The organism is Butyricicoccus faecihominis (assembly GCF_014648015.1).
GTDB classification, from domain to species: domain Bacteria; phylum Bacillota; class Clostridia; order Oscillospirales; family Butyricicoccaceae; genus Agathobaculum; species Agathobaculum butyriciproducens.
On sequence record NZ_BMQH01000008.1, the window covers coordinates 80,476 to 136,172 of the forward strand.

61 protein-coding genes, 2 tRNA genes and 2 pseudogenes (1 of these 65 running past the window's edge) are annotated in these 55,697 nt (G+C 51.5%); 32 read left to right on the top strand and 33 right to left on the bottom strand.

Going from position 1 to position 55,697, the window contains the following annotated elements; all coding sequences use genetic code 11:
• Window positions 1-416 precede the first annotated feature (416 nt).
• The 7 genes from IEY11_RS09120 to gpr form a co-directional block, all read right to left on the bottom strand.
• Window positions 417-833, bottom strand: a complete 417-nt coding sequence (locus IEY11_RS09120; protein WP_188886349.1) for a hypothetical protein — start codon at window positions 831-833, stop codon at window positions 417-419.
• Between the two features lie 207 nt (window positions 834-1,040).
• A complete protein-coding gene (locus tag IEY11_RS09125) occupies window positions 1,041-1,376 on the bottom strand; it encodes an arsenate reductase family protein (protein WP_110436962.1) in 336 nt (111 codons plus the stop codon).
• Window positions 1,377-1,543: 167 nt separating this feature from the next.
• Window positions 1,544-2,374: a hypothetical protein gene (locus IEY11_RS09130; RefSeq protein WP_188886350.1), complete on the bottom strand. Its 831-nt coding sequence runs from the start codon at window positions 2,372-2,374 to the stop codon at window positions 1,544-1,546.
• Window positions 2,367-2,993 carry a Ger(x)C family spore germination protein gene (locus tag IEY11_RS09135; protein WP_118358715.1) on the bottom strand — a complete coding sequence of 209 codons (627 nt, stop codon included), beginning with the start codon at window positions 2,991-2,993 and terminating at the stop codon, window positions 2,367-2,369. The genes IEY11_RS09130 and IEY11_RS09135 overlap by 8 nt, the downstream gene beginning before the upstream one ends.
• A complete protein-coding gene (locus IEY11_RS09140; RefSeq protein ID WP_188886351.1) occupies window positions 2,990-4,438 on the bottom strand; it encodes a spore germination protein in 1,449 nt (482 codons plus the stop codon). The genes IEY11_RS09135 and IEY11_RS09140 overlap by 4 nt, the downstream gene beginning before the upstream one ends.
• An 89-nt stretch (window positions 4,439-4,527) precedes the next feature.
• A complete protein-coding gene (spoIIP, locus tag IEY11_RS09145) occupies window positions 4,528-5,595 on the bottom strand; it encodes a stage II sporulation protein P (protein WP_188886352.1) in 1,068 nt (355 codons plus the stop codon).
• A gap of 71 nt (window positions 5,596-5,666) precedes the next feature.
• On the bottom strand, window positions 5,667-6,551 hold the full coding sequence (gene gpr / locus IEY11_RS09150) for a GPR endopeptidase (RefSeq protein WP_188886353.1): 885 nt from the start codon (window positions 6,549-6,551) through the stop codon (window positions 5,667-5,669).
• Between the two features lie 139 nt (window positions 6,552-6,690).
• Between gpr and rpsT the strand changes: the two genes are divergently transcribed.
• The 5 genes from rpsT (at window position 6,691) to IEY11_RS09175 (ending at window position 9,565) form a co-directional block, all read left to right on the top strand.
• Complete coding sequence (gene rpsT / locus IEY11_RS09155) at window positions 6,691-6,954, top strand: 30S ribosomal protein S20 (protein ID WP_110436956.1); 264 nt, start codon at window positions 6,691-6,693, stop codon at window positions 6,952-6,954.
• Window positions 6,955-7,118: 164 nt separating this feature from the next.
• A complete protein-coding gene (locus IEY11_RS09160) occupies window positions 7,119-7,352 on the top strand; it encodes a hypothetical protein (RefSeq protein ID WP_188886354.1) in 234 nt (77 codons plus the stop codon).
• Window positions 7,352-7,636 carry an autorepressor SdpR family transcription factor gene (locus IEY11_RS09165; protein WP_118358725.1) on the top strand — a complete coding sequence of 95 codons (285 nt, stop codon included), beginning with the start codon at window positions 7,352-7,354 and terminating at the stop codon, window positions 7,634-7,636. The genes IEY11_RS09160 and IEY11_RS09165 overlap by 1 nt, the downstream gene beginning before the upstream one ends.
• Window positions 7,620-8,267, top strand: a complete 648-nt coding sequence (locus tag IEY11_RS09170; RefSeq protein ID WP_188886355.1) for an SdpI family protein — start codon at window positions 7,620-7,622, stop codon at window positions 8,265-8,267. Before IEY11_RS09165 ends, IEY11_RS09170 begins: the two co-directional genes overlap by 17 nt.
• Before the next feature lie 206 nt (window positions 8,268-8,473).
• Window positions 8,474-9,565, top strand: a complete 1,092-nt coding sequence (locus tag IEY11_RS09175) for an S-layer homology domain-containing protein (protein WP_188886356.1) — start codon at window positions 8,474-8,476, stop codon at window positions 9,563-9,565.
• Window positions 9,566-9,748: 183 nt separating this feature from the next.
• On the opposite strand, the gene cysK is transcribed toward IEY11_RS09175, so the two are convergent.
• Window positions 9,749-10,681, bottom strand: a complete 933-nt coding sequence (gene cysK / locus IEY11_RS09180) for a cysteine synthase A (protein ID WP_110436951.1) — start codon at window positions 10,679-10,681, stop codon at window positions 9,749-9,751.
• A 249-nt stretch (window positions 10,682-10,930) separates the two neighbouring features.
• Entirely contained in the window at window positions 10,931-11,602 is a 672-nt protein-coding gene (gene ung, locus IEY11_RS09185) for a uracil-DNA glycosylase (RefSeq protein ID WP_110436950.1), read from the bottom strand.
• Window positions 11,603-12,594: 992 nt separating this feature from the next.
• On the opposite strand from ung, the gene htpG reads away from it, so the two are divergent.
• Together htpG and IEY11_RS09195 are read left to right on the top strand one after the other, a co-directional pair.
• On the top strand, window positions 12,595-14,505 hold the full coding sequence (gene htpG / locus IEY11_RS09190) for a molecular chaperone HtpG (RefSeq protein WP_188886357.1): 1,911 nt from the start codon (window positions 12,595-12,597) through the stop codon (window positions 14,503-14,505).
• Between the two features lie 140 nt (window positions 14,506-14,645).
• The gene (locus IEY11_RS09195; protein ID WP_118358733.1) at window positions 14,646-15,554 is read left to right on the top strand and encodes a diacylglycerol/lipid kinase family protein; all 909 of its coding nucleotides are present in this window, start codon (window positions 14,646-14,648) and stop codon (window positions 15,552-15,554) included.
• A 308-nt stretch (window positions 15,555-15,862) separates the two neighbouring features.
• Here the strand turns inward: IEY11_RS09195 and IEY11_RS09200 are convergent, their stop codons facing one another.
• The gene (locus tag IEY11_RS09200; protein ID WP_188886358.1) at window positions 15,863-16,447 is read right to left on the bottom strand and encodes a dipicolinate synthase subunit B; all 585 of its coding nucleotides are present in this window, start codon (window positions 16,445-16,447) and stop codon (window positions 15,863-15,865) included.
• Window positions 16,444-16,950 (bottom strand): NAD(P)-dependent oxidoreductase, encoded by a 507-nt coding sequence (locus IEY11_RS09205; RefSeq protein WP_194461868.1) that lies wholly within the window; start codon window positions 16,948-16,950, stop codon window positions 16,444-16,446. Before IEY11_RS09205 ends, IEY11_RS09200 begins: the two co-directional genes overlap by 4 nt.
• A 46-nt stretch (window positions 16,951-16,996) precedes the next feature.
• Between IEY11_RS09205 and IEY11_RS09210 the strand changes: the two genes are divergently transcribed.
• Window positions 16,997-17,134, top strand: coding sequence for a hypothetical protein (locus tag IEY11_RS09210; protein WP_158574565.1), 138 nt, complete (start codon window positions 16,997-16,999; stop codon window positions 17,132-17,134).
• A gap of 1 nt (window position 17,135) precedes the next feature.
• Window positions 17,136-18,461 carry a recombinase family protein gene (locus IEY11_RS09215; protein WP_118729430.1) on the top strand — a complete coding sequence of 442 codons (1,326 nt, stop codon included), beginning with the start codon at window positions 17,136-17,138 and terminating at the stop codon, window positions 18,459-18,461.
• Between the two features lie 3 nt (window positions 18,462-18,464).
• Here IEY11_RS09215 and IEY11_RS09220 read toward each other — a convergent pair whose 3' ends face one another.
• The 5 genes from IEY11_RS09220 to IEY11_RS09240 form a co-directional block, all read right to left on the bottom strand.
• Window positions 18,465-19,325, bottom strand: a complete 861-nt coding sequence (locus IEY11_RS09220) for a tRNA 2-thiocytidine biosynthesis TtcA family protein (RefSeq protein ID WP_188886360.1) — start codon at window positions 19,323-19,325, stop codon at window positions 18,465-18,467.
• Between the two features lie 16 nt (window positions 19,326-19,341).
• A complete protein-coding gene (locus IEY11_RS09225; RefSeq protein WP_188886361.1) occupies window positions 19,342-20,463 on the bottom strand; it encodes a cysteine desulfurase family protein in 1,122 nt (373 codons plus the stop codon).
• Window positions 20,464-20,576: 113 nt separating this feature from the next.
• Window positions 20,577-21,263 carry a 7-cyano-7-deazaguanine synthase QueC gene (queC, locus tag IEY11_RS09230; protein ID WP_118285180.1) on the bottom strand — a complete coding sequence of 229 codons (687 nt, stop codon included), beginning with the start codon at window positions 21,261-21,263 and terminating at the stop codon, window positions 20,577-20,579.
• Window positions 21,260-21,757 carry a preQ(1) synthase gene (gene queF, locus IEY11_RS09235; protein WP_118285179.1) on the bottom strand — a complete coding sequence of 166 codons (498 nt, stop codon included), beginning with the start codon at window positions 21,755-21,757 and terminating at the stop codon, window positions 21,260-21,262. The genes queC and queF overlap by 4 nt, the downstream gene beginning before the upstream one ends.
• Before the next feature lie 18 nt (window positions 21,758-21,775).
• A complete protein-coding gene (locus IEY11_RS09240; protein ID WP_199667405.1) occupies window positions 21,776-22,276 on the bottom strand; it encodes a QueT transporter family protein in 501 nt (166 codons plus the stop codon).
• Window positions 22,277-22,864: 588 nt separating this feature from the next.
• Between IEY11_RS09240 and IEY11_RS09245 the strand changes: the two genes are divergently transcribed.
• Complete coding sequence (locus IEY11_RS09245) at window positions 22,865-23,608, top strand: sporulation initiation factor Spo0A C-terminal domain-containing protein (RefSeq protein WP_188886362.1); 744 nt, start codon at window positions 22,865-22,867, stop codon at window positions 23,606-23,608.
• Window positions 23,609-23,735: 127 nt separating this feature from the next.
• Here the strand turns inward: IEY11_RS09245 and IEY11_RS15240 are convergent.
• Both IEY11_RS15240 and IEY11_RS09255 read right to left on the bottom strand, forming a co-directional pair.
• Window positions 23,736-24,059 (bottom strand): annotated as a pseudogene (locus tag IEY11_RS15240) (dipicolinate synthase subunit A N-terminal domain-containing protein); the annotation flags it as partial.
• Between the two features lie 78 nt (window positions 24,060-24,137).
• Window positions 24,138-25,337: a M24 family metallopeptidase gene (locus tag IEY11_RS09255; protein ID WP_188886363.1), complete on the bottom strand. Its 1,200-nt coding sequence runs from the start codon at window positions 25,335-25,337 to the stop codon at window positions 24,138-24,140.
• Between the two features lie 161 nt (window positions 25,338-25,498).
• On the opposite strand from IEY11_RS09255, the gene cls reads away from it, so the two are divergent.
• Genes cls through IEY11_RS09270 form a run of 3 tightly spaced genes read left to right on the top strand, consistent with a single transcriptional unit; the run spans window position 25,499 to window position 28,263 of the window.
• Window positions 25,499-27,028: a cardiolipin synthase gene (cls, locus tag IEY11_RS09260; RefSeq protein ID WP_243183982.1), complete on the top strand. Its 1,530-nt coding sequence runs from the start codon at window positions 25,499-25,501 to the stop codon at window positions 27,026-27,028.
• Between the two features lie 18 nt (window positions 27,029-27,046).
• A complete protein-coding gene (locus IEY11_RS09265) occupies window positions 27,047-27,811 on the top strand; it encodes a threonine/serine exporter family protein (protein ID WP_188886365.1) in 765 nt (254 codons plus the stop codon).
• A complete protein-coding gene (locus IEY11_RS09270; RefSeq protein ID WP_117751581.1) occupies window positions 27,808-28,263 on the top strand; it encodes a threonine/serine exporter family protein in 456 nt (151 codons plus the stop codon). Before IEY11_RS09265 ends, IEY11_RS09270 begins: the two co-directional genes overlap by 4 nt.
• 323 nt (window positions 28,264-28,586) lie before the next feature.
• Here IEY11_RS09270 and IEY11_RS09275 read toward each other — a convergent pair whose 3' ends face one another.
• Together IEY11_RS09275 and IEY11_RS09280 are read right to left on the bottom strand one after the other, a co-directional pair.
• Window positions 28,587-28,907: a permease prefix domain 1-containing protein gene (locus tag IEY11_RS09275; RefSeq protein WP_118358757.1), complete on the bottom strand. Its 321-nt coding sequence runs from the start codon at window positions 28,905-28,907 to the stop codon at window positions 28,587-28,589.
• Window positions 28,894-29,229, bottom strand: a complete 336-nt coding sequence (locus IEY11_RS09280) for a PadR family transcriptional regulator (protein ID WP_110436934.1) — start codon at window positions 29,227-29,229, stop codon at window positions 28,894-28,896. The genes IEY11_RS09275 and IEY11_RS09280 overlap by 14 nt, the downstream gene beginning before the upstream one ends.
• A gap of 178 nt (window positions 29,230-29,407) precedes the next feature.
• Between IEY11_RS09280 and IEY11_RS09285 the strand changes: the two genes are divergently transcribed.
• The 7 genes from IEY11_RS09285 to IEY11_RS09315 all read left to right on the top strand — a co-directional run bounded on the left by IEY11_RS09285 (window position 29,408) and on the right by IEY11_RS09315 (window position 34,804).
• On the top strand, window positions 29,408-29,899 hold the full coding sequence (locus IEY11_RS09285) for a COG2426 family protein (protein ID WP_227109541.1): 492 nt from the start codon (window positions 29,408-29,410) through the stop codon (window positions 29,897-29,899).
• 120 nt (window positions 29,900-30,019) lie between these two features.
• Window positions 30,020-30,106, top strand: a tRNA-Leu gene (locus tag IEY11_RS09290).
• A 45-nt stretch (window positions 30,107-30,151) separates the two neighbouring features.
• Window positions 30,152-30,227, top strand: a tRNA-Pro gene (locus IEY11_RS09295).
• 79 nt (window positions 30,228-30,306) lie between these two features.
• Window positions 30,307-30,792, top strand: coding sequence for a cyclic pyranopterin monophosphate synthase MoaC (gene moaC / locus IEY11_RS09300; RefSeq protein WP_118479657.1), 486 nt, complete (start codon window positions 30,307-30,309; stop codon window positions 30,790-30,792).
• Complete coding sequence (locus IEY11_RS09305; RefSeq protein WP_188886366.1) at window positions 30,789-31,724, top strand: XdhC family protein; 936 nt, start codon at window positions 30,789-30,791, stop codon at window positions 31,722-31,724. Before moaC ends, IEY11_RS09305 begins: the two co-directional genes overlap by 4 nt.
• Window positions 31,725-31,830: 106 nt before the next feature.
• Window positions 31,831-32,652 (top strand): substrate-binding periplasmic protein, encoded by an 822-nt coding sequence (locus tag IEY11_RS09310; protein WP_188886367.1) that lies wholly within the window; start codon window positions 31,831-31,833, stop codon window positions 32,650-32,652.
• Window positions 32,639-34,804, top strand: a complete 2,166-nt coding sequence (locus tag IEY11_RS09315) for an ATP-binding response regulator (protein WP_188886368.1) — start codon at window positions 32,639-32,641, stop codon at window positions 34,802-34,804. Before IEY11_RS09310 ends, IEY11_RS09315 begins: the two co-directional genes overlap by 14 nt.
• Window positions 34,805-34,930: 126 nt before the next feature.
• Here IEY11_RS09315 and IEY11_RS09320 read toward each other — a convergent pair whose 3' ends face one another.
• On the bottom strand, window positions 34,931-35,416 hold the full coding sequence (locus IEY11_RS09320; RefSeq protein ID WP_188886369.1) for an RNA polymerase sigma factor: 486 nt from the start codon (window positions 35,414-35,416) through the stop codon (window positions 34,931-34,933).
• A gap of 234 nt (window positions 35,417-35,650) precedes the next feature.
• Between IEY11_RS09320 and IEY11_RS09325 the strand changes: the two genes are divergently transcribed.
• The 3 genes from IEY11_RS09325 to IEY11_RS09335 all read left to right on the top strand — a co-directional run bounded on the left by IEY11_RS09325 (window position 35,651) and on the right by IEY11_RS09335 (window position 38,147).
• Window positions 35,651-36,358 carry a LytR/AlgR family response regulator transcription factor gene (locus tag IEY11_RS09325; protein WP_188886370.1) on the top strand — a complete coding sequence of 236 codons (708 nt, stop codon included), beginning with the start codon at window positions 35,651-35,653 and terminating at the stop codon, window positions 36,356-36,358.
• On the top strand, window positions 36,355-37,659 hold the full coding sequence (locus tag IEY11_RS09330) for a sensor histidine kinase (RefSeq protein ID WP_188886371.1): 1,305 nt from the start codon (window positions 36,355-36,357) through the stop codon (window positions 37,657-37,659). Before IEY11_RS09325 ends, IEY11_RS09330 begins: the two co-directional genes overlap by 4 nt.
• 188 nt (window positions 37,660-37,847) lie before the next feature.
• The gene (locus IEY11_RS09335) at window positions 37,848-38,147 is read left to right on the top strand and encodes a hypothetical protein (RefSeq protein WP_147359183.1); all 300 of its coding nucleotides are present in this window, start codon (window positions 37,848-37,850) and stop codon (window positions 38,145-38,147) included.
• Between the two features lie 639 nt (window positions 38,148-38,786).
• Here the strand turns inward: IEY11_RS09335 and IEY11_RS09340 are convergent.
• The 8 genes and pseudogenes from IEY11_RS09340 to IEY11_RS09375 form a co-directional block, all read right to left on the bottom strand.
• A pseudogene (locus IEY11_RS09340) lies at window positions 38,787-38,987 on the bottom strand (transposase); the annotation flags it as partial.
• A 273-nt stretch (window positions 38,988-39,260) separates the two neighbouring features.
• The gene (locus IEY11_RS09345; RefSeq protein WP_188886372.1) at window positions 39,261-40,952 is read right to left on the bottom strand and encodes an AlwI family type II restriction endonuclease; all 1,692 of its coding nucleotides are present in this window, start codon (window positions 40,950-40,952) and stop codon (window positions 39,261-39,263) included.
• Window positions 40,952-41,812 (bottom strand): DNA adenine methylase, encoded by an 861-nt coding sequence (locus tag IEY11_RS09350; protein ID WP_119214543.1) that lies wholly within the window; start codon window positions 41,810-41,812, stop codon window positions 40,952-40,954. The genes IEY11_RS09345 and IEY11_RS09350 overlap by 1 nt, the downstream gene beginning before the upstream one ends.
• Window position 41,813: 1 nt before the next feature.
• Window positions 41,814-42,029, bottom strand: a complete 216-nt coding sequence (locus IEY11_RS09355) for a helix-turn-helix domain-containing protein (RefSeq protein ID WP_119214544.1) — start codon at window positions 42,027-42,029, stop codon at window positions 41,814-41,816.
• Between the two features lie 425 nt (window positions 42,030-42,454).
• Window positions 42,455-43,228 (bottom strand): radical SAM protein, encoded by a 774-nt coding sequence (locus tag IEY11_RS09360; RefSeq protein ID WP_188886373.1) that lies wholly within the window; start codon window positions 43,226-43,228, stop codon window positions 42,455-42,457.
• Between the two features lie 4 nt (window positions 43,229-43,232).
• Entirely contained in the window at window positions 43,233-44,339 is a 1,107-nt protein-coding gene (gene tcmP / locus IEY11_RS09365) for a three-Cys-motif partner protein TcmP (RefSeq protein ID WP_119214546.1), read from the bottom strand.
• A 714-nt stretch (window positions 44,340-45,053) separates the two neighbouring features.
• Window positions 45,054-45,974 (bottom strand): hypothetical protein, encoded by a 921-nt coding sequence (locus IEY11_RS09370; protein ID WP_188886374.1) that lies wholly within the window; start codon window positions 45,972-45,974, stop codon window positions 45,054-45,056.
• 1,180 nt (window positions 45,975-47,154) lie between these two features.
• Window positions 47,155-47,355, bottom strand: coding sequence for a hypothetical protein (locus tag IEY11_RS09375; protein ID WP_119214549.1), 201 nt, complete (start codon window positions 47,353-47,355; stop codon window positions 47,155-47,157).
• A 381-nt stretch (window positions 47,356-47,736) separates the two neighbouring features.
• Here IEY11_RS09375 and IEY11_RS09380 point away from each other — a divergent pair, with 381 nt between their 5' ends.
• The 4 genes from IEY11_RS09380 to IEY11_RS09395 all read left to right on the top strand — a co-directional run bounded on the left by IEY11_RS09380 (window position 47,737) and on the right by IEY11_RS09395 (window position 51,074).
• Window positions 47,737-48,240: a hypothetical protein gene (locus IEY11_RS09380; protein WP_119214550.1), complete on the top strand. Its 504-nt coding sequence runs from the start codon at window positions 47,737-47,739 to the stop codon at window positions 48,238-48,240.
• A gap of 74 nt (window positions 48,241-48,314) precedes the next feature.
• Window positions 48,315-48,935 (top strand): hypothetical protein, encoded by a 621-nt coding sequence (locus IEY11_RS09385; protein ID WP_188886375.1) that lies wholly within the window; start codon window positions 48,315-48,317, stop codon window positions 48,933-48,935.
• A gap of 20 nt (window positions 48,936-48,955) precedes the next feature.
• Entirely contained in the window at window positions 48,956-49,660 is a 705-nt protein-coding gene (locus tag IEY11_RS09390; RefSeq protein ID WP_119214553.1) for a hypothetical protein, read from the top strand.
• Window positions 49,661-49,919: 259 nt separating this feature from the next.
• Window positions 49,920-51,074: a tyrosine-type recombinase/integrase gene (locus IEY11_RS09395; protein WP_188886376.1), complete on the top strand. Its 1,155-nt coding sequence runs from the start codon at window positions 49,920-49,922 to the stop codon at window positions 51,072-51,074.
• Window positions 51,075-51,474: 400 nt separating this feature from the next.
• Here the strand turns inward: IEY11_RS09395 and IEY11_RS09400 are convergent, their stop codons facing one another.
• The 4 genes from IEY11_RS09400 to IEY11_RS09415 form a co-directional block, all read right to left on the bottom strand.
• On the bottom strand, window positions 51,475-52,593 hold the full coding sequence (locus IEY11_RS09400) for a tyrosine-type recombinase/integrase (RefSeq protein WP_118760596.1): 1,119 nt from the start codon (window positions 52,591-52,593) through the stop codon (window positions 51,475-51,477).
• Between the two features lie 403 nt (window positions 52,594-52,996).
• Window positions 52,997-53,383, bottom strand: coding sequence for a hypothetical protein (locus IEY11_RS09405; protein ID WP_188886377.1), 387 nt, complete (start codon window positions 53,381-53,383; stop codon window positions 52,997-52,999).
• A gap of 26 nt (window positions 53,384-53,409) precedes the next feature.
• Window positions 53,410-53,844 (bottom strand): ImmA/IrrE family metallo-endopeptidase, encoded by a 435-nt coding sequence (locus IEY11_RS09410; protein WP_188886378.1) that lies wholly within the window; start codon window positions 53,842-53,844, stop codon window positions 53,410-53,412.
• Window positions 53,845-53,847: 3 nt separating this feature from the next.
• Entirely contained in the window at window positions 53,848-54,321 is a 474-nt protein-coding gene (locus IEY11_RS09415) for a helix-turn-helix domain-containing protein (RefSeq protein WP_188886379.1), read from the bottom strand.
• A gap of 221 nt (window positions 54,322-54,542) precedes the next feature.
• On the opposite strand from IEY11_RS09415, the gene IEY11_RS09420 reads away from it, so the two are divergent.
• The 5 genes from IEY11_RS09420 to IEY11_RS09440 form a co-directional block, all read left to right on the top strand.
• Window positions 54,543-54,764, top strand: a complete 222-nt coding sequence (locus tag IEY11_RS09420; protein ID WP_188886380.1) for a helix-turn-helix domain-containing protein — start codon at window positions 54,543-54,545, stop codon at window positions 54,762-54,764.
• 5 nt (window positions 54,765-54,769) lie between these two features.
• Window positions 54,770-55,054, top strand: coding sequence for a hypothetical protein (locus IEY11_RS09425; protein WP_188886381.1), 285 nt, complete (start codon window positions 54,770-54,772; stop codon window positions 55,052-55,054).
• Window positions 55,026-55,295, top strand: coding sequence for a hypothetical protein (locus IEY11_RS09430; protein ID WP_188886382.1), 270 nt, complete (start codon window positions 55,026-55,028; stop codon window positions 55,293-55,295). The genes IEY11_RS09425 and IEY11_RS09430 overlap by 29 nt, the downstream gene beginning before the upstream one ends.
• Window positions 55,292-55,456, top strand: a complete 165-nt coding sequence (locus tag IEY11_RS09435; protein ID WP_188886383.1) for a hypothetical protein — start codon at window positions 55,292-55,294, stop codon at window positions 55,454-55,456. The genes IEY11_RS09430 and IEY11_RS09435 overlap by 4 nt, the downstream gene beginning before the upstream one ends.
• 88 nt (window positions 55,457-55,544) lie before the next feature.
• Window positions 55,545-55,697: the 5' portion of a hypothetical protein gene (locus IEY11_RS09440; RefSeq protein WP_188886384.1), read on the top strand. Its footprint extends 192 nt past the window's final position; only the first 153 of its 345 coding nucleotides appear in the window; the start codon lies at window positions 55,545-55,547; the stop codon falls past the right edge of the window.

Consider the following 55,697-nt stretch of genomic DNA (forward strand, 5'->3'; position numbering starts at 1 on the left):
TGCCGGCGGCGACGCTGTTACCGGTGCGGCTACCGTTATCCTCGCCATGGGCGCAGGCAAGCGCGCTGCGGCTGCGATGGACGAGTACATCAAGAATAAGAACAAGTAATTTCTGCTTGCTTATGTGAAAAAGAACCTGTCTTACGACAGGTTCTTTGAGACTGTCGAAAAACTTCGTTTTTCGAGCAAGCCTCTCGCTCGAAACCACGCTTTCGAGCGAATACTGAAGAAAAACCGCGCCCTGCGGGCACATTTTTTCTTCCCTTGTATAAAAAGTCAGGTACACGCCCCGACTTTTTATGAATTTGCTCCGCAAATTCTATTTTATGCGTGCTGCCGCACGAAGCGTAAAAATTAAAATAATACTTTTTTGACAGACTGACGCCCGCTCAAAAATGAGCGGGCGTTTATTGTTTTTACCGGTTCTCGTTGCCTTTTTGGCACATGGCAGTGAAAATCACGCCTGCACCGGAGACAACCCCTACGGTTATCCACAGTTTGGATGAACCGCCGGACAGGTGCTCCTTGAAGCTGTCAGTCGTTGGAATATCGTTCTCTGCAATATCTGTAGCCGAAGCCTCGTTATCCCAGGTTTCACCGGCCGGAATCGGTCCATCAGGAATGTCGATAATGATCGGCTCGTAGGAAACCTCCGGAACATCGGAATCCGGACGGTTTACAGATAAATCGGTCTCATCGTTTGAGATCTCTGAAACGAAAGCAGCGTCCGTCTCCGGAGAATCTTCTGCTGCAAAAGCGCTGATGCCGAGCATATTCAGACTCAGGCTGGCGGTAGTCAGCAGAACAAGAAAACGCTTGCCTTTTCTCTTCATGAGCTCTCCCTCACTTTCGCATGAAATCAGAAGCATAAATCAATGCCGCTTCTTATTATCGAACATAGTTTATCAAACAGCAGATACAGAAAGAGGGTATATTTTGCGAGATGACAGCATTTTCCTAAAAATATTTTATACAAGGCGCTAAAGCGGACAACGGACACGGAAAAAGCCGTTCTGAGGCACAGAACGGCTTTGGAGAAGTTATTCCCACTGCTCCCAAACATCGGGCTGGTAGCCGACAGTTGCCTGACGGCCGTTGCGGACAATTGGCGTTTTCATCAGCGTGCCGTCCTCGAGCAGCTTTTCCTTCTTGTCCTCGTCGTAGGCGAGGTAGGCAAGCGACGCATAACTCTTGCTTTTCTGGTCAAGCAGGTTGTCCAGTCCGCCGACAGCCTTCAGCACGCTGTCCAGTTCACCCTTGGACATGCCCTTTTGCGCAAGGTCGATCATCTGGAATTTAATGCCGCGCTCCTTGAACCATCGCTGCGCTTTTTTGGTATCAAAACACTTGTTTTTGCCGAAAATCTGAATATTCATGCCGTAATCTCCTTTGCTCTGCTGTTTGCATTATAGCAGAACTGGGAGAGGAAAACAAGGGCAATACCGCATAATTGAACAAGAGCGATTTGCGCAAAGTGCCGCGGCAGCGCGACCGGAGCCTACGCAAGGAACCGCAGCTTTAATTGTGCGGTGTTGCCCAAATGCTATTGCGGTCGGCGCAGGTGCAAAACGCCGCAGGTGCGTGTGAACGGATACAGCAGCACGCAGACAAGTGCGGCGCATCGGCCAATCTCACACAGGAGGAGAGGCACTGCGAAGAATACCTCGCCGTGTCGGGCAAAATTGCCGATGGCAGCCAGTCCGGCGGCGGTAAACGCCGGATAGGGGAGCAGGGCAGCGGTGTTAGCTCCAAGCAGCAGCACTGTGCGCAGCAGCAGGAGTGCGAGCAATGCACCGCCTGCGCTGAGTCCGCGCGACACGCTTGCGGACAGCCTGGTCTCCGGCAGAGAAAACGCCAGTACGACCGATGCCGGCAGCAGGGAGTACAGAATATGCCGGAATTGCGGCAGCAATGCCGCTGTTGGTGCGGAAAAGTTGGCAGGCATAAGCTGTGTGAATGTCAGCACGCCGGAGAGCAGGAGTACCGTACCGGCAAGCCACGCAATTGGCAGTGCCCACATGGCACAGCGGTTGAGCCCCATTGAGGCCGTGAGCAGGATGCAGACTGTCAGCAGCACAACTGTGCTGCCGCATGAGCGTCCGGTGAATACGGTCTTCTGCAGGAAAATGCTCATGCGTGCGATGGATGCCAGCAGCGGAAACAGCGAGATCAGGGCGAGCACCCATTGTGCAGGAGCCGAATGCCGAACACGGTCGGACAGCCTTGCTGCTCCGATACCGATCAGTGCACAAACCGTACACGCGAGTGCAGCGGCGTACACGCTCTGCCCGTCGGCGGGAAGATACAGTAATTCGCTCATCGGCAGCAGGGCAAACAGCGCCGTACACCACCGCGGAAACAGCCGCTCACGCATAGGCGCCACCGCCGATCTCACCGTCTAAAAAGCAGTTCAGCCGTTCGTTTTTGAACACTGCCGTGCCTGCCGGTGCCGTCTGTCCGAACGCATCCACGCGCAAGGCCGGAAGAATGGCCGTGCCGTCTGCGTGCAGCACATCGGTGACGCGGTACAGCGGCATATCCGGCAGAATACCGTCCTGCGCGGAGCGGTCAAGCAGCTCGCTGAGCGCGTACACCTCGTTGTCGTTCTCCAGCAGCTCGGCGGCAGAGCCGTCCCGCACGACGGCTGCCCGCAGGCTGAGCCGCACATCGTTTTCACGGCAAAGATAGTCCGCCAGCGGAAGAATGCTCTCGGAAACCGCATCCTCGCTTAAAAGCAGCACCTGTGCATGGCTCAAATACAGGTCGCCCGGCAGGATACTGCGCAGGTTGCGCAGTGCGTCCGTCACATCGGTTCCGGTGGCAGACAGGTAAGCCGGTGCGGCGGTGTCGTCCGGCGAGTCCTGCCGCACAACCTCGGCGGTCAGGCAGTACACACCGTTTTTGCAGTCGAGCGCAAGTGCGGATACCGGTGAAACCTCTCTCGCACAGCCGCACAGCAACAGCAGCAGCGGCAGGAATCTGAGCAGCTTCACGGGCGTTCCTCCTTCGACGGGCGTTTGACGGCAAAGCGGTCGCAGCGCATGAAAAACCATGGATAGCGAAGCCAGGTGTCCTCGTGCTCGGCAGAGATGCGCGGTACCAGATTGAGCAGATACGGTACCGAGCACGAGTGCATGCGGCACAGTGCTGCGAGTGTTAATCCGAGTGCAAGACCAACGCCGTACAGTCCCCAGGAGGCTGCAGCAGCGAGCAGCACGAAGCGAAGCCACAGGGCAGCAGTCTGCAGCTTGGGCACCATCAGACCGGTGACACCCGCGATAGCGACTACGATAACGGTCGGTGCGGCGGCAAATCGCGCGGAAACTGCCGCGTCACCGAGCACCAGACCGCCGACAATGCTCATCGTCTGTCCCATGGCACCGGGCGTTCGCGCTCCGGCTTCCTTGAGTGCCTCGAGCACGAACAGCATGAGCAAAATCTCCCAGCCGATGGGTAAGGGAACGCCGCGCTGTGCGGCGGAGACGGCAAACAGCAGCCGCGCGGGCACGAGTTCACGGTGATAAAGCATGAGCGCGGCATAGACCGCCGGAAACGTGATCGTGAATACAAATCCGATGACACGCAGAATGCGCGAAAGATTCGCCTGCAGAAAGCTGATATAGTAGTCGTCGTTGGACTGAAAGCACTCCTGAAACAGAAACGGCGCTGTGAGCGCTACCGGACTGCCGTCCACGACAAGGACACACCGACCCTCCAGCATACGGGAAGCGGCAACGTCCGGCCGTTCGGTTGTGCCGAGCGTCGGAAACGGCGACCAGCGGTGGTCGCGGATGCGCTCGGCAAGATAGTTGGAGTCGAGCACACTGTCGATATCGAGCGCGGTCAGACGCGTTTCCAGACGCTCAACCAGACCGTTTTCACACAGTCCGGCGATATAGCACAGGCACACATTGGTGTTCGTGCGGCTGCCGACGCGCATAAACCGGAATTTCAGCCGAGGGTCGTTTACGCGGCGGCGGATGAGCGCCAGATTGGGCATAAAGCACTCGGTGAAGCCCTCCCGCGGGCCGGAAAGGACGCGCTCGTTTTCCGGTTCGGCGGTGCTGCGCTTGTCGAAGCCCTTGGTGTTGACGAGAACCGGACGTGCATCGCCGTCGGTCAGTACAATGGCGTCGCCGTAGAGAAAGGCGGCAAATACCTTGTTCATATCGGTTTCCACGCGGCATTCGTCGGCCTGGAGCACAGCGGCGGCGAGTATATCGGCGGAAAGCCGCGGCTGCTCACAGCGCAGGATCGGCCGCACAAGGCTCTGGTTGATGGCAAGGGAATTTACCATGCCGTCAAAGAAAAACAGCGCACAGCGCAGTCCGTTTTGACCGATGGCACGCCGTATGATAAGCGTATCGTCGTTCCGGAACAGCTCCTGCATCATGCGGATGTTTCGTTCCAGATCGGCGGTAAATGTGATCGTTTCCATAGTTTCACCCCAAGTTAGGGTGCGCACTATGATAAAAATTATTCGGAAAGTTATCTTGTAGGGCGGGGTGACCTCATTCCGCCCTGCGGTCAAGTGGTCAATTCGGCCGAAAGAACCTCGCCAAATAATCTGATTCCTTTCAGCGCTTCTGTCATCGTATTGCCCGACGAACCTACCTCCACCAGAAACGCGCTGTGCGTTGCATGCTGATTAAAACGCTGGGTCCGCAGATTAAGCGGACGCATGAGCGTCGGATAGGTGCGGTTGAGCCGGTACTGCAGCGATGCTGCACGATTCAGGTTCTCCTGCCAGTCCGGGTGATACAGGCCGCCGTCATCTGTGCCGACTACAAGCATAAGCTGTGCGGTTTCCTCGCCGTTTATCGTGCATGAGGTCTTGTAGGCGCGGCCATCATCGGTCAGGATCGAGTCGCGGTGCACATCAATGACGGTTGTGATGGATGGATATTCTGCCAGCGTGTCCTCAACCACGGCAAGCGAGCGGTCATACGCGCCAGTGTACACGGGCGAATCGAAAATTTCGCGGATATGTACGGCCTCAATGCCGTTGTTCTCGAGGACCTTCTGCAGCTCGTCACCGACGCGCACTACATTATAATTGGTATCGGTCGTGCGCTCGGTCTCGGTCGGTGTATACGGAAAAGCGGCATCCGGCGTGTAGCTTTCGCTGCCGTGTGTGTGATAGATAAGCACCTGCGGCCCGTCACCGCCTGCGGAAAGATGCTCGTCTGCGGCGAGACAGTCTGCCGCATCCACGTCATACGAGGTCTCGTTGTTGATGGAGACCGTGGCGGCCTTGTCAGCGGCCGACAGCACCGGATTGTTGTTCTCGGTGTCGGACGAGGGCACATAGGTGCTCTCCGCAAGCGGATTCTCCGCCTGCTCATCCCGTGCTGCGGCAGCCGTGCGCGGCGTGTACACCTCGGCGGTATCATCTGGCGAAACGCCGAATTCGAGCGCCATTGCGCGGGTGACAAAGCCGCTGTTGTGCGCCAGACCGGTCAGTGCCTTTTGCGCGATCGGCTCGCCGCCTGCCCGGGAAAAAATCAGCAGCGACAGTGCCAGACAGAGGGTGATGACGGCAGGCAGGCGGATGCCGCCTCTCGATCGGAATTTCTGATGTTTACGCCGCTTCATTGCGCCATCCTCCTTGCTGTTTCATGCTATCTATCATACGCCGTACAGCGTGCGAGTATGCCCGAAACCTGTCACGAGAGGTACAGGTCGATATCGGCAACACTGAGGTGCGGATGCAGCGCCATGTTGACCGCATAGCCGATCATGCGGGAGATGTCAGCGACCTCGCGGTCAATGTCGCGTGTGGTGATCATCACCGGCTGAGAGAGGTCGTCCAGCGCTTCACAATTAGGCTGCCCAAGCTGGCTGCTGATCTCATGTGCGAGCGTTGCGCCGTCCACCACGGTCGGCACACCAACGGCGATAACCGGCACGCCGAGTGTTTCCTCGTTGAGCGCCGCACGGGCGTTTCCCACGCCGGCCCCCGGCGTAATGCCGGTATCTGCCAGCTGCACCGTACGCAGCAGCCGCGACAGCCGACCGGCGGCAAGCGCATCCACGGCGATGACAGCGGCAGGGCGCACGCGATCGAGCACACCGCAGATGACCTCGCCGGTCTCGACGCCGGTCTGTCCGAGCACACCCGGAGCCAGTGCGGAAACGGGCCGCCAGTCCGCGAAAATATCGGGCGACTGCGCGACCAGATGCCGCGTGGCAATGACATGATCGGCGGTCTGCGGACCGATGGCATCGGGGGTTATCATACGGTTGCCCAGTCCGGCGATGAGCACCGGACCGTCATTCGGATGCGGCAGCAGCTCGCGCAGCAGCGTGCTGAGCGCCTTGCAGGCACGCGGAAACGCATCCTCCTCACGGCGGATGAGTGCATCCAGTTCAAGCGTGAGATAGCGTCCCTGCGGCTTGCCGATCTCGCGGGCGGCATCCTCTGAGAGAATGCGTACTTCGTGTATGGCGAAGCCCTCAAGCATGCGGTCGGACTGCCGGACATGCGGCAGGGCAGCGGCTGACTTATGGTTTTCAATCGCCTCCACGGCCAGATCGGTGCGGAAAGCCATGCACAATCCCTCCTTATAAGGATAGTTTTTTCGAGGGAAAAGTTTTTATGCAGAAAATGAAAAAAACACTTGCTTTTTTTGTGAGAAGATGATAGAATAATATCACTGTTGAATAGAAAACGAAGGAGGTGTTTTCAGAATGCCCAATATTAAGTCTGCAAAGAAGCGCGTTAAGGTTAACTCCGTAAAGGCGCTGAACAACCAGATGGCTAAGAGCGAGCTCAAGACCACTCTGAAGAAGTTTGATGCTGCGATTGCTGGCGGCGATAAGGCTGAAGCAACTGCTGCTTACACGACCGCTGTCAAGGCTGTCGATCAGGCGGCTGCCAAGCACCTCCTGCACAAGAACAATGCGTCCAACAAGAAGAGCAAGATGACTACCAAGCTCAACGGCATGGCGTAAGTTCTGGTATAGAACATCGAAACCGCAAGTTAAACTTGCGGTTTTTCTTTTTACATCATTTAGATATTTATCGAAATGTGTTGACAAACGCAGAAGATGTGGTATACTGAAAACAATTAGATGGCCATCTAATTAACAGGATAGCGAGAAGGACGGTGAATGGAATGGACATTACCATTCTGATTTGCGCGATTGCGCTGATTTTAGCGGCAATACTGGTAATCTTGCAGGCGAAAGCACTTGCGAAGTACGATTTGATTTGCAAATCCTGCGGCACGAAACAGAATCTGCCGTGGAAGCGGCTGGTTTTCCGCACGCATGTGGGAAACGACTGGCAGCTGGATTGTCCGGCCTGCGGACGCAAAACATGGTTTACCGCACGAAAGAGGGGACAGTAATGGGGTTTCAGCAGAGCTTTAAGGCGCTCAGCGATCCGGTGCGGCGCGAAATTCTGTCGCTGCTGCGGCGCGGACCGATGGCGGCGGGCGATATTGCGGCGCACTTCGAGGTGTCGGGCGCAACCATTTCACATCACCTGTCCGTCCTGCGGGATGCGGGTCTGGTGCTGGATGACAAGCAGGGCAAGTACATTTATTATGAGTTGAATATGTCGGTCGTGGATGAGATTCTCGAATGGATCAGCGCCTTGAAAGGAGATGGCAGGAATGAAAAAAATCAGTAGACTGCAGGTGACGGCGTGGGTGCTGTCGCTGCTGCCGGCGGCAATGACAGCGGCGTTTTACAGCAGGCTGCCCGCAGAAATTCCCATGCAGTGGGATCTTGTCGGCCATGTGAGTTATGAAACCAGATGGCATTTGTGGATCGTGGCCGGGATGGCACCGCTGTTTGCGGTTCTGTTTTACTTTCTGCCGCGGTTTGACCCGAAAAGCAAGAACTACGACAAATTTTCCGATGCCTATATCGGGTTTCAGATCATGATCGACCTGTTCCTGACCGCAATGTGCGGCATCTGTATTGCGGAAGCACTGCGTCCGGGTACGGTCGATGTGCCGACAGTCGTATGTCTGCTCGTCAGCCTGCTGGTGATGTGCCTCGGCAACATTATGCCGAAGTTTCGCATGAACTGGTACTGCGGACTCAAAACGCCATGGACGCTGTCGAGCGAAACTGTCTGGACGAAAACGCATCGTGCTGCAGGCCGCATGATGTTTGCGGCGGGTATTATTGGTGCGGCAGGTTCGTTCGTTCCGAACGAGATTGCAAAGTTTGTGCTGGTGCTTGCGCCAACGGCGGCGGCAACGATTATCCCGACTGTGCTGAGCTGGCGATGGTACCGCGCAGAACAGCAGTGATAGACGAAAAATGGACTTTGAAAGCGCGGTTTGCTGGAAAACCGCGCTTTTCTTGTATAAAAAGGTTAAAATTACAGAATGGTTACAACAAATTTAGTCATATTTTAACTTGTCAAGTGGGGAACAGTGTGCTACAATTTTGAAGTAAGTTTACATAGGTGGGGAATACACCCTATCTATCATAACCACTGGGCAAGGAGAATATTATGAAAAGAACGCGAAAGCTGGTGACCGTTGCGGTGCTGGCGGTTGTGGTGGTCGTAAGCGCGATCACAGCAGCCTATGCACTGAGCGCGAACACCACGGAGACGTATGCGTATCTTCCTGAACACTCGGTTTACTTTTATGATACAGCAGGAGAGTACGCGTGGGCTTCCCGCGAGGTTGATACGCTTGCCGTTGCAGGCGTAATCAAGGGCAGCGGAACCCATCTGTTTTATCCGGGCAACGCTATTACCCGAGCGGACTTCATCGTTATGCTCGACCGCGCCTATGGCATGAGTGAAGCGCTCGACAACGGTCAGGTTAATTCAAACGGCTCATTTGTCGATGTGCCGAGCAGCGCCTATTACAGCAAGGCGGTTATCGCGGCAAAAGCCTTCGGCATAGCGGCGGGCACCAAGACCGGTGCGTTTCAGCCGCAGCAGAGTATGACCCGTCAGGACGCAATGGTGTTCCTCAAACGCACGATTGACCGCACGGCGCTCAAGCTGGGCACCGGTTCGGTGAGCAGCTTCTCGGATGCGAGCAGGATTTCCAATTACGCGAAGCCTTCGGTCAGCGCACTGGTCGGTGCTAAGGTGATCGGCGGCTCGAAAGGGAAAATCAATCCGCTTTCCAAGGTAACGCGTGCGGAGATGGCGGTGATGCTCTATCGGGCAACGCATTTGACCGTGCAGAGCAGCGGCGCTGTGTATCAGAGCCGCGGCGATCTGGTCAACCTGTGTATCGGTACGCAGAATTACTGCGATGTTGTGATCGAGAACTATGATCCTTCGGTGACGTATACCGGTCTGATGGAGTATACGGATTTCCGACGAGTCGGCGGCGTTAGCTACGTTTCGCTGAGCGGCAAACGCGCGATCGACCGCACGGTAACGTACACGAACGGCGTGTTCACCTTTGCAGACGGTGAGGGTACAGTGAGCATCCCGGCGGCTGCAGATTGCGTAGCTATCGACGTCAGCCAGCCATACCATCAGCTGAATGCGCCGACAAGCACCGGCAGTACCTACCGATATTGCTATCCCTCCATCGAGGATGGTGCGGTTACTGCGATTTATTATTCCAAGGTATAACGAAACCACCCTGCTTTCGCAGGGTGGTTTTTCGTTGTTAAATGCGTGGGCGGAAACTGGAGAAACGTTACGTTCATTCTCCATTTCAATTAAAAAGACACCTCCGCTGTGCGGAGGTGTCTTTTTTATACATTTGGAGATAAATGGATTTTTGGAGAGAATTGCAGGATTTGAGAATTAAAATTACTCAGAAACCAGCGGGGTGGACAGATAACGGTCGCCGGTATCAGGCAGCAGAGCTACGATAACCTTGCCGGCGTTCTCCGGACGCTTGGACAGTTCAACAGCAGCCCACAGAGCAGCACCGGAGGAAATACCTACGAACAGACCCTCGCTGTGAGCGAACTGGCGAGAGGTTTCAAATGCATCCTCGTTTGCTACACGAATAACTTCGTCGTAAACCTTGGTGTCGAGTACATCCGGAACGAAGCCGGCGCCGATACCCTGAATCTTATGCGGGCCGCCCTTGCCGGTGGACAGTACCGGGGAGGTATCCGGCTCAACAGCTACTACCTTGACATTCGGGTCCTGATCCTTCAGGTACTTGCCGGTGCCGGTTACGGTGCCGCCGGTGCCTACGCCTGCAACGAAGATGTCAACCTTGTGACCGGACTGCTCCCAGATCTCGGGGCCGGTGGTTGCGTAGTGTGCAGCCGGGTTTGCCGGGTTTACGAATTGACCGGGGATGAAGCTGTTCGGGGTCTCCTTAGCCAACTCGTTTGCCTTTGCAATCGCACCGGACATGCCCTTCGTGCCTTCGGTCAGAACCAGCTCAGCGCCGTATGCCTTCAGCATGTTGCGGCGTTCAACGCTCATGGTTTCCGGCATGGTGAGGATGATGCGGTAGCCGCGGGAAGCTGCAACTGCTGCCAGACCGATACCAGTGTTGCCGGAGGTCGGCTCGATAATGGTTGCGCCCGGCTTGAGCGCGCCGGACTTCTCAGCCTCGTTGATCATAGCGTTTGCGATACGATCCTTAACGGAACCGGCCGGATTAAAGTACTCCAGCTTTGCGAGAACCTGTGCGTTAGCGCCAGCCTTAGCTGCAAACTTTTCAGCCGCGTACAGCGGGGTATTGCCGATCAGGTCGGAGAAGCTCTTTTTAATATCAGACATGGGATAAACCGCCTTTCAAAATTAAGAAAAATTAGAATGTAATGTTAATAAGGAATGATGGGAAAACTCAGTCGATGCAACATCGACACATTCGCCGGATCATCATAGAGATCACTCTCCTTAATTCACTTTAATCATATGTGTTTTGTATGAATTAAATATACAACCGAAACTCCTGTTTGTCAATAGGAATTTTGAAAAAAGTCAAAAAAACTTCCGCACCCGGAAAATGGTGCGGAAGCTCACGATTTAATGGTTGAGATCCCAGTCGATGGGGTCGATGCCGTGCGCTTCGAGAAACGCATTGCATTTGGAGAAGTGCTTGCAGCCGAAAAAGCCGTTGTACGCCGACAGAGGAGAGGGATGCACGCTTTCGAGCACGAGGTGCTGCGGTGCAGTGATGAGTTTCTTCTTGCTGCGGGCATTGCCGCCCCAGAGCAGAAAGACGATCGGCTGCTCATGCTCGTTCAGCTTTTCGATTATATGGTCGGTGAAGGTCGTCCAGCCGAGGTTTTTATGGCTGTTCGCCTGCCCGCGGCGTACGGTCAAAGTCGTGTTCAGCATGAGCACACCGCGCTCCGCCCACTTGGTGAGCGTGCCGTCCTTGGGAGGTACAATGCCGAGATCACTCTGCAGCTCCTTGAAGATGTTCTGCAGGCTCGGAGGCGGCTGAACACCCGGCTGAACCGAGAAGCAAAGTCCGTGCGCCTGTCCGGGACCGTGATACGGGTCCTGCCCGAGAATGACGGCCTTGACCTTGGAATACGGCGTGTACCGCAGAGCGTTAAAGATGTTCTCTGCCGCCGGATAGATGGTCTGCTCGGCGTATTCCTTTTTCAGCCAGTAGCGAATGCGCTTGTAATAATCCTGCTCAAACTCACCGGCAAGGATCTCGTCCCAATCGTTGCCAAGATGTACCATGCTATCACTCCAAAATTGTTTTCTTACCTTTAGTATAGCATAGGAAAGGGGGTGTGTCAAAATTGAGAATGGATAGGGAGCGTCCTATCGCGCAGACAGTTCGTCCTATCCGGGCTGCACCGGTCGCAGACACAGGTTTTCCGGTGTGCCCGAACTGCGAAGGTGGTTCGCCATTGCCGGGCGAGGATTCCGCCGCTGCGGCGGTGAGGAACGTGCGGCGTCCGCCGCGGGGACAAAAAGGAAGGGACACCCATGGTTTCCCTTCCTCTTTGAACTCCTACCTTTCCTTTGCTTGATAGTACGGCGGTAATGGTAGAGAGGAGACCGCTCCGAAAAGGAGTACGGCAGTCGGGTTACCGTTCCGTAGGGGCGCGCATTGCGCGTCCATTCCTCTACCTATTCGCAGTGCCAGATACCGTACTGCTACACAGGCGGCTTACTCCACGCAGGCGCGGCATACCCGTGCCGCGCAAATTTTTTGCTTGTGCAGATTATCCAAATCCTACGGATATAGGCGATATGCACCCGTAATCGTGTTGCGCGGCACTGTTGTGCCGCGCCTGCGTAGACCCAAATTGGATGTAGCAGTACGGTATCCGACACTACGAATAGGCGGATACAACGCGGAACGAAAAATCCTCTGCCGCACTCTTTTTTTCGCAGCGGTCTCCTTCTACCGTTACCGCCGTGCCCTCTAAGGGAAAAGGGGAGATTCACAAGAGGGTGGAAAACCGCAGGTTGTCTACCCTCTTGTGCGCCTGCCGCGCGCAGCGGCACTCCCCGCCGTGGTTCACGGAAAAATTCTCCGCCCGAATAGGGTGAACCGCCTGCACGGTTCGGGCATATCCAATTCTCAATTTCGATTTTGAACAAACCATGAATTTTACAAACCCTACTTGATTTTTTTGCGCAATAGGCTTATTATATCAATGTTGGCACTCGGTGATTGAGAGTGCTAATACCGAACAACAAACACAGAGGTGTATGTAATCATGGCAACCAAGCAGTTTAAGGCAGAATCCAAGCGCCTGCTCGATTTGATGATCAACTCTATTTATACGCACAAGGAGATTTTCCTGCGTGAGCTGATCTCCAACGCATCCGACGCAACGGATAAGCTCTACTATAATGCAATGAAGGAAGGCAAGACCGGCATCACCCGCGACAGTCTGCCGATCGAGCTGACGCTCGACAAGGCAAACCGTCGCTTTATCATCGAGGACCACGGCTGCGGCATGACTGCCGAGGAAATGGAGAACAACCTCGGTACGATCGCGCATTCCGGTTCGCTGGCGTTCAAGAACGAAAACGAAAAGCAGGACGACATCGACATCATCGGTCAGTTCGGCGTTGGCTTCTATGCGGCATTTATGGTCGCAAAGCATGTTGAGGTCGTATCCCGTGCGGCAGGCAGCGACGAGGCCAACCGCTGGGAGTCCGACGGTGCGGACGGCTACACGGTTGCACCGTGCGAAAAGGCAGAAAACGGCACGAAGATCGTGCTGACCATCAAGGACAATACGGAGAACGAGAATTACGATGAATTCCTCGAGCCGTACCGCATTCAGGGTCTGGTAAAGAAGTATTCCGATTACATTCGCTACCCGATCAAGATGGATATGACGCGCTCCCGCATGAAGGAGAAGCCGGCAGATGCAGGCGATGACTACAAGCCGGAGTGGGAGGAGTACACCGAGAATGAGACCCTCAATTCCATGGTTCCGATCTGGAAGAAGTCCAAGAAGGAGCTGAAGGACGAGGATTACAACAGCTTCTATACGCAGAAGTTCTACGATTATCAGCCGCCGCTGTGCCATATCCATTCCAGTGTGGAAGGCGCGGTAACGTATACGGCAATGCTGTTCATCCCGTCTCACGCGCCGATGGACTACTACACCAAGGATTATGAGAAGGGTCTGCAGCTGTACTCCAACGGCGTACTCATCATGGACAAATGCGCGGATCTGCTGCCCGATCATTTCAGCTTTGTACACGGCATGGTCGATACGGCAGATCTGTCGCTCAACATCTCCCGTGAGATGCTGCAGCACGACCGCCATTTGAAGGCCATTGCGCAGAGCCTTGAGAAGAAGATCAAGAGCGAGCTGCTCAAGATGCAGAAGGATAAGCGCGAGGATTATGAGAAGTTCTGGGCAGCATTCGGCCGTCAGATTAAGTACGGTGCTTATGTTGAGTACGGCGCGCACAAGGAGCTGCTGCAGGATCTGCTGATGTACCATTCCTCCACGGAGGACAAGCTGGTATCGCTTGCGGAGTACGCTTCCCGCATGAAGGAAGACCAGAAGTATATCTACTATGCTTGCGGCGAGACCATTGACAAGATCAAGCTGCTGCCGGTTATGGAAACGCTGTCCGACAAGGGCTACGAGGTGCTGTGTATGGATGACAGCATTGATGAGTTCTGCGTCAAGATGCTCGCTAAGTACAACGATAAGGAATTCAAGTCCATTGCGGATGCAGACCTTGGTCTGGACAGCGAGGACGAGAAGGAAGAGATCAAAAAGCTGAGTGAGGACAACAAGGATGTCCTCGAAGCACTTGGCAAGGCGCTCGAGGGCAAGGTTAAGAAGGTCGAGCTGACCAGCCGCCTCAAGAGCCATCCGTGCTGCCTGCGTGCCGAAGGCCCGGTAACGCTCGAGATGGAGAAGGTGCTCAACCAGCAGGCTGCTGTCAACGGCGGTCAGAGCGTACACGCCGAGCGTGTTCTGGAGCTGAATGCCGAGCACCCGATCTTTAAGAAGCTGTGTGCGCTGCAGGCGGGAGGCTCGGATAAGGTAAGCACCTATGCGGATATCCTGTATACGCAGGCGCTGCTCATCGAGGGTATGCCGGTGGATGATCCGGTGGCTTACGCAAATGCTGTTTGCAATTTGCTCTCCTGAGATATATAATAATATAGTTAGTATATAGATAGTATACTTGGGATAAAAGAGTGAATGATTGATGGATTGAGAATAGCGATGCGGCGCGGCTGCGTCGATACTACATTTTATTTATGAACAAAACCGGAAGGTGATGAAACATGAAGAGAATGCTGTGGATACTCAATCCGCATGCGGGACGCGGTGCAATGAGCGGAAAGATCATCGACTGTGTGACCGCATTTCAACAGGCAGGATATGATGTGACGATTTATATCACGCAGGGTGCGCAGGATGCAACGCGTGTTGCACGGGAGCGTGCGGGCGAATTCGACCGCATTGTGTGTGCAGGCGGTGACGGTACGCTGAACGAGGTGATTACCGGTCTTATGCAGGTGGAGAGCCGTCCGGTTCTCGGTTATGTGCCTGCCGGTACGACAAACGACTTCGCGTTCAGTCTGGGCATTTCCAAGGTGCCCGCTGAGGCGGCGGTTATTGCGGCAGGCGATACGCTGCAGGCGCTGGATATTGGCCGCTTCAACGATCGCTATTTTAACTATGTTGCGGCGTTCGGTGCGTTTACTGAGGTCTCCTATGAGACACCGCAGCAGACCAAGAACATTTTCGGGCGTGCTGCGTATATCATCGAGGGCATTAAGGCGCTGACCAACATCAAAACCTACCACATCCGCGTGAACAGCGCGGAAACGCAGATAGAGGACGATTTCATCTACGGTATGGTGACAAACACGGTGTCGGTCGGCGGCTTTAAGACCATCCGGCCGGATGGCGTGGCGCTGGATGACGGACTGTACGAGGTGCTGCTCATTTACCCGGTCGAGAATCCGATGGAGCTGCAGTGGCTGGCGAATGACCTGCTGACGCACAATGTCGAATCTAACCGCTTCGCGTACTTCCGCACGTCAAAAATCAGTTTTTCGTCCGATGACGAGGTGACGTGGACGCTGGACGGCGAGTTCGGCGGAGCATTGCACAATGTGCAGATTACCAACTGCAGCCGTGCGATCACATTTGCCACCGGCAAGGAGCCGGAAGGAAAAGAATCATAAGAAAAGTCCTGCAGAATGCTAGCTTAACCGTGATAAGGAACGAATGCAGCCGTATTACGGATAGCCGGCGGATTCAGGTGTGCAAGGACCACAGACGCAAAGACAACCGCCCATTTCCGAAAGAAATGGGCGGTTGATTTTTTGCTGTTTATCAAAAGTAAACTGATTCAATTTCATGGACGAGGTGGCAGTCTCCGTATCGGCAGAGCTCGGGATCGTAGAAAAAACGGCGTGACTTTCACGGTCACACCGTTCTTTGCGACACAATAATTACTTGTCACGATTCAGTGGCAGCTTTGCGGGATTTTTTATACGCTGGGTGCAAGCAGGATGGGCTGAAGCTGTCTGCCGTTCATGGCCGCGTCAATGGCGGCGGGAATCAGCGTCATGTCTGCGACAAGCGAGCGCGGCTTGTTGTACGGTGCATCCTGCCGCAGCGGTACGAAATAGTAATGCCGGCGATTCAGCAGCGTACCGAGATTTGCGGCGCTGCCGGACAGACCGTCGTTGGTGGAGACCGCCAGCACGACCGGACGTTCTCCGCGCAGATGGCTTTTGACCGCCATGGTCGCGGGCGTGTCCGTCAGACCGTGCGCCAGTCTGGCGAGTGTGTTGCCCGTGCACGGCGCAACGATCAGTATATCAAACAGCGCCTTCGGCCCAATCGGCTCGGCGGAAACAATGCTGTCGATAGGGGAGACGCCGGTGAGTGCGGTCAGCTCCTGACGCCAGTGCGCGGCTGTGCCAAAGCGGGTGTCGAGTGTGCCGGCGCTGTCGGACAGAATCGGCGTAACGGAATCGCCGCGCTCGATGAGTGCTTGTATAACCGGTATGACCTTGGCAAAGGTACAGAACGAACCGGTCAGTACAAAGCCGATGCGGAGTTTGCTCATAAAATACCCTCCTCGTGCAGAATCGTGTCCACGGTATCGAATACTGCGCGTGCAGCGCTGAGCGGTGCTACCTTGCCCGGCAGAGACAGCGCGTGCAGCACGCGGCAGCCATCCGGAAGCAGGGTATCGGCGGCAACACCGCCCGGCAGAGATGCAAGATCAATGATGAAGCAGGGCGGTTTCATGTCGGACAGTACCTCGGTTGTCAGGATCGGGGCGGGTACGGTGTTGAAAATCAGGTCAAAACCGGCAAGATGACCGGCGAGCCTGCGTGTATCCAGTGCGTGCAGTCCTGCGGCGGCGATGCGTGCAAAATCACGCGTACAGCGTGCGGAGACCGCAACCTGTGCATCGAGAGCATACAGCTTGCGTGCAAGAAGCATGCCGATCCGTCCGGCACCGATCACCAGACAGCGTGCATTTTGTAACGTGAACGCAGTCTGCTCCATCGCAAGCTGAAGTGCTCCCTCGCAGGTAGGGAAGGTGTTAGTGGTTTGGCGCATAAGCGGGTTTGCCTTCGCATAGACTGCAAGCGAAGGAGGGATAGCCATGAAACTGACCGAACAGGAGCAGGCCGCTGTTTCGCGCGGCATGATCGAGGGTCTGCTCCGCGCTTTGCGCACGGAAGGTATGCTGCCGCCCGAGCGGCTGGAGCTGGTGCTCGAGCTGTTGTGCGCAGGCCGCTGACGTGCTGCGCGTGGCCGCCTATTGCCGCGTTTCCACCTCACAGGAGGACCAGAGAAACTCGCTGGAGAATCAGCGGCGATATTTTTCGGAGTACATCAGCCGCCAGCCGGACTGGGAGCTTGTGGAGGTTTATGCGGACGAGGGCCTGTCCGGTACCTCATCCGACCGGCCCGCCTTTCGGCGCATGCTGGCAGCGGCAGCAGAAGGGGAAATTGACCTGATTTTAACTAAAGAGGTCTCACGCTTTGCCCGAAATACGGTTGACACGCTCGCGTACACGCGGCTGCTGCGCCGTCAGGGAGTCGGTATTGTATTCATTGGAGATCATATCGACACCCGCCAGAATGACGGTGAATTCCGGCTTACCATAATGGCAAGCGTAGCGCAGGAGGAGAGCCGCAAAATCTCTGAGCGCGTCAAGTGGGGGCAGCAGCGCTCGATGGAGCGTGGTGTGGTGTTCGGATGCGATAATATCTACGGGTTTTCCCTGCGGGGTGGGGAATTGACAGTGAATCCCGAGCAGGCGGCAGTCGTCCGCGAGGTGTACCGCCGTTTCTTGATGGACGGCAAAGGCACTTACATCATCGCACGGGAGCTGACCGCCGGGGGCATTCCGCCGCCAAGCGGAAAAGGAAAATCGTGGTCGTCTACGATGGTGCTGCGGCTGCTCCGCAACGAGAAATACTGCGGCGATCTTCTGCAGCGCAAAAGCTGCACGCCGGATTTCCTTGATCACCGCAAGGTGAAAAATGAAGGGCAGTCGCCGCAGGTCTACCTGCGGGATCATCACGAGGCGATTGTGCCGCGCTCGATGTTCGAAGCTGTGCGGCGGGAACTCGACCGCCGGCAGGCAACCCGCAAAGCCGGCAGCCGACCCTCCGCGCGGTACTGGTGCTCCGGAAAAGTGGTCTGCGGACGGTGCGGCAGTCGGTTTGTGCCGCGCAGGGGCGCACAGGCGGACGGTGGTCTGCGATGGGTGTGCGGGAAACGGGTGCAGCACGGCGTGGCAGCGTGTGCGGCTCCGGCAGTTGGGAATCGAATTTTGCTGGACTGCATGAAGCAAATCACGCAGGATTTGCCAATCGATATAGAGGTGGTATTGCGGCAGACCTTACGCGCGATACCTGATATCACACGCGCTGAAAGGCAGCGATTCTGTACGATTTTACGGAAAAAGCTGTACAGTAACACGGTTTACAGTGCGCTGCTCGATCATATCACTGTAACGGGGGAGGGCTTGACTGTACATCTGCACGGCGTGTCCGAACCGCTGTATTTCGACCTTTCGGGCAGAGAAAAGCCGTCCGTGCAACGCACGGACGGCTGAACACTATTCGCTTTTCTTTCCGCGTTCGTCGTAATCATCGAGGAACGAGTGAAGCACGCCGCCGGTCTTGTAACCGGGCATCATATCCAGATTTACCGAGTGGATACTGTTGAAAATGCTGCGCTCAATATTCGGGTTGTCGCGGCGCAGATGGCGCAGCAGAATCTTGACCTCCTGTCGCTTGGAACCGCCTCCGCCGTTGTCGCACATCGTACAGTTTTCGGTGAAGCGGCACGCGCACTGGATAAATTCGAGGTCGTTATACTGCTTCCACGCGAGGATATCCTCCTCGTGAATGCAGTACAGCGGACGAATCAGCTCCATGCCTGCAAAGTTGGTGCTGTGCAGCTTGGGCAGCATGGCCTGCATCTGCGAGCCATAGAACATACTCATCACGGTCGTTTCAATGACATCGTTGAAGTGGTGGCCGAGCGCGATCTTGTTGCAGCCAAGCTCCTGCGCCTTGCTGTACAGATAGCCGCGGCGCATCCGCGCACACAGGTAGCAGGGGTTCTTCTCACTGTTGTTGGCAACCGCGAAAACATCGGTCTCGAACACGGTGATCGGGATATGCAGCAGTGCGGCGTTGCTCTCAATTTTATTGCGGTTGATCTCGTTGTAGCCGGGGTCCATAACGAGGAAAACCACCTCGAACGGCACCTCGCTGTACCGCTGGAGCAGCTGCATCAGCTTGGCCATCAGCATGGAATCCTTGCCGCCCGAAATGCACACGGCAATTTTGTCGCCCGGCTGAATCAGCTGATACTGACGGACCGCCAGTGTAAACGGGTTCCAGATGGTCTTGCGAAATTTTTTGATGATACTACGCTCGATCAGCTCGTGCGGCTGTAAATCTCGTTTCATAATGATGCTCCCTGTATTACTTGACTAACTCGTGATAGCACGCGTCGAAAACGGACAGAAATTCGTCGATTTCCGCGTCCGTGGTAAGGTGGCTCAGGCTGATGCGCCATGAGGACAGTGCATTGCGCCGGTCGCGGCTGACGGCAAACACCGCCCGAGAGGGAAGTCCGTCCGCCGAGCAGGCAGATTTGACCGATATGCACACGCCTTTTTCGGACAGCGCGCGCTGAAATACGGTGCCTTTCACATTCTTGATGCTCAGATTGAGGATATGCGGCACGGCGTGCTCCGGACTGTTGATATGCACCGCCGGATACGCCGCAAGTGCGCGGCGCAGCTTCTCGCTGTGGCGCTGAACGACCGCACAGCGGTTTTCGCGTTCATCGCATGCCAGCTGCAGTGCCAGTGCGGACGAAGCCGCCAGACTGAGTGCAGGCGTGCCGCTGCGGTACAGCGTTGTGCTGGCACCGCCGTTCATTTGCGGCTCGAGCGGCATACGGCTGCGCTTAAGCAGCACACCGCTGCCGCAGATGCCGCCGAACTTGTGCGGCGCAAAACTCAGTGTGTCAATACCGGCGAAGTCCACCGGGATGCGCCCGATAGCCTGCGTTGCGTCAACGTGCAGACGGCAGTTCGGATGGTCAGCCAGCAGCGCCGCGATTTCGTTTACCGGCTGGATGGTGCCAAGCTCGCTGTCCACCGCGCAGATGGCAACGAGAACGGTATCCGAACGCAGAAGCTCGTGCACTTCCTCCGGATCCACTGTGCCGTCTCGACCGATGGAGAGCAGGTCGATCTCCCAGCCGCGCTCCTGCAGGGCGGTCAGGCTGCCGTTGACCGAGGAATGCTCGAGCGGTGTGGAGATGATATGCTTGCCGATATGCCGTGACGCTTGTGCGATGCCCTTGATGGCGAGGTTGTTCGCCTCGGTCGCACCCGAGGTAAAGATGACCTCGGCAGGGGACGCGCCGGTCAGCGCCGCAATCTGCTCGGTGACGCGCGCCATTTCCTCACGGGCGGCTTTGCCAGCCGCGTGTACCGAGTTTGGGTTGGCCGGGAACCGGCGTTCCATATCGCAGAATCGCTCGAGCACTGCCGGATCGGCGGGTGCATGGGCGGCATAATCGAGATAAATCATAGCATGGACTCCTCAAAATAAGGTTAACGGCTATAATCATAGCATTCTTATAGGAAAAAGTCAAGATGGACAGAAAAAGACTGCTGTCTCCGATGAAACAGCAGTCTTTTGTTTTACCTCATTGCGGGGTCGGTCACGCCGTTGGCCTCGAACGCGCGGATGCGGTCCAGACAGGTGCCGCACTTGCCGCACGGCTTGTCGCCGCCCTCGTAGCAGCTCCACGTCAGTTGATAGGGAACCTGCAGCCGCAGACCTTCGGCAACGATCTGCGCCTTGTTCCAACGCACGAACGGAGCCTCGATGCGGACATCACCGCCCGAGCCGAGTACGATGGAGTGGTTCATCGCATTTACGAATTCCTCGCTGCAGTCGGGATAGGCATTGCCGGCGGCATCGTCGTGATGTGCACCGTAGTAAATCACGCTGCAGTTCTTGGACAGCGCAACGCTGGCCGCTGCCGACAGGAACAGACCGTTGCGGAACGGCACATAGGTCGTAACCGGCTTGCCGCCACGCTGTGCCAGCTGCTCGGCGTAGGATTCCTCGGGGATGTCCTCGGTCGAGTGGGAAAGCAGCGAGCAGTCGCTGTACGCGAACACCGGCGTCAGGTCGAGAGACGTGCCCTCGATGCCGTAGTATTCGAGAACCGCCTTTGCAGCCTGGATCTCCTTAACGTGCTTCTGACCGTAGTAAATGGACAGCGCGCACACATTCTCCTTGCCGTGCTTCTCGATGGCAAGCGCAAGACAGGTTGTGCTGTCCACGCCGCCGCTGCACAGGACCATTGCCTTTTCGCTCATCGGTTGTCCACCTTCTCCGGGTACAGATCGTGGTGGGTGAGACGCTCGAATGCAACCTCCTCCCAGCGGGTGCCGGGCTTGCCGTAGTTGCAGTACGGGTCGATCGAGATGCCGCCGCGCGGCGTAAATTTGCCCCAGACCTCAATGTACTTCGGATCCATCAGGCGGATGAGGTCCTTCATAATGATGTTTACGCAGTCCTCGTGAAAATCGCCGTGGTTGCGAAAGCTGAACAGATACAGCTTGAGCGACTTGCTCTCTACCATGCGCTCGCCGGGCACATAGGAGATATAAATGGTAGCAAAGTCCGGCTGGCCGGTCATCGGGCACAGGCTGGTGAACTCCGGGCAGTTGAACTTGACAAAATAGTCGTTGTCCGGATGCTTGTTCGGGAAAGTCTCCAGCATTTCGGGCGCGTAGTCCGAGGGATACTTGTTCTTCTGGCTGCCGAGCAGCGTGACGCCGTTCAGTTCTTCTTTATTTCTTCCGGTCATGGTTGCATTCTCCTTACATTAACTAGCCTTAGTTGCCTTGGGATACAGTGCGCGCTGCAGTACGTTCACCAGAACGACACCGCAGACCGCAGGTACGGACTGACCGATGCACAGGCTGGTGGCAAGTACAGAATACGGAACGTGCAGCAGATAGCTCAGATAGCTCGGTACGCCGAGACCGGGCACAAGGATGATCGGGAGGATCATCAGCCAGCGGCTCCAGCCCTTGCGGCGGATGAGCACGATGATCGCGGTAACGATGATACCGACGAAGCAGCCTCCGAACCAGTCCAGCAGACCGAGTCCGCCAAACAGAAAGTTGGCAATGAAATTAGCGAAACCAAGCGGCAAAACCAGGAACGGAAACAGGTAAGCGAGCGCATACAGAGCCGTCGCAATGCGGATCTGGTACGCGCCGAAAGAGAAGCTCTGCGTAAAGTACAGCACAACAACGTAAAGTGCCATCACCATAGCAGAAACGGTCAGTTTTTGAACCTTGCTCATGTTTTCTTTTACCATATTTCGTTCACCTCCAAATAATGCACACAACAACGTTGATTGGAAACCTAAGGCAACACCGCACAATTAAGACTGCGGTGCTTTGCGGAAATTTTGTGTCCTGACTTTGTTGCAGTTTCACGGTAATACATCAAGTATTACCGCAAAACTGTGCCTCGTCAGTACGCAAAATTTACTCGCAAATCACTCTTGTTCAATTATGCGGTATTGCCTTAAAATTTTTCTGTTTCGTTGTCCCTAGTTTTGTTTTACGACAGGATGGTTTCGAACTGTCATTCCATATCCGGAAGCAAAGTGCCGAACGGCACAAACGATAGTATAGCGTATTTTTGCCGTTTATGCAAGTGTAAAAGCAGCAAAACATGGTTTTGATAGAGAGATTATGCGGTTTCACCAAGAAGCGCGGAATCCCTGCCCGACAGAGAGAAAACCGGACATTCGACAGATAAAACGCGGTTTTGTCGAAAATTGTCGATAAATATGCGGAGGAAAGCAGGGATATCCGCTTGCGCGGACGCGCTGAATATGTAAAAATAAGATGTAATCCGTAAATCGGCATAAGATAGAGAAAGCCGGGGAAAGCAGTAAATGAAGATCAAACAAGACAAAATGCGTATTTTACTGGCGTGTGCGGACGAGTCTCTGCTGAAACAGACAAAACGGCTTATGCAGGCGAGCAATGAACTGGAGCTTGTCGGCAGTACGTCGAGCGGCACGAAGGCGTGGGAAATGATTCGACAAAAAACGCCGGATATGGTCGTGCTGGATACCGACCTGCCGTATGCAGACGGCTTTGCCGTTGCGTCATGGATGAGACAGAAGGGGATGTGGGATACAAGTATTATCCTGCTCAGCTCGTTCATCGGCGGTCAGACCTATGTGGAATGCAGTCTGCTGCACATCAACGTGCTGCTGCGCAAGCCAATCTGTGCGGATGCACTGTATGAGCGTATCAAGCTGGCGGTCAACTGTACCAGTCGGGGCGATACGGTGGAGCAGCGGCTGGCCCAGATCCTGCGGGAGCTGGGCATGCGCGAGCAGACGATCGGCTATCAGTGTGCATTGCTGACCGTGTGCCTGTATCGGGAGACCGACGGTGCCAGCATCACCAAGATCATTTATCATAGTGTCGCGCAGCAGATGAACAGCGAAGGCAGTAATGTGGAGCGCAACATGCGCTACGCCGTTCACCGCGCATGGGATAAGTGTGATAAAGCCGTGCTTGCCAGGTATTTCGGTGAAGCGCGTGCACAGGATAAGGAGCCGCCGAGCAACCGCGAATTCTGTGCGGCTCTCGTGGAGTATCTCCGGCAGGAAGCCTGCCGCCTGTAACCGGACAGCCTGTGCTTTTTGCAAATGCGGCAGGTACCGCGTTGCGGATCGCCAGCTCCTCGCGGGATAAGTAGTCGATGAGCGTCAGTCCGTTCTGCACCGCGCGGGCGTGTACGGAAAAAGGCACGGCACCGGCCAGCGTCAGTGTTCCGGCGGGAATGGCATCGAGTACATCGCCGATGGTGTGCTGTGCATTGGCAAGCGGCGCGTTCAGGCTGCCGTCCCCCATCTGCACCGGCATAGGCAGAATGACCGCGCGTGCATCGTCAAGGCACGCCTGCAGGTCGCTTACAGCCGTGCAGCCTGCGGCGGGCCGGCGCTCGAGTGCAAATGTGCGAACGGTGTGGCCTGCTTCGTGCAGCAGCTCGGCTAAATACGCCTGACGCACATCGCCGCCGACGACGGCGAGAGTCGTCGATTGATTCATAAGCAAAAACCTCCTTTGCGCCATTCTATGCCGGACGCAAAAGAGGAGTGAAAAGAGAACATCCGCTCTTTGTACAAACAGAGAGCGGATGTTTTTTATAGATTACTGATTGAGTATCTCGAACAGCGTGTCGCATGCGCCGGTGAGCGACTGCGCAGGACCGTCTGCGGTGATCTCATAGGTGTTTTCGCAGCCGATGAGGCCGACACCCGGAATCGCGATCTTCGGCTCAACGGCAAGCGTCATGCCGGACTCGAGCGGAGCCGAGAAGCCTTTGGCAAGAACCGGTGTTTCGTCCATTGTCAGGCCGATGGAGTGGCCGAGGAACTTGCAGCCGTTCATAAAGCCTTCGCGGAACGCAGGATCGACGAGAGAGAGGATCTTTTCGTAAATCTCAGCCGGAACGGCACCGGCGCGCAGGAGAGATGCGGTTTCGTTCTCCAGCGCAATGCACTGCTCGCGTGCCGCGCGGATCACGCCGCTCTGCGGATGCTTGTCCAGCTCGCCGTAGTAGAACGTAATACTCTTATCGGTATGGTAGCCGCGCCAGCCGCACGGAATGTCCAGCAGGACGGTGTCGCCTTCGTGCAGTGTGCGCTCGGACGAGCCGATGGACTTCATTGCGGTCGAGGTGCCGATACAACCGGAGGGGCTGTCCAGTGCGGTGGGACGCAGGCTGTTTTCACTGAAGCTGGCAATGCCGAGCACGTCCTCAGCTGCCGGCTGATTGTAGCGCGAGATACCCATGCCGCCGCGGTCCACGATGGCGGTGCAGATCTCGCTGCACAGGCGTGCTTCGCTGACGCCTTCGCGCAGGAACGCCGGAGCAAGTTCCTCGATGACATAGCGGTGCAATTTGCCGGATTCGCGCATACAGTCGAGTTCATACGCGCTCTTGACCGAGCGCAGCGCGCTGAGCACGCCGTCCATCGGCTTGGGTGCAAACGGCAGATGCTTGTTCAGCATGGAGAGCTTTTGCAGCGTCATGGTCTTTGCGGCAACGTAGACGGTCTCCGGAATATCCGGATAGACCTCCTTGATGCCGCGGAAGCTGCCCATCGGACGGATGTCTGCAAAGGCGGATTCATCCTTTGCAACATCAAACGAGCGGCGGACGAACAGCGTTGCCTGATCGGGTGTCACGACAAGTGCGCCATCCTGCATGGTGCCGGTGAAGTAGTACATGTCGAGCGTGTTGTCAAGCAGAAGCATGGACCACGCAGGGTCCTTCTCGGTCATAGCACAGCGCAGACGGTCGAGCCGCGTGTTCAGTTCGGCGGCGGGCACGGAAATATGGGGCATGGATGATCCTCCTGTATGATTAACGGTGGTTTACAAAGATGTTACTTTTAGTGTAGCACATATTTAACCGGAGAGCAACGCAGACGCGTTGACTTTTTATACCTTGTGCGATATGATTATAGTCTATGGAAGGACTGCGCTGTGCAGGGAAGGGAGAGATTATGATGCGCAGAAAAGTAGGCAAGCTGCTTGGCGACCGACGCGTTGTCGGCGGATTCCTGCTGCTGATTCAGCTTGCAATCGTTATGTTCGGCGTAAGCTGGGCAAGTACGGAATATCACTGGCTGACACCGGCACTGACCGTGCTGAGCGTTATCATTGTCATCTGGCTGGTGCGTAAGTACGACAACCCGATGTACAAGATCACATGGATGCTGGTTATTGTGCTGCTGCCGCTGTTCGGCGGCTTGTTTTATCTGTTCTGGGGCAATACGCCGCTCAATCGGGCGCGTACCCAGCATCAGTACGAGCCGAAACCGCCGGATTTCACCGACTATATGCGTACACCTGCTACAAAGGAGCTGATCGAGCAGCATCCGCGTCATGCAGCACGTGCCCGTTACATCGAGACGCTGGACGGTATGCCGGTGTGGACCAACACGGAGACGAAATATTTCCGTATCGGTGAGGAAATGTTCGACTCCATGTGCAAGGAGCTGCGCCGCGCACAAAAGTTCATCTTTCTGGAGTATTTCATCATCGAAGAAGGCATCATGTGGGATACTATCCTTGATATCCTGCGGGAGAAGGCGGCCGCCGGACTGGATGTGCGCGTGCTGTACGACGACGTTGGTTCGATCTGCACGCTGCCGAAAAACTACGACCGCTATCTGATGAGCCTCGGCATTCACGCGGTGCGCTTTAACCGCTTTATCCCGACGCTGAACACCTATCTCAACTACCGCAACCATCGCAAGATGACGATTATTGACGGCAATGTCGGTTATATGGGCGGTATCAATCTGGCGGATGAGTATATCAACAAAAAGGTGCGTTTCGGCTACTGGAAGGACACCGGTATCATGCTGCGGGGTGAGGGAACAGCCAATATGACCGCCCTGTTCCTGCAGATGTGGGAGTATGTCACCGGCGAGGATATGCCGCCGCTCGAAAACTATCTGCCGACCGCCAAGCTGCCGTCAGACGGCTATGTGCAGCCGTTTGCGGATTCACCGCTCGACGATATCAATATCGGTGAATCCACCTACCTGCAGATCATCCATAACGCGCGAAAGTACGTCTATATCACCACGCCGTATCTTGTACTGGACAACGAGATGATTACGGCGCTGACCATTGCGGCGCAGTCCGGCGTGGACGTGCGCATCCTGACGCCGGGCATCCCGGATAAAAAGCTGGTGTACATGATCACACGTTCGTACTATCAGCAGCTGCACCGAGCGGGTGTGAAGATTTATGAGTACCGACCGGGCTTTCTGCACGCGAAAACCATCGTGTCCGACGATGATACGGCGGTGGTCGGTACGATCAACATGGATTTCCGCTCGTTCTTCCTGCACTTTGAGTGCGCGACCTGCTTCTACAACAGCTCGGTCGTTGCTGCCGTTAAGCAGGACATTATGGAGACCATCAATGTCAGCCGCCGGATTGATGACGAATGGCTGCGCCGTGTGCCGTGGATTCGGTCGATCATGGCAAGCGTGCTGCGCCTGTTCGCGCCGCTGCTGTAATGAGAGGAGCGTGGTTTGATGGATCGACCGGAGCAGACACTTTCCGCTGTGCTGGATGCGGGAGAGCTGCTGCTGACCTCGGGTGCTGAGGCAGCTCGCGTAGAGGACACCATGCGCCGTCTGGCACGCGCCTACGGTTTTGTACGAGCGGATGTGCTGACCATCACGGCCAGCATGGCAGTAACGGTACGGACGGCAGACGATCAGGTGATCACGCAGACACGCCGCATCCTGCGGCGCGGAACCGATATGCGCTGCATTGAGGCGGTCAACGAGTTGTCGCGCAAGGTATGTGTGAATCCTGTTCCGCCGGAGGAATTGCACGCACGTCTGGAGGCGATACGTACCGCACCGGATAAGCTGCGCTGCCGGCTGCCGCTGGCGTATCTGATCACGTCAGGCTCGTTCGCTGTGTTCTTCGGCGGCACCTGGAGAGACGGCGCTGCCGCCATGCTGTGCAGCGTGCTGTTGTATGTCATCGGCGTGCTCGGTGATCGGATTTCGCTGCAGCCGCTCGTGCTGACCATGGTCAGCTCGGCGGCGATGTGCGCGGCAGCGACTCTCACGGTAAAAACCGGCATGGGACAGAATCTGGACTATATCATTATCGGCAACATCATGCTGCTGATTCCGGGCATTCCGTTCGTCAACTCCATGCGCGATATTTTCGTGGGTGACACCATCACCGGACTGCTCAGCGCGTTTGAAGCGGTTTTGAGAGCGCTTGCTATCGCGGCAGGCTGCGCGCTCGTGCTCATGCAGACTGGGGGCGGTGCCGTATGACAGGTGAAATCCTCCTGCAGATTGTCATGGCGATGATCGGTGCGCTCGGCTTCGGACTGCTGTTTCATATTTCCGGCAGCCGCCTGATCACGATCATGCTTGGTGCTGCGGTAAACTGGGGTGTGTATCTGCTGGCGATGCAGTGGTATGATAACCGCGTGACCGCGTTTTTCGTCTCTACGCTGGCAACGGCCGCACTGGCCGAGGTGCTCGCGCGGTTGCTCAAAGCGCCTGTCATCACGCTGCTCGTGCCTATGCTGGTGCCGCTGATTCCGGGCGGCGACCTGTATTACACGACGCTTGCGCTCGTGCAGGGCGACACGGCAGGCTTTGCTCGATACGGTACGCTGTTCATCGAGGAGGCGGGCGCGATGGCGTTCGGCGTCATCCTTGTGGCGTGCTTGGTGCAGACTCTCGGCAAGCTGTGGCTGCTGCACAGTGCAAGAAAATAAAGGCAACACCGCTATGCGGTATTGCCTCAGTCTGTCAAAAAAATATTATTTTAATTTTTACGCTTCGTGCGGCAGCACGCATAAAATAGAATTTGCGGAGCAAATTCATAAATTCCGGGAGCATGTATCTCGGAATTTATACAAGGGAAGAAAAAATGTGCCCGCAGGGCGCGGTTTTTCTTCGGTATTCGCTCGAAAGCGTGGTTTCGAGCGAGAGGATGCTCGGAAAACGTTAGTTTTTCGACAGCCTCAGGCAACACCGCTATGCGGTATTGCCTAAAGAAAGCGTTCTGTAAATCTCATACAGAACGCTTTTGTGCTGTTTACAGCAGGTAAATTGTCAGATATAACGCACAGAGCAGAATGGCAATCCATACAGTGGCGGAAATCACGTTGTACACTACCCGTGCAAGCGGCAGACGCGCCTGCCGCAGAGCCTTTCCCAGCACATCCGGATCACCAAGTGCGCGCAGCACCTGACGCACAGCCTGCTCCTGTGTGAGGCTGCCGCGGCAGCGCAGCTCCTCCGCGCGGCTGAGAATATGGTCGGTCAGCTCCCGCCGAACGCGGGCACGGTAAGGCGGCCACAGGAGATGCCGGCACACGCGGTGCAGGTACGGCGCAATCAGCTTATTTGGTGACACAGGCGCCACCTCCGATTGGCTTGCGGCAGGTTTTCCACTGTTCCCGGCAGCAGGTGAGCGTTTTCACGCCCTGACGGGTCAGCCGGTAAAAACGGTGCGTGCCGTCCTCGGTCTGCCGTTCACAGGAGCGGACATCGCCGCGTGCCTCAAGTCCGTGCAGCAGGGGATACAGGCGGCTTTCGCGGATGGCAAACGCGCAGTCTGAGCGGCATTCCACCTCATGCAGCAGTTGAAAACCGGTCTTGTCCGCCTCCTCAAGCAGAGAAAGCACAAGCAGAGCCGCGCTGTCGTAAAAGGCAGCGTCTTTTTGTCCTCGCGGCATGGAGATCCCCTCCTTTATATATTCAGTATAACCGCTCGCGAGGGGTGCGTCAAATTATTTTACACAGATTTTACGATTGCAGCGCTTGCGTTTGTATGCGGAATAGGGTATCATTAACAAGTATATCTGTGTGAATATTCGCTGTTTACCATAGAACACTTGTCAGGAGGAAAAAATCGTGTTTTCATCGTTATTCAACTGGCTGATGGGCGCAGGCCGTGAACTGGCGGTTGTGCTCATCTCCATGGTTCCGCTGGTAGAATTGCGCGGTGCGGTCCCGCTGGGCGCGGTCGCAGGCGTGCCGGCGATCGAGCTGATCCCGCTGGCTGTGATCGGCAATATGATCCCGATCCCGTTTTTGCTGTTCTTCGGCGAAAAGCTGCTGGACTGGGTGTGCTCGCTCGGCCCGCTTTCCGGCTTTGCCACCAAGTACCGAGAAAAGCTGCTCGGAAAGACCGGTCAGGTCACCCGGTATGAACGGCTGGGTCTGTTCCTTTTTGTGGCGATCCCGCTGCCGGGCACCGGAGCATGGTCGGGTGCATTGATTGCAACGCTGCTCAAAATGCCGAAAACCAAGGCGCTGACTTCGATTCTGTGCGGCGTAATTGTTGCAGGCTTTATTATGCTGCTCGGTTCTCAGGGTGTAATTGGCGTTGCACATTTGTTTTAAAAGATAACAGCCATTCCCACGGGAATGGCTGTTATCTTTTGCAGCAGTGAAAGAAAAATACCCTTTTCGAAAAATTCCTCTTGCCAACCGGTGCGATTTACGATATAATAACTATGTTATGCCGGTGTGATGGAATTGGTAGACGTAGTGGACTCAAAATCCACCGCTGGCGACAGCGTACCGGTTCGAGTCCGGTCACCGGCACCATCAAGCGCCTCGGTTCCTCGGAATACGGGGCGCTCACAATACTATCCGGGTGTAGCGCAGTTGGTAGCGCGCCTGCTTTGGGAGCAGGATGCCGCAGGTTCGAATCCTGTCACTCGGACCAGATGAAACACCGCTTAAACGTCGTTTTGAGCGGTGTTTTTTGTGTTTGCGGAACAAAATAAATTTTCGGGAGGAACAACATGAAACTGACCCATTTGGATGAAAACGGTGCAGCGCACATGGTCAACATCGGCGCGAAGCCGGTCACGCAGCGCGAAGCGGTGGCGCAGTCCGTGCTGACCATGCAGCCGGAGACGCTGCGCATGATCCTTGACGGAACAGTGCCCAAGGGCGATGTGTTCGCGTGCGCGCGTATCGCGGGCATTATGGCGGCCAAGCGGACGGCAGAGCTGATCCCGATGTGCCATCCGATCCCGATCGAGAGCGTGGACATCGCCATTGAGGCTGTCTCGGAGACGCAGGTGCGCGTTGTCAGCACGCTGCGTTGTTCGCACAAGACCGGCATTGAGATGGAAGCACTTACGGCAGCCACTGTTGCTGCGCTGACCGTCTACGACATGTGCAAGGCGGTGGACCGCGGTATGCGTATTGATGAGACGCTGCTGCTGCACAAGACCGGCGGCAAAAGCGGCGATTATCACGCGGAAGGAGCGACGGCACGATGACTTTGCTGGAACAGCTGCAGGCTGCCGCGGAAAATGCTCGCAAGGGACTTCCGGCGGCGCTGACCATCGACGCGGATGGCGTACAGTACACGCGCAATTTCATGCCGCAGGAACGCCTGATTCTGCTCGGCGGCGGCACGATCGCGCAGCCGCTTTGCCGCTATGCGGCCGATCTCGGTTTTGAGCTGGTTGTGGCGGACGACCGGCCGTCTTTTGCCAATCATCCGCGCTTTCCGGAAGCAAAGCAGATCGTATGTGATCTGTTTCCGGCGGCAATCGAGAAAATCGGCATCCGAGAGAGCGATTACGTTGCCGTTATCACGCGCGGGCATCGTTATGACGCGGACTGCCTGCGGGAGCTTCTGCGCGGCACCATGCCGCGCTATCTCGGCATGATCGGGTCGAAGCGGCGCACGGTCGGTCTGCTGAACATGCTTGAGGAAGAAGGCTTCTCTCGGGCAGATCTCGACCGCATTCATACGCCCATCGGTCTGGACATTGGTGCGCTGACCGTCAAGGAGATTGCGATTTCTATCGTGGCAGAGCTGATCGCGGAACGCCGCCGCACGACCGATCGCCGTTCCAAGAGTAGCATTCTCACCGCAGAGGACATCGACCTGCCGCTGCTGGAAACCGCTGCACGCGGTGATATTCCCAAAACGCTCATGCTCGTGTACGAGACCAGCGGTTCCACGCCGGTAAAATCCGGCTCGTACATGGTGGTCGATGCCAACACGGCTACTGCGGGCACCATCGGCGGCGGCTGCAGTGAGAGCGCCGTTATACGGCAGGCGTATTACTTGATCGGCACCGGCGAGCACAAGTGCGTCACCATCGACATGAGCAACGACATTGCTGCGCAGGAAGGTATGGTTTGCGGCGGGCAGATGAAGGTGCTGCTGGCGGATTTGGGTACGAAAAAATCGACATAAAGTGAAAAAAGTTGTCGAAAAATACTGGGATAAAATGTCATGTTCTCTCTGGCATTCATAGATCTAAAATGGTATAATAAGGATAAAAAGTAAAGCAGGGGAAGCCATGAGACTCAAAAGACGGATTTTCGGTGTATTTGCGGCAGCACTGGCGGGTGTGCTGCTGTGCGGATGTACGGCTGCCGAGGATATGCAGGAGCACCGGACGGAAACACCGATAACGATCAAGGTGGGCAGCGACAACTATCCGCCGTTTAATTATACCGATGAAAACGGCAATCCGGCAGGCGTGGATGTGGATTTGGCTAAGGAATCCTTCGGACGGCTGGGGTATGCAGTATCCTTCGTCGGCATTGACTGGGAAGAAAAGAAGAAACTGGTTGAACATGGTGATATTGACTGTATCTGGGGATGTTTTTCCATTGATGGGCGCGAGAACGAATACAACTGGACTGAACCGTATATGATCAGCCGCCAGGTGGTTGCGGTCAACCGCAGCAGCGATATTTACCGGCTGAGCGATCTGGAGGGCAAGACCATTGCCGTGCAGTCCACCACCAAGCCGGAGAGTATTTTCCTCGAGCGAACGGACAGCCGCATTCCGCTTGTGCGTGAAGTATACAGTCTGGAGGATCGCGAACTGCTCTACACCTCTCTCGGCAAGGGCTATGTGGATGCGATCGCGGCGCACGAAACCGCTATTCGGCAGTACATGAAGGATTATGATGCGGATTACCGTATTCTGGACGAAAGCATTCTCACGACAGGAATCGGTGTGGCGTTTGCAAAAAACGATACGCGCGGACTGAGCGAACAGCTTTCCCGGGTTTTTGAGGAAATGCGTGCAGACGGTACGACTCGAACGATCATAGGCAGGTATCTGTCCGATCCGGACAAATATTTGGAGGTGGACTGTGCTGCAGATTAAAAAGGGCAAAGCCACACGCCGGTACGAACGGATTGCGGCTGCAATCGGCGCCGTACTGGTCATCGTGGTCGGCTTTAACACGATGCGTGCGGAGAGCGCGCAGACACGGGAACAGCTCGGCAATACGATAGATTATGTGAAGGAGCAGTGCACGACCTATACACGCTACAATGCTGCAGCTGTTACCAAAAGCCTGATGCGTATCATGGACAACGCACAGCAGGTAAACCGCAATATCGGCTATGAAGGCTCGGCTGTAGATGAAGAACGGCTTCGGTTCTATGCGCAGGAACAGCGGCTGACCGGCATTATTCTGCTGGACACAGATGGAAGCGTGCAGTGCGAGTATAACGGTGATCTGCTGAATTTTCAGACACTGCAGAAGTATATAGAGCGGGATACAGTGCTCGATGTGGTCAGGTATCCGCAGAAGACCTATGCTTCGCGGATTGACCTGCCGGACGGCTCCTATGTGGATATCTCGGCGTACGGCCGTACAGATGTGCCCGGTGTGATCGTTGCATACTATCACACCACTGCGGAGTATGCACGCAATTATACGCTGACCATACAGGGCTCGCTTGCGGGCTATAACACCAGGGACGACGGTGTGATTGTGGTGGCAAACGGCGACCGCATTATCGCGTCCAACGATGAAAAGCTGGTTGATACCAAGGTGGAGGACAGCCGTATTCTGCAGCAGATCAAGTCGAATCTTTCGTCCGCCGCGGTCGGGCATTTCAAGTGCGATGGCAGCATCTATTTCGGCGGTCTGGACCGCAGCCGCGATTACTATATCTACGCCTATGTATCCGACCGCATGGTAGCGACTGATATGGTCAAAAATATGATGGCGGCGCTGATCATTTATCTGGTCATGCTGACCGCGATTCAGATGTTCCGCAGACGTTCCGCGCGGGAATATCTGGCCGAGCGGGATCGGCGCGAGCGGGAATTCCGTGAGCAGCTGATGGAATCCGCTGAAAAGGCCGAGCAGGCCAACCGCGCTAAGACCGAGTTCCTGCAGCGCATGAGCCACGATATCCGCACGCCGATCAACGGCATTCGCGGTATGATTGAGATTGCGAATTACTACAAGGACGATCCGGACAAGCAGACCGAGTGCCGGAAGAAAATATGGGATGCCTCCGGTCTGCTGCTCGAGCTGGTAAACGAGGTGCTGGACATGGGCAAACTCGAATCCGGCGAGATCATGCTGGAGGAACGCGAGTTTGACCTCAAGGAACTGCTGGACAGCGTTGGCATAGTGGTGGATAAGCAGGCGCGGGAGCGGGGCATTACGATAATAACGGATGGCTATCCGGTTGAGCACCGCTGCCTGCTCGGCAGTCCGCTGCACCTGCGGCGGCTGCTGATGAATATCATCAGCAATGCGGTCAAGTACAACCGCGTGGGCGGCGAAATCAGGCTGGGATGCTGCGAAAAGCCGAGTGCGGATCCGGAGACTGCACAGATTGAATTCACCTGTGCGGATACCGGTATCGGCATGAGCGAGGAGTTTCAGAAGCATGTATTTGAGCCGTTCGCACAGGAGCGGAATACGGCTCGATCGGAATACGGCGGTACCGGTCTGGGTATGCCGATTGCGAAAAGTCTGGCGGAGAAAATGGGCGGCACGCTGTCCTTTGTCAGCAGGCAAGGCGTAGGCACGACGTTTACGCTGTCGCTGCCGTTCCGCATCTGCCATGCACCGGAGAAGCGGAATAAGCCGAAACGCCTGCTGCAGACCAGCTCTATTGCCGGACTGCATGTGCTGGTTGCGGAAGATAACAGGATGAATATGGAGATTGCTGAGTTTGTACTCAATGTGGAAGAAGCCTCCATCATCAAGGCAGTGAATGGCGAGGAGGCGGTACGCATTTTTGCCGATTCCAGGCCCGGAGAAATTGATGCGATTTTAATGGATGTGATGATGCCGGTGATGGACGGTCTGGAAGCGACGCGGCGTATTCGCGCGATGAAGCGTCCGGATGCGAGAACCATTCCAATCATCGCCATGACAGCAAACGCTTTCGCAGAGGACCGTCAGCGTGCCTTTGCTGCGGGCATGGATATGCATATTGCAAAGCCGCTGGAAGGCTCGGAGATGGTGGAAACGCTGGAGCGGTTTGTCAAATCCTCGCGGAAATAGGAGCAGAAGCGCAGAAAGAATACTATATAAAGGAAAGTCAGCCAAAAACGGCTGACTTTTCCTGTATAGTGCAGTTCTGCTGCCCGCAGCATACACACAGCGGAACTATTTGGCAGGATGGGAAACTCACATTAGCCGTTCCTTCGCAAGCAGGTGGGCGTAATGCTGTTTGGCGCGGCTCAAGCGCGCACGGCTGGCCTCGTGACTGATATGCAGATATTCGGCAATGTCCACACAGTTCAGATTCAACTGATACCGCAGATATAGAATCTCCTTATCCGTGCGGGATAATTCATTCGGCAGCAGGTCGAGCATAGAAAGGGACGCCGGTTCGCAGCCAAGATTCTGAACGCTGTCCAGCGGCACCTGCACATACCGGCTCCGCCGTTTGTACTCATCAAGCGCGAGATTGGTCAGCACGGTGTGCAGCCAGCCGGGCAGATTCGGGTGCTGGCGCACCCGGTCAAAATGCGTCAGCAGGATGGTAAACGCCTCGTTTGTCAGCTCCTCTGCTGTAAACGGGTTGTGTGCAATGCGGATGGCCGCATACAGCAGCCGTTTGTAATTCCGGTCGTATAATTGGGAAAACAGTTCCTTGTCCTGTGTCGTCATAGATCGTTCATCTGATTTCTATCGGGTTATGTTACGCACGATACCCGTTTTCGAGAGCAAAATCAATAGCGCGTTCCTGATTGGTCACTTTGCGTTCCCGCTCTGCAGCCGGACGTCCATCAATCTGCGGTATAATAGAAGCGGGGCAGCAGGAGACAGACCGCTTTGTGAAATATTGTATGCCGTGCTGCTTTATGGTATAGTTAGTTCAGAACACAACAGGGAGGAGCACTCATGCGTATTATACTGTGCGATGACGATACCGTATTCACGCAGGCCTTTGCAAAACGTCTGCTGACCGTTTTCAAAAAATACGGAATCACACCGGAGATCGTGTTCGCGCACACGGGCGTGGAAGCCTTGCGCGAGATTACACGCAGGCCGACGGATGTGCTGTTTTTAGACATTGATATGCCTGAAAAAGACGGCTTTTCGGTCGCGGAAGAACTGACAGCCATGCCGTCGAAGCCTCTTATCATTTTCCTGTCCGGCATGGAAGATCTGGTGTATCAGTCGTTTGCGTTTCAGCCGTTCTGGTTTCTCCGCAAAACGCATCTGGAGGAGCTGCCGCAGGTAACCGAGAAAATGCTGCAGCTTCTCAACAGCCGTCAGATTCACTACACGGTTACGATGAACGGCAGCAGCACCCGCATTCCAATCACGGAGATTGCGTATTTTGAGAGCCAGGGACATTATATCGTTGTACATTACAATGAGAAATCCCTGCGGTTCAAGGCACGCATGAGCGATATCGAAACGGCACTCAGCAAATACTTTTTCGTGCGCTGCCACGTTGGCTATCTGCTGAATTGCCGGTTTGTTCAAATCTGCAGCCGGACAAGCGTCACCTTGACGGACGGGACGGTCCTGCCGGTCAGCCGCGCCAAAGCTGAGGAAACACAGACCGCCTTCATGGCGTATATGAGGAGTCTGCGCCCATGAATTTCTGGTTTGAAATGGCGATTAACGCCGTAGAGGTAACCCTTATTTTGAGCTTCTTGGTGCAGTATTTCGGTTACCGCATGGCCTGTCCGGCGAAATACATATGGACGGCACTCTTTGGTGTGCTGTCCTTCGGCAGTGTAGCCTTTTTCTCCTGGGGGCAGCTGTATGAAGGCTATGCAAGCTTGATACAGATACTGATCAACATTGCGTTTTGCTGTATTTTGCTGCGCGGGTCAATTCTGCAGAAGATATTTGTTTCTGCATTTACAATGTGCCTTGTGGCTGTTATTGCAACTTTTACGGCATTGCTTGTTGCAAAGCTATCCGGAAATAATGTTACCCTGCTGCTCAGCCGGTTTAATTCGGTTCGTATTATCTCGATTTTGATAACCAAGCTGCTGTTTTTTGTCATCACGCGGATCATCCTGCGGGTGAAGGAAAACGGTAAGATCAAATGGCTGGATGTTATCCCGCTGGCAGCGATTCCGACGTTGTCCATTATTACGATTACGCTGATGATGTACGCGGCGATACAGGAACCGCATATTCAAAATATTGTATTTTATGCGGTGTGCATCGTATTGGCGCTGAATATCCTGATTTATTTCCTGTTTGTTCGATTGGGGCAGGTCAGCAAAATCCAGACCGAAATGGCGCTGCTCGCGCTGCAGAACGAATGCCTGCAGGAAAACGCCAAGGACATTGAGAACATGTATGACACGGTTCGTGCGCTGCGGCATGACCTCAAAAATCATCTGCTCTGCATTTTATCCATGGCGGAAGAACGGGATCTTACGGGCATCGAGCAGTACACAGGGCAGCTTCTGCAGCAGCAGAATACCGTCAACAAGCTGATCATGTTTTCGGGCAACAAGGTGCTTGACGCGATCATCAACAGCAAAAGCGCAGCCGCGGAACGGGCAGGTGTTCGGCTGAGTGCTATTATCACAACCCCACTGGCGGGTATTTCGCCGGAGGATATTACCATCATCCTCGGCAATGCGTTGGACAACGCGATTCGTGCCGCAAAAGACAGTCAGCGCAAGGTGGTGGATATTCATATTCAGCCGCAGGGAGCATACAGCTCGATTGTGATTGCCAATGATATCGCACATCCGGTGCTGTCGGACAATCCGGCACTGCGTACCACGAAAAATATCCGGTATCGCCACGGCTTCGGCATTCAGAATATGCGGCAGGCGGTGGAACGTAATCAGGGACTGATTCGGTTTTACGAGCAGAACGACCGGTTCATCTGCGATATTTTGCTCCTTAACGTGCAAAGCAGGAACGAATAACGACTAAGCAGGAATAGCCGGTTGCAATTTCGGTGAAAAGCAGTTATCTTACAGATAGACTATGACAAATGCAATTTGCATGGGTTATCTGCTGAGATAACTGCTTTTTTGAGGTGAGTCCGATGGTATGTTGAAATGAAAACCGGTAAGGTATGGATAGTGATTAGAGAGCAAACGGGGAGGGTTAAATGATGAACAGATTTCGAAAAATACTGAGCGCCGCGCTGGCAGGCTGCATGGCGGTCTCTGCGCTAATGATGAGCGCCGGTGCGGCGAATACCGGCACGGAAGCCGCACGCGAGAAGGCCATTTACGGCGGTCAGGCGTGGACGGTGAACGGTGCGGCAGCCATTCAGCACAGCGACGGCACAGTAGAGCCGGTACCGGAGTTCTCGGCGCTGTATCCCGGGTGGACAGTGCCGAAGCAAGCGGCTTCGGTATCGAGTACGGCACTGGCTGAGGTGGCTGAGGAGGCAGGGCGTAATTGAAAATGTGGGAAAGAGCTGAAATCTTTGGGTTTCAGCTCTTTGGGTGATGCGGAAATTGTGCTTTTGCTGCTGATTGGTAGCATATGTCCTGAAACAATATCCTGTCATCCTAAAACTCGTTAAAAAGGTGCTGAACCTGCACTAAAATCAGCACTAAAATGAAGCGCCGCGATTTTGGTAGACAGCAGTGGTAGACACTGGTTTTTCACGAATTACATCACAAAACTAAACACCGTAAAAAGTACAGAAAAAGAGCTTCAAACATAAGTTTGAAGCTCTTTAACTTGGTGCGGATGGGGGGACTTGAACCCCCACGTCCTTGCGAACACTAGCACCTGAAGATACGATTTTTGTGCATATAACCAGCTGTAAAATGAATAATACGAGTCGAAAACTTGATTTTTGTGCTGAATAGCTGCTAATTTGCCATAAAATCAAAATTTACAATACTAAAAAATTCGAGAAAAATCTAATAGAAAATCGGTATATTCTGGTAGAAAAGCTGCTTGACAAAGGAAAATTTTGCTCGAAAATACAATCTATTAGACACATATTAGACAACTATGACAATCATTACTTACGCTACGGTCCCGTTAAGATTTATGCGCAAATTTGTTTGCAGGCTCCGGCTGAGTGAAGTCAGCCGGCAATAGAGGCATCGTACAGAGCCGCCTCCAAGTACTCCATGTTCATGTATTTCTTGTTGCCCCACTGGGTGCCTGCCATGTGGCGAAGTCGGGCGCAGACCAGCATCAGGGCGGAGTTGTCATCGGGGAATGTCTCCACCACGCGGGGACTGCGGCGGATCTCCCGGTTCAGCCGCTCGATCACATTGTTGGTCCAGCATACTCAACATCGGATCTGGCTGCGTCACACATTGCAGTAGCAATTCTGTCAGATTTGTGGTATTCTTTTTGTGAGCCATTAGGGTCTCTCCTTTACATGATGATTTTTTCGACAACTATCATTTTACAGGAGCCCTGATGGCTTGTCTATTTTCTGTTTGCTTTTGCGAACTTAATTATACGCTATCTGAATTACCTTGACAATATGAACCATTTCCGTTTTAGGTAACAAAAAGACGAGATTTTTCACTCGTCTTTTGCCAAATTATTATGCACTAAGCCAATTTAGTGCTTTTTCTGTTATCTTTGTATACCACTCTACTTCATTATCAGCTTTTTCAGCAACTTCCAATGAATAATCGAATAGCGATTTCACTTGCGCTGGATTTGGCTGATAAGTAGCTTTGTATGAGTCTGTCAGCATTTTCTTGAATGTATTTATATCAACAGGAACTATTACTGATTTGCCACCATAAAATGCGATATTCATTTTATGTAACATAAAGAAGTGTGCAATGCAAGCCGCGTTGATTTTAGGTGCTATGAATAAACAATATGCATCTTTTCCTGTTTCTTTTTTATATTTGGCTAAATGACGAGAAACAGGCTCCGATTCCATTTCATATTGTTTTTGTCCGCTGGCAGTAGTGACTTCTACCGTCAATCCATATTCCTCGTAATCGCAGAATATATCAGCCATATTTCCTTGTGCTGTTGACATAGGCACACCATTATCATCAAATTTCAAATTAGCCTTTATAGAACCACCATCAAGCATTGTCATTGCTCTCCAAGTATTCCATTCTAACATCAATGGTATATCCAAAACATTCTTTTTCTCTATATCATCAAATGTATTCATAATATCATCAAAGTGTTTATAATTCTTGATATTAACAATTTGTTGATTCAAAATACTTTGTTTTTTATCTTCAACAGCTTCGAATAAACGCTCTTTTTTTTCGTTGAAAGACAACTTATGAATTTGCGAACTCGGTATACTTGTATATTCTGCTAATTTCTGTATTAGTACTTCTTCATTATCAGTATACAAGGCTGGAAGCGCCGAATTATATAATATTTCCGTATACTTTTCTTCGTCATTAATGAAAATAGGATTTCTGTCAACCGTGGCCAGAATAAATTCAACATCTGGCATTTTTTCGGCTACAATCGAAAGAGAGCGACCTCTTTGAGATACATTAACAACTCCAGTTGAACGCAAATAGCGGAAACAGGCATCAGTATAATCCCGCATATTACTGGATTTGGTTGAAACAAACTTTTTTATTGACTTTTCGTTAGATTCTCGTGTCTTTATTTGTCCACTATTTATTTCTTCATCAAATAATTGCAGAATTATATCTTCTTGGATATTCGCCTTTAATTGCTTATATCTGCCCTGATATTTTATCTTTTCAATACGAAAATCCTCAACTTTTTTCACTATGTCATCGAACATCTTATATGAAGTCATTTGCAAACCGAATAACATTACTTCATCAAAACTCAATGTTCCAAAGTGATGTATCAATCTAAGAATTTCTAAATATGGCTTAATCCAAAAGTCCGTATTTCCCTGTGTTGGTTGAGTATGAAACGGAGACGGAAACTGAAATTTAAGCAACTGCCTAAGCAGGATTTCTTCTTTTCGTTTTGATGTTACAAACAGTTTTCCAACCTCAGTCAATTCAATTGTTGGATTAAGACTTACAAATCCTAACGCTTTTGGAGCACGATTTATTCTATCTCTTGCACTAAAATCCAAATTATTTTTTGAACCTTTTCCGTTAAAAAAACCTTCTTGCGATAATAATTCAATAAAATTTACTTGTGTGTACTTGCTCCATTTCTGTCCACTGAAATTGTTGCCTAGCAATTCAATTTCAGGTATCATTTTGAATGGTGTTCTCGGAGATGTTGTGAAGAACAACATTCTGCTATTATTCAAACTTGCCATTATTTTCTCCCATAATTTGCAACCAAAATGTGTTGTGATTCTGATTTGAAGCGATTTCTTATATTTACAGCATAAGATTTTTCATACTCTGCAACAACCAAATCACCATAAAGTTCTTCAGTTAATTGTGTTTTACCGATAACCATTAAAGCCTTACAGTTAAGATTCCTAAAATCTTCCGCTAACTTTCTGTGTCTTTCCTCTCCGAACCCATCTTTCATATTTTTGTTGCCATAATCACTAAAAACGCAATCATATGGCGGGTCTAAAAAGATAAAATCATTTTCTTCAGCAATTGCAAATATATCTTCATAACTTCGATTAAATATTTCAGTGTTTTCTAATAAATTATGATGTGCTTCTGTTAAAAGCGAAGTATTGAAATTTTTATATCTGCCATATGGGACATTAAAATGTCCATTTGAATTATATCGTATCATTCCAGAATAGGCGGTTTTGTTGATGAAATAATATATTGTGCCAAAGGAAAACGATCTATCAGATAATCCGTTGTACATATCTCTAATCTTGTAATATAATTCCTCGTTGGCATCATCTACTCTATCATTAGGCTTCAATGCCTTAATTTTATCAAAAGCAGACCTATTCTTTTTATAAATCGTTTCTATTTCTGACAATTCTTCTTTAATTTGAGGATAGTTGCATTTTACATCCTTATAGAAAGTAATTAAATTAGAATTTATATCATTTATAATTGCGTTATGCGGTTCAAGGTAAAAAAACAATGCTCCGCCACCGAAGAAAGGCTCTATATATCTACCTGTGAATTGAGGTATATATGGCAATATTTGGGGGATTTCTTTCGATTTTCCACCTCTATATTTGATTATGGGTTTCATTTTAACCCTCGCTCTCTTCGTTTACAAATTCGAAAACATCATTGGGAGAACAGTCAAGTGCAGTACATATTTTTTCTAAATTTTTAAAGGAAATAGTTTGATTTTTTCCCATACTTGCCATTACATTTGTGGTCAAATTTGCTCTTTTAATAACATCTGTTTTCTGCAACCCTTTATCCGCTAATTGTATCCACAATGGTCTATAACTTATTCCCATAACCTCTCCTCCAACTTGTTTTTCTTATTATACCACGCAGATTGCGTTTATTCAATGTTTTATTGATTTTACTCAATTCTGTTTGTGATATTGCTACAAAGAGAAAACTCTTTGACTATATTTGCAATTTAATGGCTTTTTAAATACTTACCGCAAAAGAGAACTGCTATTGTTTGATCATGTGGTATATTGTAGAAGTTGCTTTATTACTTAAATCTGTGTTAAATACTGCGTTCCGGGGTTTCTAAACCTCAGCATATTATAGCTTTCCTCCACGAGTGTAGGGACCGCTTTGCCTACGCGCTCGATCTGGCGATCGATGTACACTTTCCTCCACAGGTGTAGGGACCGCTTTATTGCATTGTTTTTTGTTTAGTTATTTCTCGCAGCTTACAAATACACGGTAGGTTCTTTTGTGTACATATTTATTCAGTTATCGTTCCATTCTTGATGTGGTAATCGATATAATGTTTATTACAGAATGCTATTACATCTTTAGCTCTGTCGTTGAAGAACTGCTTATGTTGTGTATAAGCAGTAACCTCGGTGCTGTAGTTCATCCGGCCGAATATAATCCGGTCAACAAAGCTCACTGCTTCCAGCAATGACAACAAATCTTGCTTGGCAATGTTTGGAGTAGGAAAAGGCTCAATGCTTACCCATGTAATGCATCCGGCATCATGTAGAGCTCTTAATGCGTTGAGCCGCTCTTGTAAAGATGCAGCGCCGGGCTCCATATATTTTCTAAACTCTTCATTTGTAGTAATTAAGGTGATACCATACTCGTTGTCCTTTGAGAGCTCTGCGAGTTCAATTGGCAAAATCCCCTTTGTAAGAACAGAACACTTTATCCCTGAGTTGTTGAGCTTCTTGATCGATGCCAAACTCATATTCTGTATTTCAGGATACTGGTACATAAACGGGTCTGTTGAAAAACACAGCTGGACAGATTTGATTTTCTTCTTTAACCGAGGGATTTCCTTGTCCAGCAACTCAAGCGTATTTGATACTAAATAGGGCTCCAACCAATCCTCATAGGATTTTATTTGCCCGAAACGCTTCTTCATCATGAAAGCATAACAGGGATATTTGCAGCCATGGGCGCAGCCTTGAATATGATTCATCGTATAGTCGCCATACTCTACACTGGTTTTGTAGAGCATGGTTTTTCTTTCGATGTAACCTTTTACTTTTTTCACTGGGTCAGCTCCTATCAGCAAAACTTATGGTGCTTCGACTTACGCTGGCACCGTGGTTTTGTTTCAACTCGTTCTTTATCTGAGGTCTAAATCCATCATAAGGAAAAACCGGATGACTGTCGAGAAGTGCCCATACATCATTTAGCGGGATATTTGTTTTTCCGTTGAAAGACTTTTGGAGGTATTCGGCGATGTCTTTTACATAAAAACAAAATTCATCGGTAGGGGTCTTGGGGCTGCTTATATTCTCAAAGTCCAGCATCAATTGATTTTCTAAGCCATGCGTATTCTTCGTTGACGATTTACCACCAAAAGTCTGCCACGCAGACTGTTTATACAATCTGAATCCTTTAATGTTGCTCGTGCAATGAATCAGATTGTAAACAATTGCATTTTTCTCGTTAAAGAATGGAAAAGCAGCAATATAGTACTGGTAGCTGTTATTATGATGTAGGGCTTTAATGATGTCCTCTATGCGTTTCTCGTATGCCTTTTTATCACTTCCGTAAGGTATAAGGTTTTCCAAATCTGTCAAATATGTCTGCTCGTATTTATTTCGAGCCTTATCTTTTTTAACCATCTTTACGGCTCTCATAGAATCTGAAACCATGTGATTAAGGATAACCTCACTCCAGTTATTGATGAACGGTGTGATTGCATTCCAGTTAATGGTGGCCTCGTACGGATCGTAAACAAGGAGGTAGTGCTTCTTGCTAGACATTGCTTGGCCTAAACGCTCAGCCAGTTCATTTCCATCTTCAGTCGTAATGTGAACATGAAAATTGTGGCTTTCATTCGGCATTAAGTTTTTTAAATGGTCTGTTCTAGCGGCATACAGATCGCTAAAAAACAGGTCGATCTGTTTATACGGATACTGCCCTGCAACATTCCGAAGGTACTTGGCAACACGGACTGGTGTACCGAACACCTGCTTTCCGTCATCATCAATATATTCTCCGCTGTTAGACATACAGTCAATAAAGACAAGTCCAGAGCAGTAGGGATTTTGAAGTAATTTATGTGCCCACGCCTCTACATACTTTTCGATTAATTCAAACTTCTTAATCGTATGTGGACTAGCATGCTCTATAATAGTGACACTACTGCTCATTACCGTTTTCCTCCTCCAGAATAAGGTTCATGCTATCTCTGATATGCAGTTCAATGCTTTGAAGAGTTTCATCAAGATAGAATTTTCTACGTTCACGGTTTCTCCCTTGGACAGTTGCGTAAGATCCAACTGATGATAGTTGTAGCAAATAAGTTCTTCTTTTATATATCTGCATCTGTGAATACCATAATTTGTAATTCACCTTCATTGGGATCTTACTTGCTTAAATCTAAAAAAGATAGTTTCAGAATTCGACTTGAATATTATATCATAGAAGTGTGTAAATTATAAGGGGAGACTCAGAAAATGCTCGAATTTGCACTGATTAGCGTTGGAGCTTTATCATAGATGTGGTTCGTGTATTTATTTCAAATTGCCGATGCGCTAAATACTGCTAATCTATACAAGCAGGACCTTCAAGCGCACCTTTGGGAAAAGCGTATTGTTTACGCTGATTTAGCGCTTGGGTGAATTTCTGCTCGATAGTTAAATGTTGAAAGCCGCATTCCATACCTTTCTGCTGCCGTTTCTATGATTTCTTCACTTTTCCAACGCTACTATATAGTGTGAAAATTTTCTAGAAGTAGTGCGCGAATACTATACAGGGATACCTTTCGCTTAGGCATAACGGATAGTTTCTATATTAGCAATGTGTAACAGAATCTGCGTATAGAATTATGTGTACCCTTTTCTGTAAACTGGTCTGAAAAACAATTACCGTCGCGCCAAATAGCTTTGCACCGTAACATTATCTCGCCAATGTGCGAGGTGGAGAACGCTCGTGGCCCGCAAGGCCAGCCGGTCGAGAATCCACGGCCGCCCCTGCTTGATGGCTAAATCCTTGTTCTTGCCACGCAGGACATATGGCTGGTCGAAGAAACTCAATGGCTCGAGGTGCCCGCGATGCTTCTTGTTGAGCTGATGCCACTGCGTCGCAATCTCTTTGTAAAGCTCCTTGCGAAATTTTGGGTCCTTGGCCTGCTCGGTGTAGTACGCACAAATATTCATTGCGTACTCCCGACGCTGGCCATGATAGTCGAAGTTGCGGCCAAAATCCCCAGCGATAAACAGCTTGCGATGTGAGCCGTCGAAAAACTTCTGCACATCTGCAACATCTTTGTCGCAGACACGCTGTTCTTGATATTTGCCACCCTTGCCCTTATCGACAATGACATAGCAATGCCCGTTTTTGTATATAAGCGAATCGCCGCGCAGCCGTTTCAGATCGCCTTCGCGCAGACCGAGATATTTGTTCAACTCCGCCGGTTTACCACCGTAACCACGGCCTTTGCCAGCGCTGCGCTTAAATTCACTCGAAGCACGAATTGGCTTACGAATGTCTTTGATTGCGATACCTGTGGCCTTGCAGATTGGCACCAGATAATTGTGAATTGTTGAAGCGGATTTGCCCTCGGCTTCGAGTTGGTTCTCGTAGCGCTGGATTTCGTCCTTGCCGATTTCACTTAAATTCTGGATACCGTAGCTCTTGAAAACAGCAGCTGCCTTGTGACACCAGTTGCAATAATTCTCTCGCGTTTGAAATGATACCGGCTGAGATAAATCCTGTCGCTCCATCAATTCCGGCGCGTTGATAAGCTGATGAAAAAGGCTTCCGTTGTTATTCCTGTTGCCCATAAAATCCTCCTATACAAAAATTGCTTTGCAAATGGGTATAGTTATCCCATGATTTTTGTGCCTCCGCACCGGGAATTTCAACCCGCCATGACGTTCAACTCTCGCCCGAGAGACATCTTTTTTGTTCGCTGATATTTGAATCAGTGGGAAAGATGATAAACCTATGTGGGCGAATTAGTTGGGAAATAAATCAATTTTCGAACAACCCTACATCTATATGAAGAAAAAATTCGTGAGAGGCTACAATCATTGCCGTGGAAAAGCCAGTGATGCTCTGGTGATATTTGAAAAAACCGATTGAGCACCTGCTTAATCGGTTATATTGCACTTTTTCGTGCAATATAACCTTTAAGCCATTCGCGTTCGATGTGTTATTTACGACCTATAATTGCAGCAGTAGATTGGTGAACGACAGTAAATATTTGTCATGCCGTGCGCTCATCCGAGCCGCCGGTGTTCACCAATTCCGTTTCGATTGCACACGTCCCAACTTTGATTGTGATTGCGTTTTTCATCGAAAACACAACCATGGACGCTGTTTCAAGGTGCATATCGTGCGGTTTTCGTAACCGCCGGAAACAATTACTTGAAACAACCAGAGCCTCCTTTTCATCAATAACTGTCTACAATAAAGATTATGTGAGAACTGATAGTCGTCAAAAACACAACAGCACCGAAAATCCGGAGATTTCGGTGCTGTTAGCGTATAATATGAAATTATTTACAGTAAAAGTGAAAAGAACGAAAAAGTTGCAGCCAGAAAACAGGCGAAAAAAACCGTAACCAGAAAAAATCGAACAAAAACCGTATAAGAAACATCAAAATCATTGCATCAAAAAACGAGAAAAAGACGCAAAATCGAAAAATATACGATTTTTTCAGTCCAGACCCCGTAATCATTACGGTTTTCCCGAAATCATAAAATCAAGGGTCGAAATCACATACGGGGTTTGGTTGCAAAAATGCGGTTTTTCGTAATTTTTGAGGTGTAGAAAATGTCGTCAAATTATATAAGAGAAGATGATAAATTTCGTATAAGTATATAAAATAAAATTGATAAAAGATTGCTAAAATCAGAACTGGATGACATGGGAATTTTCTGTTGTCAATGATTGTAGCTGCTACAATCGTTGGAAAAATCAATAAGCTTTGAAAATTTCAAAAAACATTGCGCCTAATTTTATTGCTCTTTTTCTTCTGTATTATCGCGTGCAACAGTTTCTTTTGCAGCTCGATAAAGGAAAGCGTTCAACGATTCACCTCTGGATTGTGCGTGTTTTTGCAGCATTTCGCGCTCTCCTTTGGGAACACGTAACTTTATATCATCAAACTTATTTTGATATTTTTTCGCTGCTCGAATTTGTGCATCGGTAAGCCCCATAGCTATTCTCCTTTGAGAAAGTGTTTTCATTATACTATAATTGCTGTAATTCTTGCATATGTGTATACATATAAAAATGTACAAATTATTCGATTTGATTTTGTGAAATATTGCGCTTGAATATATGTATACATATAGCTATAATGTTTACAGAAAATAAAATAACGCGGCAGTACAAAAGAGTTGGCGCTCTCTTGTACCTGCACAGGTGGCTACAGCACCTACACAACGGAAAACTCCGCACCGCAGAATTAGTATACCTTTTTTTCGGCAATATTGCAAGCGAACTCGGATTTTCCTCCAGTCGAAATTGTTAGACAGCGTGTAGGCACACCTACACGCTGTTTTGTTTTCAAATACAATTTCAAAGGAGGATTCTTTATGAATTCGCAGCATTTAGTTGGTGGAATTGGCAAAACCACGACCGGAGAGCAGGTGACTGTTATCGTCTACCCGTACCGCCTGCCGAGGCGTTTGAAGCCGCTTACAGCGTGCATTCTTGAAACGCAGAAGGATTTCGGCAACGGAGCGATTGGCACAGTGCTGCTGCTCTGCATCGACCCGAAAGCCGAGTTCGAGTTGGTAAGCCGCAACGGTTTGCGTGTGGTTATCGTTCCACCCAACCACCCGCTGTTCCGCGAAACGCTGGAAACCATGCCGCGCCTGTCTGGGTTCGTGCATCTGGTCTACGCCGCGCTGCACGATCTGGCATCCGGTGTCGCGCCGACCAAGGTTTTCGCTTATGCTGTCAACCAGCGCTCGAACGATTATCGCGAGTGGAGCAAGGGCATCGGTGGTGAGGCAGACGAAGTTCTGTCGTACATCATCGCTGAGTTGTCTGCTGACGAGAAATTCTATCGCCAGTTCGCTGTTTTTGCTGATTGAGGAGGTTTTTCTATGAACAACATTACAACTTTTCAGGATGCTTTTCGTAAAATCCAGACCGAGACACCGTTTATTTGAACGATACCGTTCAGCACTTCCGTAACCATGCGATGGAACTCAGCAAGTCCGAGCTGAAAGAGCTGACCGACGTACTTGAAAACGACATCTGCGGTGAAATCGAGCGCATCACCAACGACCTGCGCATCGAGTATTTCAACAAGGCAGACCGTGACTGCCAGCTGGCAACGATGGTTGAACGTATGAACGAGAGCGACCGCCGCACCTTTCAGATTTACGACTTTCTGATGTACCCGTGGCGTGATGGAGCGCCGGAAGCGCGTTTGCTTCTGATTGACTGCTTCAAGGATGAACTGTTCTTCCTCACACCGAATGTAGTTGTTACTCGCCACACGCCGGAAGAGGTCAACAAGGGCATCGTGATGCTTATGCACCTGTTTCACACGTTAACGATTGCCGACTTCCAGAAGATTGCCGTACCCATGCACTGCAATATTGAGGGTTACCTTTATGCACTTTTGACCGGTCGTGTATCGCGCGAACTTGACCCGCTTTCCCACATTGATGAACTCGAAATGGCAGTCCTTTATCGCGGACGGCACAATGATTTGGTGCAGGAATTGTTCAGATTGCACCATCTGCTGATGAAAATTTACGCTGACGGAAAACTGTTTTAACGGTCTTGGAGGTTACGATTATGAATGATTTTGCTATTGAAACGGTACAGTCCCTGTTCGAAAATATGCTGGATGTTCCACAGTCCGAATTAGAAACAACTGTTATGCGCTTCCGCGAGGAAGTGAAAAACCTTGGTGAGCCAGAACGGTTCGCCGTCACCGGAGATTTGGTACTTCGGGTGCAGCAGCTTGCATGGGAACTGGGGGACCGTTTCCACCTGGATTATTGCACGACTTTGGACGAACTGGAGTTCAATCTGCTGGATTTCGAAAGCCAGATGACCGAAAAGGAAAAGCGCATTTTCGATTGGTTCATGTTTTTTCAGTATCCTTGGCCCAATGGCGCTCCAAACTGCGTTCTGTTCCTTGCGAACTGCTTTGATGGTAAGCTGTTCTTCATGACACCGGACATTATCCTCGGCGAAAACAAGATGGAGGATTTGAACCACATGATTGTCATGCTGAAAGAACTGTTTGAGCACGTTTCTGTTCAGGATTTTCAAAAGCTCGCTCTGCCGCTCCATCGTGATACCGAGTGTTGCCTGCACGCGCTCTTGGACGGCAATTTCCCGCCGTGTCTTAGCCCGATGCAGGATATTGACGAGATGGCAGACAAGGTCAGTCATCCACACCCTGATGCCTTTATTGATGCGCTGTTTCGTCTGCATTACACGCTCAAGGGAATGTATCTCGAGGGCAATCTGAACGAATATAGACCGTTCTAAGGCGTGAGGGCATAAGAAAACAGGAGCGCAACAGCGCTCCTGTTTCTATCTAATCACTTCTTAAGGTGGCTTTCGACCATACTATATATATCCGAGGGCAAAATCCCTCAATACACTCTACAAGTATGGAATTTTAATTGAAAACAACGCACGAAATATAGCACCTCAGAATTATAAATCACGAACCCTTTTCCATACGGAAATGACTTTATATGAACAAATTTGCATCTTTATCACTCCGCAAGGGAGGTGATGCTCGATGAAAGGAAGCTTACAGAAAAAGCACGGTAAGTATTACGTCGTAGTTTACCAAAAGGACGAAAACGGAAAACTTCATCAAAAGTGGATTCCAACAGGAATCTCGGAGAAAGGTCGTAACCAGACGAAAGCAAATGCAGCACTGCACCGTATTTTGACCGAATTAGAAGCGCAAAATGCGAAATCGACTTCGTTTCTTGTCACAAAACTCAAATTTGTTGAGGCATTGATAGCTTGGGTTGAATATAAGAAGTATGAAATCCGCACGAACACCTACGAATTGTACACTTTGAATCTCAATACACACATTATACCGTTTTTCGAGAAGAAAAACAAGCTGGTTACGGAAATAACGATAGATGATATTGAAGACTATTACAAGGCAAAATTGAAGGAGGGATTGTCCGTAGAAACGATTAAAAAGCACAATATCATTATTCGTGGCACTCTCGAAAGGGAGCTGGACAAGGGAACGATTTCAGTCAATCCCTGTGACCGTGCTCGTATACCGCGGCGGAAGCGCCCAGACCGGTTTAAGGGACAGGCGTACACGGTTGAGCAGGCCAACAAGCTGCTGGAAGTTATCCATGGTGAAGTGCTGGAACCGGTTATTATGCTGGGCCTGCTGTTTGGTATGCGGCGTAGTGAAGCACTGGGCCTGCGTTGGAGGGACATCAATTTCAAGAACCACACGATTATGATTTCCAATACGGTTACTCAAATGCGTACGCTGCTCATTGACGAGCACACTAAGTCGTTTACGAGCCACCGTATGCTCAGCGTAATGGACGATGTGATTGGATACTTCAAGTGCTTGAAAGCGCAGCAGGAGGCAAATAAGCGCGAATACGGGGACAAGCATCACGACTCCGACTTCGTGTGTGTTTGGCCGGATGGACGCATTATCCTGCCTGGTTATGTTTCCCGCAATTTCAAGAAGCTGCTGGTGAAGTATGACCTGCCGGAAATCCGTTTCCACGACTTGCGTCATACCACAGGAAGTCTGCTTCTGGCACAGGGAGTGAACATTAAACAGATTCAGGAATTTCTCGGTCACGCTGATGCAATGACTACGCTGAACATTTACACGCACACTGACGAGGAGGCGAAAAAGGAAACCGCTGCCGCGATGGGAAAGGCGCTGAAACTTGTCTAATACAATGCTAATGCTACCGCAAAGAATTTAGTGCGAAAACACAGGTCGTGCAAAGTATTAGACGCCGGTATTAGACAGCAGTTTTTCACAAATTACATCACAAAACTAAATACTCTAAAAAGTATAGAAAAAGAGCTGAAACCCAAAGATTTCAGCACAATTCTTGGTGCGGATGGGGGGACTTGAACCCCCACGTCCTTGCGAACACTAGCACCTGAAGCTTATATATTTGTTTTCGAATCTGTCAACCGTAGTGCGTAGTTCGGATATGCAAAAGTGATGATTTATCTGTGCTTTTCGTAATATTTGAGATGAAATGCAGAAAATAGTTCGGAGCGTTGAGGGCGGGAAATCTGCGATTTCTTTCAATCCGTTACACCTTGGTGTCGTCAATTTGTCGTCAGGAAGATTCGGCGGTTTTGGCTTGATTTTCGCCTGTCGGATTGATCGAAGTCAGCACGTTGCGTAGCGTGTCGATTTCGTTGTGAACGTAGATTTCAGCGGTGACGTTGATGTCCTTATGACCAAGTAATTTTTGGATGGTGTAGATGTCTGCACCATGCCGCCGGAGATAAGTACCATAGGTGTGCCGCAGTTCGTGTGCTGTCACAACCGGCACTTCGTTATGCTCATTGTGCAGCTTTCGCATAAGGCGTTTGAGCTTCTGCGACCATGTGTTCGGGCAATAGGGCTTGCCGTCCTCGTTCGGAAACAGATACAGAGATTCCTTCGGCAGCGAGCGGATCAGCTGGACAGCCTCCTCGCTCAACGGCAGGGTACGGTAGCTTTTCCACTTTGGCGGATTGGCAACGACCGTCCCGTTCCGCACGATCATAGAGCGCTGCACGCGGAGTGTCTTTTCGTTCAAATCAATATCCGACCACATAAGGCCAACCAGTTCACCACGGCGCAGGCCGGTTTCCAGCAGGAGCACGACCTCGGGCATACGATCTGCGGTATAGGCTTTGACCGTTTCCATCTGCTCATCGCTGAGAACGTGCTTGATATGCTTCTGAGCGGTGCTGCGGTAGGTGCAGTGCTTGGCAGGGTTCTTATAGCAGAGGTCGTTCTCAATCGCACATTCAAAGATTGCATTGAGGATTGACCGCATTTTCTTCAACCGGCTTTCCGAGCACGCTGTCTTAGTGGCGAAATACGCCTGTATGTCTACCGGACGAATATCGGATAGGAGGGCATTTCCAAAGTAGGGGATCAGGTGGCCCTCGACGAGGCTGACATAGGTCAGCTTGTATGTATCTTCCTCAACAAACGGTTGCTTATAGGATAGCAGCCATTTCCGCGCCCAGGGAGCAAAGCGGCCGGTGGAGGGCACAAAGGCCTCTCCGGTACGCGCCGACACCTCGGAGGCTACGCGGTACTCCTCGGCTTTCTTCTTCGCATCGGATAGGCTCACCGTGCTGTAAAAGGACTTGCGCAGCGGCTTGCCGTGGATATTGCGGCCGACGGTGATCTTGTACTCGAACCGTTTGTCCTTGCGTGTTGGCTTTTTTCTTGGCATAACAATAAAACCCCTTTCTAACAATGGAGAAGTGTGATAGAATAGGGGTGATGATTAGGTGTGGTAATTTAGTCACCACCCCATGTCCCGTTCTGGTGTTGGTAGCACCGGAGCGGGATTTTTTTTTGTAACAGTGGTGGATGGTTGTGTATCACTCCGTAACAAAACGGTAGTGTGGGCAAAGGCGTGTCTGTATCTCATGTATCAGTGTTGTAACATATCGTGCGATACACGAAAAAGCCAGGCACAGTCTGTGCTTTCTGGTATCTGTATCACTTGTATCATATAAATTCTCTGGAATTATAAAAATAATACAATAGAGGACATAACGCCCGCGTAACGCGCATACACAGGCGCGTATAGGGCGCAAGTGATACAGCGATACAGACTGTATGATGCCCCCTTATAGCGTTATAGTATCACTTTGCGCAACGGGGATACTTTCAAAGAACTTATTCGTCTTGGAACTGTATACATCCCAAAAGGCAAGGTAAGCAGTTGCACCGGAGGAACTGGTATATGTGATAACATAATACAGTTTTTCGGCACCCTTTGATGTTGTTATAGCATCTCCGTGGTACCTTGCCATAAAATTGCGTTCGCGTACCATGGTGTCTACAGATTGTATCTGAGCAATCGGCAGATTGACAGTCTTGCCTTCGTTGTTGGAGAACACGAGCATATCACCGGAAATTTTTGCATTACAGGGGAAGTCCTGACGGAAACCGGGCAATCCCTCGTAGTGAGGGATGACTATACCGTCGGGTTTATTTTTGCGGGAAAAGAACATAGTAAAATACTCCTTTTACTGAACTATTATAAAGCTAAACTATTCATACGATATTCGGCCAGCTCGTATTTGACTCCAAGTATTTGAGCAACAGTGGCAACGGAATACTCGGCCAGATCGCGGAGGTCCTCATCGGAGTAGAGAAGATCTATCGCAAATTGGTCGGCCTCTTTTTCGTAGCGGCTGGTGACCATCTGCGTACAGTTATCCATAAAGATGCGGTTAAGGCCCTTATGCTGGAGCGCGTGTCCCAGCTCGTGGGCGCATACCCATTTCTGTTCCTGCTCTGGCATATCTGCTCTCAAGTAAATGATACGGCAGCGGCGTGCCTCTTGGTAGAATCCGCGGATTCCTTTAAGCGGAGTTTTGATGATGATAAAGCCCATAGCTTTGGCGATGCCAAAGGGGTCACGTGTACCATAGGTGCGAACTAATTTTTCGGCAAGGGCTTTCTGGGTCATGCGTTATTCCTTTCTGTATTTATACGGAGTAAATCTTGCTTTGTTTTTAGCTTTGGCAGCTTCTAAGCCTAAACGCATGGCGGATACAATACTTTCGCGGGCTTCCTGTGTCATCGGATCACCGTCAAACATCATATCGCCGCCAGCTTCAAGATCGGCCATGATGGCTTCCAGATCGCGGGCTATATCACGCTCGTCCTTTTTCGTAAGGACGGGCTTTTTTTCGTTTTCATGCTCATCCATACCGTCTATATAGCCTGCGTTATAGGCATCAAAAGCTGGTCGGGTAGCCGAATCAATGAGAACGGCAGGATCCACACCAAGGCCGTTGGCCAGGCGGTAAATGGTGTTGATGGAAGGCGTGCCGCCTTTCTTCCATGAGGTGACGCTGGAGGTGCTCATACCGAGCGATTTAAGCAATGCGGTAGGGCTGGTGCCCTTTTTGAAACAAGCCTCTTTCAGATTATCAAAAAACATAATTTTAGTCCCCTCTAAAAATAAATTCTAAAAAACGAATTTTGGGACTTGACAAATTCGATATACCGAGTTATCCTATGTTCAGAAACTTCGATTTAGCGAATTGCAAAAGTCCCCCGACAGAGTTGGAAGTTCGTAGTGTCGAAAATATATTCGGTTAAATTCTATAAATAGAATATATCACGGCGCTACTATTTAGTCAAGAGGGAGGTGTATGTTTTTTGGAAAAGACAGCAGCTTTTTATCGTCGCTTTCAGCAGCTCTGCGATAAAAACGGCAGAAGTCCGACGGACGTTGTCACCGCTGCCGGATTGAGCAGTTGCCTGGTAACGGCTTGGAAGCGGGGCGCAAGCCCCAAGCTCGACACTATTGCTCGTATGGCGAAAGAGTTAAACGTGTCCGTCACGGAGCTCATGGAAGATAATACCGAAGAAAGAGGGTGAAACCAATGAAAACGCTTACTCCGAAGGAAGCCACCGATCTGGCTTACAACACGACCGGCGCTCTTATGCTTTTCCACGCAAGAGAGATTTTCGATCACTGCTTTGCGGCTCGCCTCGGTACCGGCGTAGGCCGTGACCCGACATGGGCGCGGTATTGCGCTGCAGCTGCCTGCTACAACGCTGGTCGCGTTGACGGCATTCGCGCCGAGCGGGAGCGCCGCAAGAAAGGCAAGCGCAAGAACAAAGAGGGAGGTGTCAGGAATGGCGGTACCCACCATCATTGCGACTAAGCTGGCAGAGCTTGAACAGCTTTGCGAGAAGTACCCGACAAAGATTCCCATTGAGGAGTGCGCGGCTTTCCTCGGTATGGCCGGTGAAAGCCTGAGAGCGTGCCTGGAACATGGTTCGTGTCCGTTCGGACTGGGCTGGCTCAAGAAAAATGCGCACAACCGGGCATTCTACATTCCGACGCTGACGTTTTACCTGTGGGTGACGCAAGCCGCCGGGTTCAGAGAGGAGGTCAGGACATGAACCGTATTCACGCAATCAACGCCGGTCTGAGCTTCTTTGGACTGCTGAGTGTCACCGGCTATACCGAAGTGGGAACGCTGTCGATGGGTACTTGCGCACTGCTGTCGTTGGTTTTGCTGGGCGTATTCGCCGTCAGCGTGTCCAAGGTCATCAAGGCATGAAAAAGGCCGCTTCGGAACGGCAATTCCGAATAGCGGCCCATGAAAAATAATTTCAACTACATAATAGCATGGAGTCAGGAGAAAAACAATGATAAAAATTACCAGTCCTAAGAATAGTGACTGCGATGTCTTCAATGTTGATATGACTGGAGAAATCAAGCATATCGCTAAGGAATTCAGCTATGCAATCGCAGGTACTTATAAGGCACTCAAGAAGAATAATCAGGAGTACGCGGAAACG

Coding starts and splice junctions, on each gene's coding strand:
- IEY11_RS09120 (WP_188886349.1), bottom strand. CDS start 833: ATGAAGAGAAAAGGCAAGCGTTTTCTTGTTCTGCTGACTACCGCCAGC.
- IEY11_RS09125 (WP_110436962.1), bottom strand. CDS start 1,376: ATGAATATTCAGATTTTCGGCAAAAACAAGTGTTTTGATACCAAAAAA.
- IEY11_RS09130 (WP_188886350.1), bottom strand. CDS start 2,374: ATGCGTGAGCGGCTGTTTCCGCGGTGGTGTACGGCGCTGTTTGCCCTG.
- IEY11_RS09140 (WP_188886351.1), bottom strand. CDS start 4,438: ATGGAAACGATCACATTTACCGCCGATCTGGAACGAAACATCCGCATG.
- spoIIP (WP_188886352.1), bottom strand. CDS start 5,595: ATGAAGCGGCGTAAACATCAGAAATTCCGATCGAGAGGCGGCATCCGC.
- gpr (WP_188886353.1), bottom strand. CDS start 6,551: ATGGCTTTCCGCACCGATCTGGCCGTGGAGGCGATTGAAAACCATAAG.
- rpsT (WP_110436956.1), top strand. CDS start 6,691: ATGCCCAATATTAAGTCTGCAAAGAAGCGCGTTAAGGTTAACTCCGTA.
- IEY11_RS09160 (WP_188886354.1), top strand. CDS start 7,119: ATGGACATTACCATTCTGATTTGCGCGATTGCGCTGATTTTAGCGGCA.
- IEY11_RS09165 (WP_118358725.1), top strand. CDS start 7,352: ATGGGGTTTCAGCAGAGCTTTAAGGCGCTCAGCGATCCGGTGCGGCGC.
- IEY11_RS09170 (WP_188886355.1), top strand. CDS start 7,620: ATGAAAAAAATCAGTAGACTGCAGGTGACGGCGTGGGTGCTGTCGCTG.
- IEY11_RS09175 (WP_188886356.1), top strand. CDS start 8,474: ATGAAAAGAACGCGAAAGCTGGTGACCGTTGCGGTGCTGGCGGTTGTG.
- cysK (WP_110436951.1), bottom strand. CDS start 10,681: ATGTCTGATATTAAAAAGAGCTTCTCCGACCTGATCGGCAATACCCCG.
- ung (WP_110436950.1), bottom strand. CDS start 11,602: ATGGTACATCTTGGCAACGATTGGGACGAGATCCTTGCCGGTGAGTTT.
- htpG (WP_188886357.1), top strand. CDS start 12,595: ATGGCAACCAAGCAGTTTAAGGCAGAATCCAAGCGCCTGCTCGATTTG.
- IEY11_RS09195 (WP_118358733.1), top strand. CDS start 14,646: ATGAAGAGAATGCTGTGGATACTCAATCCGCATGCGGGACGCGGTGCA.
- IEY11_RS09200 (WP_188886358.1), bottom strand. CDS start 16,447: ATGAGCAAACTCCGCATCGGCTTTGTACTGACCGGTTCGTTCTGTACC.
- IEY11_RS09205 (WP_194461868.1), bottom strand. CDS start 16,950: ATGCGCCAAACCACTAACACCTTCCCTACCTGCGAGGGAGCACTTCAG.
- IEY11_RS09210 (WP_158574565.1), top strand. CDS start 16,997: ATGAAACTGACCGAACAGGAGCAGGCCGCTGTTTCGCGCGGCATGATC.
- IEY11_RS09220 (WP_188886360.1), bottom strand. CDS start 19,325: ATGAAACGAGATTTACAGCCGCACGAGCTGATCGAGCGTAGTATCATC.
- IEY11_RS09225 (WP_188886361.1), bottom strand. CDS start 20,463: ATGATTTATCTCGATTATGCCGCCCATGCACCCGCCGATCCGGCAGTG.
- queC (WP_118285180.1), bottom strand. CDS start 21,263: ATGAGCGAAAAGGCAATGGTCCTGTGCAGCGGCGGCGTGGACAGCACA.
- queF (WP_118285179.1), bottom strand. CDS start 21,757: ATGACCGGAAGAAATAAAGAAGAACTGAACGGCGTCACGCTGCTCGGC.
- IEY11_RS09240 (WP_199667405.1), bottom strand. CDS start 22,276: ATGGTAAAAGAAAACATGAGCAAGGTTCAAAAACTGACCGTTTCTGCT.
- IEY11_RS09245 (WP_188886362.1), top strand. CDS start 22,865: ATGAAGATCAAACAAGACAAAATGCGTATTTTACTGGCGTGTGCGGAC.
- IEY11_RS09255 (WP_188886363.1), bottom strand. CDS start 25,337: ATGCCCCATATTTCCGTGCCCGCCGCCGAACTGAACACGCGGCTCGAC.
- cls (WP_243183982.1), top strand. CDS start 25,499: ATGATGCGCAGAAAAGTAGGCAAGCTGCTTGGCGACCGACGCGTTGTC.
- IEY11_RS09265 (WP_188886365.1), top strand. CDS start 27,047: ATGGATCGACCGGAGCAGACACTTTCCGCTGTGCTGGATGCGGGAGAG.
- IEY11_RS09270 (WP_117751581.1), top strand. CDS start 27,808: ATGACAGGTGAAATCCTCCTGCAGATTGTCATGGCGATGATCGGTGCG.
- IEY11_RS09280 (WP_110436934.1), bottom strand. CDS start 29,229: ATGCCGCGAGGACAAAAAGACGCTGCCTTTTACGACAGCGCGGCTCTG.
- moaC (WP_118479657.1), top strand. CDS start 30,307: ATGAAACTGACCCATTTGGATGAAAACGGTGCAGCGCACATGGTCAAC.
- IEY11_RS09305 (WP_188886366.1), top strand. CDS start 30,789: ATGACTTTGCTGGAACAGCTGCAGGCTGCCGCGGAAAATGCTCGCAAG.
- IEY11_RS09310 (WP_188886367.1), top strand. CDS start 31,831: ATGAGACTCAAAAGACGGATTTTCGGTGTATTTGCGGCAGCACTGGCG.
- IEY11_RS09320 (WP_188886369.1), bottom strand. CDS start 35,416: ATGACGACACAGGACAAGGAACTGTTTTCCCAATTATACGACCGGAAT.
- IEY11_RS09325 (WP_188886370.1), top strand. CDS start 35,651: ATGCGTATTATACTGTGCGATGACGATACCGTATTCACGCAGGCCTTT.
- IEY11_RS09330 (WP_188886371.1), top strand. CDS start 36,355: ATGAATTTCTGGTTTGAAATGGCGATTAACGCCGTAGAGGTAACCCTT.
- IEY11_RS09335 (WP_147359183.1), top strand. CDS start 37,848: ATGATGAACAGATTTCGAAAAATACTGAGCGCCGCGCTGGCAGGCTGC.
- IEY11_RS09345 (WP_188886372.1), bottom strand. CDS start 40,952: ATGGCAAGTTTGAATAATAGCAGAATGTTGTTCTTCACAACATCTCCG.
- IEY11_RS09350 (WP_119214543.1), bottom strand. CDS start 41,812: ATGAAACCCATAATCAAATATAGAGGTGGAAAATCGAAAGAAATCCCC.
- IEY11_RS09355 (WP_119214544.1), bottom strand. CDS start 42,029: ATGGGAATAAGTTATAGACCATTGTGGATACAATTAGCGGATAAAGGG.
- tcmP (WP_119214546.1), bottom strand. CDS start 44,339: ATGAGCAGTAGTGTCACTATTATAGAGCATGCTAGTCCACATACGATT.
- IEY11_RS09370 (WP_188886374.1), bottom strand. CDS start 45,974: ATGGGCAACAGGAATAACAACGGAAGCCTTTTTCATCAGCTTATCAAC.
- IEY11_RS09375 (WP_119214549.1), bottom strand. CDS start 47,355: ATGGGGCTTACCGATGCACAAATTCGAGCAGCGAAAAAATATCAAAAT.
- IEY11_RS09380 (WP_119214550.1), top strand. CDS start 47,737: ATGAATTCGCAGCATTTAGTTGGTGGAATTGGCAAAACCACGACCGGA.
- IEY11_RS09390 (WP_119214553.1), top strand. CDS start 48,956: ATGAATGATTTTGCTATTGAAACGGTACAGTCCCTGTTCGAAAATATG.
- IEY11_RS09395 (WP_188886376.1), top strand. CDS start 49,920: ATGAAAGGAAGCTTACAGAAAAAGCACGGTAAGTATTACGTCGTAGTT.
- IEY11_RS09400 (WP_118760596.1), bottom strand. CDS start 52,593: ATGCCAAGAAAAAAGCCAACACGCAAGGACAAACGGTTCGAGTACAAG.
- IEY11_RS09405 (WP_188886377.1), bottom strand. CDS start 53,383: ATGTTCTTTTCCCGCAAAAATAAACCCGACGGTATAGTCATCCCTCAC.
- IEY11_RS09410 (WP_188886378.1), bottom strand. CDS start 53,844: ATGACCCAGAAAGCCCTTGCCGAAAAATTAGTTCGCACCTATGGTACA.
- IEY11_RS09415 (WP_188886379.1), bottom strand. CDS start 54,321: ATGTTTTTTGATAATCTGAAAGAGGCTTGTTTCAAAAAGGGCACCAGC.
- IEY11_RS09425 (WP_188886381.1), top strand. CDS start 54,770: ATGAAAACGCTTACTCCGAAGGAAGCCACCGATCTGGCTTACAACACG.
- IEY11_RS09430 (WP_188886382.1), top strand. CDS start 55,026: ATGGCGGTACCCACCATCATTGCGACTAAGCTGGCAGAGCTTGAACAG.
- IEY11_RS09435 (WP_188886383.1), top strand. CDS start 55,292: ATGAACCGTATTCACGCAATCAACGCCGGTCTGAGCTTCTTTGGACTG.